The 53,559-nt window shown below is 66.4% G+C and carries 57 protein-coding genes and 1 tRNA gene (2 of these 58 running past the window's edge); 34 read left to right on the forward strand and 24 right to left on the reverse strand.

The annotated features are described in order from the left end of the window. The 4 genes from BMZ69_RS09670 to BMZ69_RS09685 all read right to left on the reverse strand — a co-directional run. Nucleotides 1-559, reverse strand: partial view of a lysophospholipid acyltransferase family protein gene (locus BMZ69_RS09670; RefSeq protein WP_092156357.1) — the 5' portion only. It extends 125 nt beyond the left edge of the window; 559 of the gene's 684 nt are visible here — the first part of the coding sequence; the start codon lies at nt 557-559; its stop codon lies beyond the left edge, outside the window. 79 nt (nt 560-638) lie between these two features. Beyond that, nucleotides 639-1,388, reverse strand: coding sequence for an alpha/beta fold hydrolase (locus BMZ69_RS09675; protein ID WP_092156358.1), 750 nt, complete (start codon nt 1,386-1,388; stop codon nt 639-641). Nucleotides 1,389-1,940: 552 nt separating this feature from the next. Next, nucleotides 1,941-2,015 (reverse strand) — tRNA-Val (locus BMZ69_RS09680). Between the two features lie 36 nt (nt 2,016-2,051). After that, entirely contained in the window at nt 2,052-2,750 is a 699-nt protein-coding gene (locus tag BMZ69_RS09685) for an HAD family hydrolase (RefSeq protein ID WP_175506737.1), read from the reverse strand. Nucleotides 2,751-2,973: 223 nt separating this feature from the next. Here BMZ69_RS09685 and BMZ69_RS09690 point away from each other — a divergent pair, with 223 nt between their 5' ends. The 4 genes from BMZ69_RS09690 to BMZ69_RS09705 all read left to right on the forward strand — a co-directional run bounded on the left by BMZ69_RS09690 (nt 2,974) and on the right by BMZ69_RS09705 (nt 6,259). Next, on the forward strand, nt 2,974-3,318 hold the full coding sequence (locus tag BMZ69_RS09690) for a hypothetical protein (RefSeq protein WP_244543302.1): 345 nt from the start codon (nt 2,974-2,976) through the stop codon (nt 3,316-3,318). A gap of 133 nt (nt 3,319-3,451) precedes the next feature. Next, nucleotides 3,452-4,903 carry an NAD-dependent succinate-semialdehyde dehydrogenase gene (locus BMZ69_RS09695; RefSeq protein ID WP_092156362.1) on the forward strand — a complete coding sequence of 484 codons (1,452 nt, stop codon included), beginning with the start codon at nt 3,452-3,454 and terminating at the stop codon, nt 4,901-4,903. Beyond that, a complete protein-coding gene (rpiA, locus tag BMZ69_RS09700; RefSeq protein ID WP_092156363.1) occupies nt 4,900-5,610 on the forward strand; it encodes a ribose-5-phosphate isomerase RpiA in 711 nt (236 codons plus the stop codon). Before BMZ69_RS09695 ends, rpiA begins: the two co-directional genes overlap by 4 nt. 154 nt (nt 5,611-5,764) lie before the next feature. Then, nucleotides 5,765-6,259 carry a DUF2059 domain-containing protein gene (locus tag BMZ69_RS09705; protein ID WP_092156365.1) on the forward strand — a complete coding sequence of 165 codons (495 nt, stop codon included), beginning with the start codon at nt 5,765-5,767 and terminating at the stop codon, nt 6,257-6,259. Between the two features lie 58 nt (nt 6,260-6,317). Here the strand turns inward: BMZ69_RS09705 and BMZ69_RS09710 are convergent, their stop codons facing one another. The 4 genes from BMZ69_RS09710 to BMZ69_RS09725 form a co-directional block, all read right to left on the reverse strand. Continuing rightward, the gene (locus BMZ69_RS09710; RefSeq protein ID WP_092156367.1) at nt 6,318-7,745 is read right to left on the reverse strand and encodes an APC family permease; all 1,428 of its coding nucleotides are present in this window, start codon (nt 7,743-7,745) and stop codon (nt 6,318-6,320) included. A gap of 109 nt (nt 7,746-7,854) precedes the next feature. After that, a complete protein-coding gene (locus BMZ69_RS09715; RefSeq protein WP_092156368.1) occupies nt 7,855-9,354 on the reverse strand; it encodes a tripartite tricarboxylate transporter permease in 1,500 nt (499 codons plus the stop codon). 13 nt (nt 9,355-9,367) lie between these two features. Beyond that, nucleotides 9,368-9,832: a tripartite tricarboxylate transporter TctB family protein gene (locus BMZ69_RS09720; RefSeq protein ID WP_092156369.1), complete on the reverse strand. Its 465-nt coding sequence runs from the start codon at nt 9,830-9,832 to the stop codon at nt 9,368-9,370. Between the two features lie 87 nt (nt 9,833-9,919). Next, nucleotides 9,920-10,882 (reverse strand): Bug family tripartite tricarboxylate transporter substrate binding protein, encoded by a 963-nt coding sequence (locus BMZ69_RS09725; RefSeq protein ID WP_092156370.1) that lies wholly within the window; start codon nt 10,880-10,882, stop codon nt 9,920-9,922. Between the two features lie 272 nt (nt 10,883-11,154). Here BMZ69_RS09725 and BMZ69_RS09730 point away from each other — a divergent pair, with 272 nt between their 5' ends. Further along, nucleotides 11,155-11,394, forward strand: a complete 240-nt coding sequence (locus tag BMZ69_RS09730; protein ID WP_092156371.1) for a hypothetical protein — start codon at nt 11,155-11,157, stop codon at nt 11,392-11,394. Further along, a complete protein-coding gene (gene gor / locus BMZ69_RS09735) occupies nt 11,387-12,760 on the forward strand; it encodes a glutathione-disulfide reductase (protein WP_092156372.1) in 1,374 nt (457 codons plus the stop codon). The genes BMZ69_RS09730 and gor overlap by 8 nt, the downstream gene beginning before the upstream one ends. Nucleotides 12,761-12,766: 6 nt before the next feature. Here the strand turns inward: gor and BMZ69_RS31055 are convergent, their stop codons facing one another. Continuing rightward, nucleotides 12,767-12,982, reverse strand: coding sequence for a hypothetical protein (locus tag BMZ69_RS31055; RefSeq protein WP_139219016.1), 216 nt, complete (start codon nt 12,980-12,982; stop codon nt 12,767-12,769). A gap of 96 nt (nt 12,983-13,078) precedes the next feature. On the opposite strand from BMZ69_RS31055, the gene BMZ69_RS09740 reads away from it, so the two are divergent. After that, nucleotides 13,079-14,050: a LysR substrate-binding domain-containing protein gene (locus BMZ69_RS09740; protein WP_092156373.1), complete on the forward strand. Its 972-nt coding sequence runs from the start codon at nt 13,079-13,081 to the stop codon at nt 14,048-14,050. Here BMZ69_RS09740 and BMZ69_RS09745 read toward each other — a convergent pair. Beyond that, entirely contained in the window at nt 13,974-15,011 is a 1,038-nt protein-coding gene (locus tag BMZ69_RS09745; RefSeq protein ID WP_244543295.1) for an alpha/beta hydrolase, read from the reverse strand. The two genes, BMZ69_RS09740 and BMZ69_RS09745, sit on opposite strands and share 77 nt — an antisense overlap. Before the next feature lie 241 nt (nt 15,012-15,252). Here BMZ69_RS09745 and BMZ69_RS09750 point away from each other — a divergent pair, with 241 nt between their 5' ends. From BMZ69_RS09750 to BMZ69_RS09760, 3 genes are all read left to right on the forward strand, one after another. Beyond that, the gene (locus BMZ69_RS09750; protein WP_175506738.1) at nt 15,253-15,489 is read left to right on the forward strand and encodes a type II toxin-antitoxin system VapB family antitoxin; all 237 of its coding nucleotides are present in this window, start codon (nt 15,253-15,255) and stop codon (nt 15,487-15,489) included. Then, nucleotides 15,486-15,890, forward strand: coding sequence for a type II toxin-antitoxin system VapC family toxin (locus BMZ69_RS09755; RefSeq protein WP_092156376.1), 405 nt, complete (start codon nt 15,486-15,488; stop codon nt 15,888-15,890). The genes BMZ69_RS09750 and BMZ69_RS09755 overlap by 4 nt, the downstream gene beginning before the upstream one ends. Nucleotides 15,891-16,153: 263 nt before the next feature. Next, nucleotides 16,154-17,539, forward strand: coding sequence for a class II 3-deoxy-7-phosphoheptulonate synthase (locus BMZ69_RS09760; protein WP_092156377.1), 1,386 nt, complete (start codon nt 16,154-16,156; stop codon nt 17,537-17,539). Between the two features lie 75 nt (nt 17,540-17,614). On the opposite strand, the gene BMZ69_RS09765 is transcribed toward BMZ69_RS09760, so the two are convergent. Then, the gene (locus BMZ69_RS09765) at nt 17,615-18,682 is read right to left on the reverse strand and encodes an outer membrane protein (RefSeq protein ID WP_139219017.1); all 1,068 of its coding nucleotides are present in this window, start codon (nt 18,680-18,682) and stop codon (nt 17,615-17,617) included. A gap of 57 nt (nt 18,683-18,739) precedes the next feature. On the opposite strand from BMZ69_RS09765, the gene BMZ69_RS09770 reads away from it, so the two are divergent. Both BMZ69_RS09770 and BMZ69_RS09775 read left to right on the forward strand, forming a co-directional pair. Further along, nucleotides 18,740-19,033, forward strand: a complete 294-nt coding sequence (locus BMZ69_RS09770) for a Dabb family protein (RefSeq protein ID WP_092156380.1) — start codon at nt 18,740-18,742, stop codon at nt 19,031-19,033. A 78-nt stretch (nt 19,034-19,111) separates the two neighbouring features. Next, nucleotides 19,112-20,851, forward strand: a complete 1,740-nt coding sequence (locus BMZ69_RS09775; RefSeq protein WP_092156381.1) for an NAD+ synthase — start codon at nt 19,112-19,114, stop codon at nt 20,849-20,851. A 240-nt stretch (nt 20,852-21,091) separates the two neighbouring features. On the opposite strand, the gene BMZ69_RS31570 is transcribed toward BMZ69_RS09775, so the two are convergent. Beyond that, nucleotides 21,092-21,871 carry a hypothetical protein gene (locus tag BMZ69_RS31570; protein ID WP_092156382.1) on the reverse strand — a complete coding sequence of 260 codons (780 nt, stop codon included), beginning with the start codon at nt 21,869-21,871 and terminating at the stop codon, nt 21,092-21,094. A 138-nt stretch (nt 21,872-22,009) separates the two neighbouring features. Between BMZ69_RS31570 and gltX the strand changes: the two genes are divergently transcribed. Then, nucleotides 22,010-23,350: a glutamate--tRNA ligase gene (gltX, locus tag BMZ69_RS09785; protein WP_092156384.1), complete on the forward strand. Its 1,341-nt coding sequence runs from the start codon at nt 22,010-22,012 to the stop codon at nt 23,348-23,350. A 118-nt stretch (nt 23,351-23,468) separates the two neighbouring features. Here the strand turns inward: gltX and BMZ69_RS09790 are convergent, their stop codons facing one another. From BMZ69_RS09790 to BMZ69_RS09800, 3 genes are all read right to left on the reverse strand, one after another. Next, nucleotides 23,469-24,794, reverse strand: coding sequence for an MFS transporter (locus tag BMZ69_RS09790; RefSeq protein WP_092156385.1), 1,326 nt, complete (start codon nt 24,792-24,794; stop codon nt 23,469-23,471). A gap of 299 nt (nt 24,795-25,093) precedes the next feature. Continuing rightward, complete coding sequence (locus BMZ69_RS09795; RefSeq protein ID WP_175506739.1) at nt 25,094-26,299, reverse strand: DUF2865 domain-containing protein; 1,206 nt, start codon at nt 26,297-26,299, stop codon at nt 25,094-25,096. A 265-nt stretch (nt 26,300-26,564) separates the two neighbouring features. Beyond that, nucleotides 26,565-27,053, reverse strand: coding sequence for a MarR family winged helix-turn-helix transcriptional regulator (locus BMZ69_RS09800; RefSeq protein WP_092156388.1), 489 nt, complete (start codon nt 27,051-27,053; stop codon nt 26,565-26,567). A 198-nt stretch (nt 27,054-27,251) separates the two neighbouring features. Here BMZ69_RS09800 and hmgA point away from each other — a divergent pair, with 198 nt between their 5' ends. Further along, nucleotides 27,252-28,547 (forward strand): homogentisate 1,2-dioxygenase, encoded by a 1,296-nt coding sequence (hmgA, locus tag BMZ69_RS09805; protein ID WP_348272462.1) that lies wholly within the window; start codon nt 27,252-27,254, stop codon nt 28,545-28,547. A 174-nt stretch (nt 28,548-28,721) separates the two neighbouring features. Here hmgA and dctP read toward each other — a convergent pair whose 3' ends face one another. After that, entirely contained in the window at nt 28,722-29,807 is a 1,086-nt protein-coding gene (gene dctP, locus BMZ69_RS09810; RefSeq protein WP_092156392.1) for a TRAP transporter substrate-binding protein, read from the reverse strand. A gap of 62 nt (nt 29,808-29,869) precedes the next feature. Between dctP and BMZ69_RS09815 the strand changes: the two genes are divergently transcribed. Both BMZ69_RS09815 and BMZ69_RS09820 read left to right on the forward strand, forming a co-directional pair. After that, entirely contained in the window at nt 29,870-30,883 is a 1,014-nt protein-coding gene (locus BMZ69_RS09815; protein WP_092156394.1) for a fumarylacetoacetate hydrolase family protein, read from the forward strand. A gap of 146 nt (nt 30,884-31,029) precedes the next feature. Next, a complete protein-coding gene (locus tag BMZ69_RS09820; RefSeq protein ID WP_092156395.1) occupies nt 31,030-31,986 on the forward strand; it encodes an MBL fold metallo-hydrolase in 957 nt (318 codons plus the stop codon). 7 nt (nt 31,987-31,993) lie between these two features. On the opposite strand, the gene BMZ69_RS09825 is transcribed toward BMZ69_RS09820, so the two are convergent. After that, nucleotides 31,994-32,275, reverse strand: a complete 282-nt coding sequence (locus BMZ69_RS09825) for a HigA family addiction module antitoxin (RefSeq protein ID WP_092156397.1) — start codon at nt 32,273-32,275, stop codon at nt 31,994-31,996. Nucleotides 32,276-32,287: 12 nt separating this feature from the next. Further along, nucleotides 32,288-32,569 (reverse strand): type II toxin-antitoxin system RelE/ParE family toxin, encoded by a 282-nt coding sequence (locus BMZ69_RS09830; RefSeq protein ID WP_092156398.1) that lies wholly within the window; start codon nt 32,567-32,569, stop codon nt 32,288-32,290. 47 nt (nt 32,570-32,616) lie between these two features. Between BMZ69_RS09830 and BMZ69_RS09835 the strand changes: the two genes are divergently transcribed. The 3 genes from BMZ69_RS09835 to BMZ69_RS09845 are packed head-to-tail and all read left to right on the forward strand — an operon-like array spanning nt 32,617 to nt 34,971. Continuing rightward, nucleotides 32,617-34,185: an FAD-dependent oxidoreductase gene (locus BMZ69_RS09835; protein WP_092156399.1), complete on the forward strand. Its 1,569-nt coding sequence runs from the start codon at nt 32,617-32,619 to the stop codon at nt 34,183-34,185. Next, nucleotides 34,182-34,403 carry a DUF2783 domain-containing protein gene (locus tag BMZ69_RS09840; RefSeq protein WP_092156401.1) on the forward strand — a complete coding sequence of 74 codons (222 nt, stop codon included), beginning with the start codon at nt 34,182-34,184 and terminating at the stop codon, nt 34,401-34,403. The genes BMZ69_RS09835 and BMZ69_RS09840 overlap by 4 nt, the downstream gene beginning before the upstream one ends. 34 nt (nt 34,404-34,437) lie before the next feature. Further along, nucleotides 34,438-34,971 (forward strand): hypothetical protein, encoded by a 534-nt coding sequence (locus BMZ69_RS09845; RefSeq protein WP_092156402.1) that lies wholly within the window; start codon nt 34,438-34,440, stop codon nt 34,969-34,971. Between the two features lie 2 nt (nt 34,972-34,973). On the opposite strand, the gene BMZ69_RS09850 is transcribed toward BMZ69_RS09845, so the two are convergent. Then, nucleotides 34,974-35,561 (reverse strand): GNAT family N-acetyltransferase, encoded by a 588-nt coding sequence (locus BMZ69_RS09850; protein WP_092156403.1) that lies wholly within the window; start codon nt 35,559-35,561, stop codon nt 34,974-34,976. Between the two features lie 112 nt (nt 35,562-35,673). Here BMZ69_RS09850 and BMZ69_RS09855 point away from each other — a divergent pair, with 112 nt between their 5' ends. Continuing rightward, the gene (locus BMZ69_RS09855) at nt 35,674-36,189 is read left to right on the forward strand and encodes a CreA family protein (RefSeq protein ID WP_092156405.1); all 516 of its coding nucleotides are present in this window, start codon (nt 35,674-35,676) and stop codon (nt 36,187-36,189) included. A 21-nt stretch (nt 36,190-36,210) separates the two neighbouring features. Here the strand turns inward: BMZ69_RS09855 and BMZ69_RS09860 are convergent, their stop codons facing one another. Further along, nucleotides 36,211-36,558, reverse strand: coding sequence for a hypothetical protein (locus tag BMZ69_RS09860; RefSeq protein ID WP_092156406.1), 348 nt, complete (start codon nt 36,556-36,558; stop codon nt 36,211-36,213). An 88-nt stretch (nt 36,559-36,646) separates the two neighbouring features. Next, on the reverse strand, nt 36,647-37,186 hold the full coding sequence (locus BMZ69_RS09865) for a hypothetical protein (RefSeq protein ID WP_139219018.1): 540 nt from the start codon (nt 37,184-37,186) through the stop codon (nt 36,647-36,649). 172 nt (nt 37,187-37,358) lie between these two features. Here BMZ69_RS09865 and cysS point away from each other — a divergent pair, with 172 nt between their 5' ends. The 4 genes from cysS (at nt 37,359) to cimA (ending at nt 41,371) form a co-directional block, all read left to right on the forward strand. Beyond that, nucleotides 37,359-38,828, forward strand: a complete 1,470-nt coding sequence (gene cysS / locus BMZ69_RS09870) for a cysteine--tRNA ligase (RefSeq protein WP_092156408.1) — start codon at nt 37,359-37,361, stop codon at nt 38,826-38,828. Then, a complete protein-coding gene (locus tag BMZ69_RS09875; protein WP_175506740.1) occupies nt 38,825-39,208 on the forward strand; it encodes a nucleotidyltransferase domain-containing protein in 384 nt (127 codons plus the stop codon). Before cysS ends, BMZ69_RS09875 begins: the two co-directional genes overlap by 4 nt. After that, nucleotides 39,205-39,603 carry a HEPN domain-containing protein gene (locus BMZ69_RS09880; protein WP_175506741.1) on the forward strand — a complete coding sequence of 133 codons (399 nt, stop codon included), beginning with the start codon at nt 39,205-39,207 and terminating at the stop codon, nt 39,601-39,603. The genes BMZ69_RS09875 and BMZ69_RS09880 overlap by 4 nt, the downstream gene beginning before the upstream one ends. 112 nt (nt 39,604-39,715) lie before the next feature. Continuing rightward, nucleotides 39,716-41,371: a citramalate synthase gene (gene cimA / locus BMZ69_RS09885; protein ID WP_092156412.1), complete on the forward strand. Its 1,656-nt coding sequence runs from the start codon at nt 39,716-39,718 to the stop codon at nt 41,369-41,371. A 36-nt stretch (nt 41,372-41,407) separates the two neighbouring features. On the opposite strand, the gene BMZ69_RS09890 is transcribed toward cimA, so the two are convergent. Further along, entirely contained in the window at nt 41,408-41,740 is a 333-nt protein-coding gene (locus BMZ69_RS09890) for a hypothetical protein (RefSeq protein ID WP_092156414.1), read from the reverse strand. Between the two features lie 170 nt (nt 41,741-41,910). Here BMZ69_RS09890 and BMZ69_RS09895 point away from each other — a divergent pair, with 170 nt between their 5' ends. The 6 genes from BMZ69_RS09895 to BMZ69_RS09920 all read left to right on the forward strand — a co-directional run bounded on the left by BMZ69_RS09895 (nt 41,911) and on the right by BMZ69_RS09920 (nt 48,154). Continuing rightward, nucleotides 41,911-42,540, forward strand: coding sequence for a nucleoside triphosphate hydrolase (locus tag BMZ69_RS09895; RefSeq protein ID WP_092156416.1), 630 nt, complete (start codon nt 41,911-41,913; stop codon nt 42,538-42,540). A gap of 234 nt (nt 42,541-42,774) precedes the next feature. Then, complete coding sequence (locus BMZ69_RS09900) at nt 42,775-44,685, forward strand: ABCB family ABC transporter ATP-binding protein/permease (RefSeq protein WP_092156417.1); 1,911 nt, start codon at nt 42,775-42,777, stop codon at nt 44,683-44,685. Between the two features lie 473 nt (nt 44,686-45,158). After that, a complete protein-coding gene (locus BMZ69_RS09905) occupies nt 45,159-46,007 on the forward strand; it encodes an AraC family transcriptional regulator (RefSeq protein WP_092156419.1) in 849 nt (282 codons plus the stop codon). Next, nucleotides 46,004-46,657, forward strand: a complete 654-nt coding sequence (locus BMZ69_RS09910) for an SAM-dependent methyltransferase (RefSeq protein ID WP_092156420.1) — start codon at nt 46,004-46,006, stop codon at nt 46,655-46,657. The genes BMZ69_RS09905 and BMZ69_RS09910 overlap by 4 nt, the downstream gene beginning before the upstream one ends. Continuing rightward, the gene (locus BMZ69_RS09915; protein ID WP_092156421.1) at nt 46,654-47,541 is read left to right on the forward strand and encodes a DMT family transporter; all 888 of its coding nucleotides are present in this window, start codon (nt 46,654-46,656) and stop codon (nt 47,539-47,541) included. The genes BMZ69_RS09910 and BMZ69_RS09915 overlap by 4 nt, the downstream gene beginning before the upstream one ends. 109 nt (nt 47,542-47,650) lie before the next feature. Next, a complete protein-coding gene (locus BMZ69_RS09920) occupies nt 47,651-48,154 on the forward strand; it encodes a hypothetical protein (protein ID WP_092156422.1) in 504 nt (167 codons plus the stop codon). A gap of 57 nt (nt 48,155-48,211) precedes the next feature. Here BMZ69_RS09920 and BMZ69_RS09925 read toward each other — a convergent pair whose 3' ends face one another. Together BMZ69_RS09925 and BMZ69_RS09930 are read right to left on the reverse strand one after the other, a co-directional pair. Next, entirely contained in the window at nt 48,212-48,604 is a 393-nt protein-coding gene (locus tag BMZ69_RS09925; protein ID WP_092156424.1) for a hypothetical protein, read from the reverse strand. Between the two features lie 111 nt (nt 48,605-48,715). Continuing rightward, a complete protein-coding gene (locus BMZ69_RS09930; protein ID WP_092156425.1) occupies nt 48,716-49,717 on the reverse strand; it encodes an SDR family oxidoreductase in 1,002 nt (333 codons plus the stop codon). Nucleotides 49,718-49,860: 143 nt separating this feature from the next. Here BMZ69_RS09930 and BMZ69_RS09935 point away from each other — a divergent pair, with 143 nt between their 5' ends. The 4 genes from BMZ69_RS09935 to BMZ69_RS09950 all read left to right on the forward strand — a co-directional run. Next, nucleotides 49,861-51,516, forward strand: a complete 1,656-nt coding sequence (locus BMZ69_RS09935) for an FAD-binding dehydrogenase (protein ID WP_092156426.1) — start codon at nt 49,861-49,863, stop codon at nt 51,514-51,516. A gap of 105 nt (nt 51,517-51,621) precedes the next feature. Then, nucleotides 51,622-52,362 (forward strand): phosphatidylserine decarboxylase, encoded by a 741-nt coding sequence (locus BMZ69_RS09940; protein WP_092156427.1) that lies wholly within the window; start codon nt 51,622-51,624, stop codon nt 52,360-52,362. Nucleotides 52,363-52,517: 155 nt separating this feature from the next. Then, the gene (locus tag BMZ69_RS09945; RefSeq protein WP_092156429.1) at nt 52,518-53,381 is read left to right on the forward strand and encodes a CDP-alcohol phosphatidyltransferase family protein; all 864 of its coding nucleotides are present in this window, start codon (nt 52,518-52,520) and stop codon (nt 53,379-53,381) included. 57 nt (nt 53,382-53,438) lie between these two features. Next, nucleotides 53,439-53,559 carry the 5' portion of a type II toxin-antitoxin system ParD family antitoxin gene (locus tag BMZ69_RS09950; protein ID WP_092156430.1) on the forward strand. The gene runs 155 nt beyond the window's last position, so the window shows 121 of its 276 coding nt (coding positions 1-121); its start codon is at nt 53,439-53,441; the stop codon falls past the right edge of the window.

Below are 53,559 nucleotides of genomic sequence, written 5' to 3' on the forward strand. Positions count from 1 at the left end.
ACCAGAGCACGCAGCCGCGCCCGAAGGGCAGGGCGATGCTCGCTCTGTCCCAATTGTCGAGATCGACCCGCGCGCTCGTCACCGCGGCGAAGAGATAGATCGGACGGCCGGTGGCGCGGGCGAGCTGGACCGCGCCCCTGCCGGCGACGCGCGCGATCTTCGGGACATCGGCGGTCAGGAGCAGGCTGGTGCCCGCGCGCAGCGCTTCGCGCATCTCGAAGAAGGCGGGAATGGCACGCTTGGCCTTGATCTTCAGGGGGCTTTGTGTGCCGGAGCCGCGGATGACGCGAAAGCCCGCCCGCTCCACCACCGAGGCGACAACCGCTCCGTCGAAATGCAGCGAAGCCAGGATCGCGACCTCGGCCGCGCCGTCGAGTGCCGCCAGGCTCAGCATTTGCTGGCCGTGCCAGGTCAGGGCGATGAAGGGGTCGCGGCTGCGTTCCCACGGCCTCGCGCCCGGGATCGCCGGCTTGAAGCGGGTCGTGCGCCGGACGAAATCGAGATAGCTGTGCAGGGCGCGGCCGGCGAACGACGCAGATTGTCCAGTGCCGAATCGCATGATCCGATCTCCACGGTGGTCCCGGTGGAGGGATCGGCGCGTCGGCTTGCTCCAACATTGCGCGGCCTTCGGCCGCGGCTCAGCGCATCATGAACTTGACGATGCGGGCGACGAATTCCTCGTCCTGCCCGGCGAAGCCGTGATGCGCGCTGAAGCGACAGGGATTGGCCTCGTCGACCTGCCCGCCGCTCATCCACTCGACCTGGACGCGCCTGCCCGCCCAGGCCTGGAACGGAGCGACGCCGGCGGGCAGCGTCAGGCGACAGCGATCCTCGCGATGATGCAGCGCGAGCGTGCGCGGCAGCCGGTTCGGCGTCCCCAGGATGCTCTGGACGGTAGTGTCGCCGGGCCCGGACGCCTTGCTCAGGAGGCCCGAGGTCAGGACGAGCCGGTCCGGCATGGCGCCCTCCACGAGCCCCTGGGCGGCACGCATCGTGCCCATGCTGGTGGCGATCACGATGACCGGACGCTTCAATGCGGCCATGTGGTCGACCGCGGCCGAGAGGTTGGTCCCGCGATCGGCCAGCAGCACATTGTAGCCCTGCGCAGCGAAGGCGTCCCGGTTGCGGATCAGGACATTGTCGCCGGCCTTGCCGAAGCGCGCGCCGCTGCCGACCTCGAGCCGGCCATCACCGCCGGTCAGGAGGATGGCGCTGCCCTTGGGACTCGGGACGCGGATGAGGATGCTGCGGACGCCGGCGATCGTGACGGTCTCGCCGCCTTTGACCGTGATCGGCGTCTCCGCCTGTGCCGGCGACAGGATGGCGAACGACGATAGGACCGCAAGCACGCCGAGGGCTCGCAGGACAAGCTGTTGATATCCGATCATGTTAGGAGTCACCCATTCACCCAAAAGCGGCGCAGAACTGCGCGCGCCACCGTCACCGTGTCGCGCCTGCACCTGCCGCAGGATTCGGTGGCTACATTGCACGAGATGTGCAGCCGGTTTCATGGCCATTCGTCAGGGGAGCCAGGGGGCGGCTCGCGCGGCGGTAACCGGAAAGGCACGGCAGGCGCCCGCCTTTCGAGGTCGGGCTTCCTCGTATCAGCGAGGCTTGGGTCTCTTTAACAGGCCAGCTTCGATCGCGAGCTCGATGTCGATTTCCAGGATCTCCTCACTCGTCAGTTTGAGATCGCGTCTCAGCCTGCGTTGGATGTCGAGATCGATTGGGATTTCGGTCGATAGCGGCATCTCAGGAGCCGGCCGCTTCCGGCTTTTAGGCATAGGCATTTGTCATCTACGCGCGAGAGTATGGCGCGGATGCAGCAAACTGCGGCCACCATCCTCCAGGTCGCTGACAACTCCAGCGAGCGAACTCGATCGCTCGCGCCGCCTTTGCTCAGCGCGGTGGTGCCTATGGATTATTCGAAAGTGGGAAAATGGTGGGCGGCACAGGGATCGAACCTGTGACCCCTCCCGTGTGAAGGGAGTGCTCTACCGCTGAGCTAGCCGCCCGGACCGCGCTGTTCCTAGTGGGGTGCGCTGCCGCCGTCAAGAATGAGTAGCGAGCGCCGGCTCGCCATTGGTCAGCCGGCGCACCGCCCGGGGCAATTCGCTGAAGTGCTGGATCACCAGATCGGGCGCCAGCGCCTCGACCGGCACGTCGGTATAGCCGAAGGGCACGCAGATCATCGGGATGCCAGCGGCGCGCGCCGTGTTCACGTCGGTGCGCGAATCGCCGACCATCACCGCGCGGGCCGGATCGGCCCCGGCCTGCGCGATCGTTTCGGTCAGATGGCGCGGGTCGGGCTTGCAGAAGGCAAAGCTGTCGCGGCCGGCGATGGCGGCGAAGCGCCCGCTCAGCCCGAAATGGTCGAGGAAGAGCCGGGTGTGCCGGATCGGCTTGTTGGTGCAGACGGCGAAGACGAAGCCTTCGGCGGCGAGCTCGTCCAGCGCCGCGCCGACGCCGTCATGGATGAAGCTGTTGCCGGCGACCCCATCCGCATAGATGCCGAGGAAGCTCTCGAACAACCGCTCCAGCTTCTCTGCCTCGAGCGGCCGGCCGCTGACTTTGAAGCCGCGCTCGATCAGCGCTCTGGCTCCAGCGCCGACCAGTTCGCGCGCCCGCTCGATCGGGAGGGCCGCCAACCCTTCCTGTTCGAGGATGACGTTGAGCGTGCGCATGATGTCGGGCGCGGTCTCGGCGAGGGTGCCGTCGAGATCGAAGGCGACGATCGGGGGCAGGGACATGGGCGATCCTGTGACGTGGCCCTCCGCATAAAGGCCGGGAGGCACGGCTTGGCAAGGGCGGCCGGGCAACAGCCGCGTCATCTCGTCGTGACCCCGCCGCAATCGCGATGATACGGCTGCGCTGCCATGATAGGGTGCGGACGAATCGTCGAAAGGGGTCGTAGCGGTGTCGAAACTGTCGAGCTGTTCCAGAAGCTCCATTGGCCGTTCCCTGGCCCGGGCGCTGGGCGCCGGCCTGTTCGTCCTGCCGGCCTGTGGGGCGGCGCTCGCCGCGCCCTTCGAGTTCGCGCCCGCGCCGCAGACCGACCTCAACCGCGTCTATCGCATCGACAAGGCGACCGGCGAGGTCGGGGCGTGCCAGTTCCAGCTCAAGGAGGGCGGTGTCGGCGTCACCGTCTGCTTCCCCGCGGGGGAGGGGGCCGGCCCGCAGGCGCCGAGCGACTATGTTCTCGTCCCCTCGCGCCATGAGCGCGAAGGCGGCATCTTCCGCGCCAATGTCCGCACCGGCGAGCTCAGCGTCTGCTACGTCTTCGACGACAAGGTCGTCTGCACGCCGATGGCGAAGTAGCGGCCGCCGCCGGGCTGGTTCCCGAACGGTAATTGCAATCGGCGCACCGCCTGCATGCGGCGTTTTGCTATCGGCAAGCGCGCGCATCGCGTGCTAGAGCCCCGGCGACCCGTTCAATAGGCCGGAGGCTCGTATGCTGACGCTCAAGGATCCCTCGCTGCTGCGCGCGCAGTGCTTCATCGACGGCGCCTGGATCGGCGAAGGCGTCGATGCGGTCGACAATCCGGCGACCGGCGAGGTCCTGGCCAAGGTGCCGCGCTTCGGCGCGGATGAAACCACCGCCGCGGTCGAGGCCGCTTCGCGCGCCTTCAAGCCCTGGGCGAAGAAATCGGCCAAGGAGCGCTCGCTCATCCTGCGCAAATGGTTCGAGCTGATCATGGCGAACCAGGAGGATCTGGCGCAGATCATGACGGCCGAGCAGGGCAAGCCGCTGGCCGAGGCGCGCGGCGAGGTCGCCTATGCGGCCTCCTTCGTCGAGTTCTACGCCGAGGAAGCCAAGCGCATCTATGGCGAGACCATTCCCTCGCCATTCCCGAATTCGCGGATCATCGTGGCGAAGCAGCCGGTCGGCGTCTGCGCCGCGATCACGCCCTGGAATTTCCCGGCGGCGATGATCACCCGCAAATGCGCGCCGGGCCTGGCGGCGGGCTGCACCTTCGTGGTCAAGCCGGCACCCGACACCCCGCTGACCGCGCTCGCGCTGGTCGCGCTCGCCGAGCAGGCCGGCTTCCCCAAGGGCGTGCTCAACATCGTCACCGGCGACGCCCAGGCGATCGGTGGCGTGATGACATCGCATCCGGCGGTGCGTTTCATCGGCTTCACCGGCTCGACCCCGGTCGGCAAGCTGCTGATGCAGCAGGCGGCCTCGACGGTGAAGAAGGTCGGGCTCGAGCTCGGCGGCAATGCGCCCTTCATCGTCTTCGACGACGCCGATCTCGACAAGGCGGTCGAGGGCGCGGTCATCGCCAAGTTCCGCAACATGGGCCAGACCTGCGTCTGCACCAATCGGCTCTTCGTCCAGGACGGCATCCATGACGATTTCGTCGCGAAGTTCGCCGGCGAGGTCGCCAAGATGAAGGTCGGCAACGGCGTCGAGGTCGGCGTCGTGCAGGGGCCGCTGATCAACGAGCGCGCCGTCGAGAAGGTCGAGCGCCACGTCGCCGATGCGGTCGCCAACGGCGCCAGGGTGATGGTCGGCGGCCATCGCCATGCGCTCGGGCGCACCTTCTACGAGCCGACGGTGCTCGCCGGTGTGACCACGAAGATGCTGGTGACCACCGAAGAGACCTTCGGGCCGATCGCCCCGGTCTATCGCTTCACCAGCGAGGACGAGGTCGTCGCCATGGCGAACGACACGCCCTTCGGCCTGGCGGCGTATTTCTACACGAAGGATCTGGGCCGTGCCTTTCGGGTCGCGGAAGAGCTCGAATACGGCATGGTCGGCATCAACTCGGCCATTCTCGGCACCGAGGTCGCCCCCTTCGGTGGCGTCAAGGAATCCGGCCTCGGCCGCGAGGGCTCGCTCCACGGCATCGAGGAGTTCGTCGAGATCAAGTACATGCTGATGGGTGGGCTCGGCGCGTGAGCGAAGATCTGAAGAAGGCCGCCGCACTGGCTGCGCTGGAGCTGGTGCGGCCGGGCATGCGCCTCGGCCTCGGCACCGGCTCGACGGCGAAGCATTTCGTCGACGGCCTCGGCGCCAAGGTCGCGGCCGGACTCAAGGTGATCTGCGTCGCGACCTCCGAGGCAACGCAGACGCAGGCGCTCGGCCTCTCGATCCCGATGTCGACGCTCGACGAGACGCCGGAGCTCGACCTCACCATCGATGGCGCCGACGAGCTCGACACCGGCTTGCGGCTGATCAAGGGCGGTGGCGCCGCGCTGCTGCGCGAGAAGATCGTCGCCGCCGCCTCGAAGCGCATGATCGTGATCGCCGACACCGGCAAGCAGGTCGAGACGCTCGGCCGCTTTCCGCTGCCGATCGAGGTCGTGCCGTTCGGCTTGGAGGCGACACGGCGGGCGGTCGCGGCTGCGATCGCCTCGTCCGGCGCGCATGGCGAGCTCAAGCTGCGCAAGCGCCCTGACGGCTCGACTCTTCTGACCGATGGCGGCCACTACATCCTCGACGCGCATCTGGGCCGGATCGAGCTGCCGGAGGTGCTTGGGCTCGCACTCAATCAGGTGCCGGGCGTCGTCGAGCACGGCCTCTTCCTCGGGCTGGCCACCGCGGCTTTCCTCGCCGGAAGCGACGGTGTGCGGGTTCTCGGTGATCCGGCTGCCGAGCGCCACTGACAGGTTGTCGAACGGCGCGCTCCGGCCGCAAAAGTGGTTTCCACTTTCGCTGGACATGTTCTAAGAGCGGCCGGCGGCTCGCCCGGTCAGGGTCGTTGCCGCACCAGAACAATGGAATCGCCGCATTCCGGACGATCGACGAAGGGGTAACCGCATGATCCGTCACAGCCTGGCAGGCGCGCTTCTCTCGCTGGCGTTGCTCGCCATGCCCGCTTTGGCGCAGCAGGGGCCGACGCCGGAGCATCTCAAGGCCGCCCGTGAGGTCGTGATTTCCTCCGGCCTGTCGCAGTCCTTCGACTCGATCTACGCCGAGTTCACCGCCGGGGTCCGCCAGAGCTTCGGTACCACTCGGCCCGAGCTGAAGAAGGACATGGACGAGGTCCTGACCGCCCTCAAGGCCGAGGCGGACCTGCGCCGCGAGGAAATCGTCGACTCCTCGGCCCGCATCTTCGCCAGCAAGATGACCGAGGCCGATCTCAAGGACGTCGCGGCCTTCTTCAACTCGCCCGTCGGTCAGCGCTACAATTCCTACCGCCCGCAGGTGATCGACGAGATCTTCGCGCTGCTGCAGCCCTGGAGCACCGCGACCAGCAACCGGCTGTTCGATCTCTTCCAGGCCGAGATGCGCAAGCGCGGCCATCAGCTCTGAGCTGCAGGCGTCGTGATTGAGAAAGGCCGCCGGATGAACCGGCGGCCTTTTGTCTTGCTCAGTTCACCGGCCCGCGGCCTCCGATGTCCTCCATCGTCGGGTCGCTCGGCCGCACGCCGGCGGCGCGGTTGACCATCACGGTGACGAACCAGAGCACGACACCGATCCCGATCAGGATGCCGGCGATCTTGTATTGGACCGGGTCGCGCCCGGTCCAGGGACCGGCGAAGAAGGCGCAGAAGATCGCTCCGGCGATCGGCAGGATCGTCGGCGTGCGGAAATGCTCGTGCTCGACCGTATCCTTGCGCAGCATCAGCACCGCGATGTTGACGACGGTGAAGACGCAGAGCAGCAGCAGTGCGGTCGTCCCGCCCAGCGCCGGCACCTCGCCGACGAAGGTGATCAGCGCGAAGGCGAGCAGGGTGGTGAAGCCGATCGCGACGTAAGGGCTGCGACGCGTCGGATGGACCTTGCCGAGCACCGGCGGCAGCACATGCTCCCGGCTCATGCCGTAGACCAGCCGGCTCGCCATCAGCATGTTGATCAGCGCGCTGTTGGCGACGGCGAACATGGTGATGAAGCCGAAGATCCAGATCGGAAAATTCGGCGCGCCGGCCGCGACCACCTTGAGCAGCGGCGTCTCGCCCTCGCCGAGCTGTTCGGGCGAGACCAACGTGATCGCCGAGACCGAGACCAGCACGTAGATCGTGCCGGTGATCACGAGGCCGGCGAGCAGGATCTTCGGGAAGGTCCGCGTCGGGTCCTTGGTTTCTTCGGCCATGTTGACCGAATCCTCGAAGCCGACCATGGCGAAGAAGGCGAGGGTGGTCGCCGCGATCACCGGCCAGAACAGGCCGCCATCGCCGGCGGGCTTGAACTGGGTGATGCGCGAGACGTCGCCCTGGCCGGCGGCGATCGCCCACAGGCCGACGAAGATCACGATCAGCAGGCCGGTCAGCTCGACGCAGGTCAGCACGACATTGGCCTTCACGCTCTCGCCGACGCCGCGGAAGTTGATCGCCGCGACCAGCGCCATGAAGGCGAGACCGACGATGGTGATGCCGATGCCGCCGGCGAGGTTGAGCCCGAAGGCGTGTGACATGTTGGCGGCGAAGGCGCGCGAGGCGGTCGAAGCCGAGGTGATGCCCGAGCACATCACTGCGAAGGCGACGATGAAGGTGATGAAATGGATGCCGAAGGCCTTGTGCGCATAGAGCGCCGCGCCGGCGGCGCGTGGGTACTTGGTGACCAGCTCAAGATAGCTGAACGCCGTGATCATCGCGACGACGAAGGCAACCAGGAAGGGCAGCCAGACGACACCGCCGACCTGCTTCGCCACTTGCCCGGTGAGCGCGTAGATGCCGGTGCCGAGAATGTCGCCGACGATGAAGAGCAGCAGCAGCCAGGGACCCATCACGCGATGGAGGCTTGGCTCGGCGGCTTCGGCTTGCGGTGCGGCGGAAGGGGGCAGCGTAGCGTCGCTCATGGTTCATCCTCGCTCGACGGGCCGAAAGGCCGGTGAAGAGGAGAACACAGTCACGCCATATTTGTTCAAGCGCAACCGGGGCGTGCGGCCCCGGTTGTGCGTCGCGTGATCAGTCCTCGGCCGCCTTGAACTTGTTCAGCCCGCTCATCACGAAGGGCGCGACCAGCGCGATGAAGGCGATGCCGAGCAGCGTCGCCGAGATCGGGTTCTCGAGCAGGATCATCGGATCGCCCAGGCTGATCTGCAAAGCGCGCCGCAATTGCGCCTCTGCCATCGGCCCGAGGATCAGCCCGACCACCATCGGCGCGACCGGATAGTCGTAGCGCCGCATCAGATAGCCGAGATAGCCGAAGCCGAAGAGCATGCCGAGTTCGACCGGCGAGGGGTTGACCGCGAGCGTGCCCATGGTCGCGAAGACCAGGATGCCGGCATAGAGCCAGGGCTGCGGGATCGCCAGCAGCCGCACCCAGAGCCCGATCAGCGGCAGGTTCAGGATCACCAGCATGACGTTGGCGATGAAGAGCGAGGCGATCAGGCCCCAGACCAGGTCCGGCTTCTCGGCGAAGAGCAGCGGGCCGGGATTGAGCCCGTATTGCTGGAAGCCGGCGAGCATGATCGCCGCGGTCGCCGAGGTCGGCAGGCCGAGCGTCAACAGCGGCACCAGAGTACCCGCGGCCGAGGCGTTGTTGGCGGCTTCCGGCCCGGCGACGCCCTCGATCGCGCCCTTGCCGAACTCCTCCGGATATTTGCAGAGCTTCTTCTCGGTCGAATAGCTCAGGAAAGTCGGCACCTCGGCGCCGCCGGCGGGCAGCGCGCCGATCGGGAAGCCGAAGGCGGTGCCGCGCAGCCAGGGCGCCCAGGAGCGCTTCCAGTCCTGCTTGTTCATCCAGAGCGAGCCCTTGATCGGGATGATCTCCTCCGGCTCGCGCCAGCGCTTGGAGGCGACGTAGAGCGCCTCGCCGACGGCGAAGAGGCCGACCGCCAGCGTCGTCACTTCGACGCCGTTGAGCAGTTCGGGCACGCCGAAGGTCAGGCGCGCCTGGCCGGTCAGCTTGTCGATGCCGACGAGGCCGAGCAGCATGCCGAGGAACAGGCTGGTCAGGCCGCGCAGGGGTGAATCGCCGAAGGTCGCCGACACCGTGACGAAGGCGACGATCATCAGCGCGAAATAGTCCCAGGGGCCGAACTTGACCGCGAGCTCGACCAACCAGGGCGCCAGGAAGGCGAGGCCGATCGTGGCGATCAGGCCGGCGACGAAGGAGCCGATCGCCGCCGTCGCCAGCGCCGGGCCGCCGCGGCCGGCCTTCGCCATCTTCGAGCCTTCGAGCGCGGTCGCTAGCGAGGCGCTCTCGCCCGGCGCGTTGAGCAGGATGGCCGTGGTCGAGCCGCCATACATGCCGCCATAATAGATGCCGGCGAACATGATCAGTGAGCCGGCCGGATCGAGCTTGAAGGTCACCGGCAGCAGCAGCGCGACCGTCAGCGCCGGGCCGATGCCGGGCAGCACGCCGACGGCGGTGCCGAGGAAGACGCCGATCAGGCAGAACAGCAGTTTCGACGGCTCGAGAGCGACGGAGAAGCCGTTGGCGAGCGAGAGCAGGGTGTCCATGTGCTTAGCTCCTTCAGCTCAGCAGCGCTTCGAGCGGCCCGGTCGGTAGCGAAAGGGTCAGGAGCTTGAGGAAGACGATGTAGATTGCGGTGCCGAGCACGGCGCCGATGACGATGTCGATGACCAGCGCATCCCGCCCGAAACCGCGCGCCGTGCAGGCGAAGATGATCGCCGTGGCGATGATGAAGCCACCGCCGAGCGCAATGCAGGCGACGAGACCTACCAATCCGCCGATGATCCAGAGCAGCGCCTTGCCGTCGGCCTCTTCCGGCTTCGGCAGGCCGTCCTTGAGCGCGACGATGAAATGCGCGAGCCCGAGCACGGCGAGACCGGCGCAGACCACATAGGGCATCGCGGTCGGTCCGACGCCGTAATTCGAGGTGATCGTCTGGCGCGAGGCGTCGAAGGCGACGATCGCCGCCGCAGCGAGCAGCAGGAGCCCGACGATGAGGGCCGGGCGGTCGATGGAGCGGGACATGGGCGCGACCGTCTTCTCTGGAGCGAAGGTGACGAAGGGCGGGCGGCCTCGCGGCTGCCCGCCCTTGATTGACGTCTCAGGAGGGCCTTACTTCACCAGGCCGACATCCTTCATGACCTTTTCGACGCGGACCGTCTCGTTCTTCAGGAAGCTGTCGAACTGGGCGCTGGCGAGATAGGCGTCATCCCAGCCCCGCGCCTTGAGGATCTCGGTCCATTCCTTCGACTTGACCATCTTGTCGACGGCGCCGGAGAGCTCGGTCTTCTGCGCGTCGCTGAGCCCCGGAGGCGCCACGACCGAGCGCCAGTTCAGCAACTCGACATTGACGCCGCCTTCCTTGAGCGTCGGGGCGTCGGGAGCGTTCGCCAGGCGCTTGCTGGCGCTGACGCCGACGACACGCAGCTTGCCGGCCTTGATTTGGCCTTCGAACTCGCCATAGCCGGAGATGCCGGCGGTGACACGCCCGCCGAGCATGGCCGCGAGCGCCTCGCCGCCACCGGAGAACGGGATGTAGTTGATCTTCTTCGCGTCGCCGCCGGCGGCATCGGTGAACAACGCGGCGAGGATGTGGTCGGCGCCGCCGGCCGAGCCGCCGGCCCAGGTCACCTTGGCCGGGTCGGCCTTGACGCGGTCGGCGAGATCCTTGGCGTTCTTGATCGGCGAATCCGTGGGCACGACGATGACCAGCGCCTCGGCGGTCAGCCGGGCGATCGGCGTGGCCTGGGTCAGGTTCACCGGCGACTTGTTCAGCAGGATGGCGCCGACCATGACGAAGCCGTTGACCATCAGCTGGTGGCCGTCGCCCTTGGCGCCGATCAACTGGGCGAGGCCGATCGTGCCGCCGGCGCCGGTGACGTTGGTCACCTGGACGCTCTTGGCGATGCCGGCAGCGGTCAGCGCCTGCTGCATCGAGCGGGCCGTGCCGTCCCAGCCGCCGCCGGGCGCGGCCGGAGCCATGATCTTCAATTCCATTTGGGCGAAGGCGGCCGTTGTGAGGCCCGCGAGAGCGACGGCGGCCACGGCCCCGCGCTTGAAGAAGGACGTGAGCATAGTTACCTCCCAGATGGCGCGTTTGACGCGCCGATTGTCGACGCCCGCCTGTGGCACCGCATCGGACCGCGGATCAATTGCGCCTGATTGCATAATCACAAGTCAAGATGTTTCGCTTGAGCCGCCTGCCTACGCAGGAAAATTCGACCAAGGCAGCGGCGATACCGTCGAAGGTCGTGGGTCTTCCCAGCAACGCGGCGATCTTTGGAAGGGGCTGGTGAGCGTGCCGCTCCCCCTAGGCGCGGCATCTCCCATCGCGTAAGCCCCGACGCATGAGTCAGATTGCTCTCTCGATCGGTTCGGTCTCCTCGCTCGCGAGCGAGTCCGCAGCAGTGCGGGCCCTTCGCATCGCGGGCGTGATCGATCTGGCGGCGATGCTTCTCGCGGCGCTGTTGGCGAATCACTCTGTGCTGCTGACGCTCGCCTTCTCGATCGCCTGCGTCGGGCAGGGCGCTACCATTCTCAGGTTTGGGACAGACGCCGCCTCGCGGCAGGGAGACAGCAATGGCTGAGTTCGACGTCGACCTCTTCGTCATCGGCGCCGGGTCGGGTGGCACGCGCGCCGCCCGCATCGCCGCAGGCCATGGCGCCCGCGTGATGATCGCCGAGGAGGATCGCATCGGCGGCACCTGCGTCATCCGCGGCTGCGTGCCCAAGAAGCTCTTCGTCTATGCCAGCCGCTTCGCCGACGAGTTTGAGGACGCGGCCGGTTTCGGCTGGAGCGTCGGCAAGCCGGAATTCGACTGGCCGAAACTGCGCGATGCAGTCGCCAAGGAAGTGACGCGGCTCTCCGGCCTCTACCGCAAGGGCCTCGACGGCGCCGGCGTCACGATCCGCGAGGAACGGGCGGTGGTCGCGGGGCCGCACGAGGCCAGGTTGCAGAAGAGCGGCGAGACGATCCGCGCCCGTCATATCCTGGTCGCGACCGGCGGCTATCCGGCTTTCGAGCCGCCGATTCCGGGCGGCGAGCTCGGCATCTCCTCGAACGAGGTCTTCCATCTGCCGAGCCTGCCGCAGCGCATGCTCGTCGTCGGCGGCGGCTATATCGCGCTCGAATTCGCCAGTGTCTTCGCCCGCCTCGGCGTCGCCGTCACGCTGCTGCACCGCGGCGACAACGTGCTGCGCGGCTTCGACGAGGATCTGCGTACCCGTCTGCGCGACGCGCTCGGTCATGCCGGCATCACGCTGCGCCTCGGCTGCACGGTGAACCGCATCGAATTGCTGCCGGATGGCAGCCGCCGCGCTCATTGCGCCCATGGCGCGCCGATCGACGCCGACGTCGTCCTCGTCGCCACCGGCCGCCGCCCGAACACGGCGGGGCTCGGCCTCGAGGCCGCTGGCGTCAAGCTCGGCCCGGCCGGCCAGGTCCTGGTCGACGCCGCCTCGCTCTCCAGCGTTCCGTCGATCGCCGCCGTCGGCGACGTCACCGATCGCGTCAACCTGACCCCGGTCGCGATCCGCGAGGGCCACGCCTTCGCCGATACGACCTTCGGCGGCAAGCCTTGGACGGTCGACCATGCGCTCGTCGCCTCTGCCGTGTTCACCACACCGGAACTGGGCACTGTCGGTCTCACGGAGCAGCAGGCGCTTGCGACGGGCCGCCCGCTGCGCATCTTCGAGACCGGCTTCCGGCCGATGAAGGCGACGATCTCGGGCCGCGACGAACGCATCTATATGAAACTGGTCGTGGATGCGCAGACCGATCGGGTGATCGGCGTCCACATCCTCGGCCATGACGCCGGCGAGATCGTCCAGTCGGTCGCCATCGCCGTCACCATGGGCGCGACCAAGGCCGATTTCGACCGCACCGTCGCACTGCACCCGAGCGCGGCCGAGGAACTCGTCACCATGCGCACGCCACGCAAGAGCGCGCTCTGACCGGCATCAGAGCCCGCGATCCGCGCGACGGCTGTCGTGAATCAGGCTCGCATCGTTGAGCCCGACATCGCGCGCCATGTGAGCGCTCAACCCTTCCTGGTCGAGCCGGTCGTCGAGCGCGACCAGGCGATTGCGCTGGAACTGGCGAATGCGAGCCAGTGCTGCTCCAAGCATTGGCATAAGGCTGACATATCTATTGCTTCTGCAGATTTCGGCCGACATGATGCGGCTCCCGAGTAGGTTGTGTCCTGCTCAGGGATGCTGCTGAACCGAGACGCAGACAAACTGGATTTCACGCCTCTCACATAAGGCCTGCTGATGGATGACCTCGCGACGGGCCTACCGCCGCTCAGCGCGGTGCGCGCCTTCGAGGCAGCGGCCCGCCATGGCAGCTTCACCCGCGCCGCGGTCGAGCTCGGCATGACGCAGGCGGCGGTGAGCTATCAGATCAAACTGCTGGAGGAGCGGCTCGGTCTGCCATTGTTCCAGCGTCAGGCCCGCCGCGTCGTCCTGACCGAAGCCGGGGAGCGCCTGGCGTCGTCGGTGATGGAGTCCTTCGATGGCTTGCGCGCGGCCTTCGCCGCGGTTGCCGAGACGGCCGAGGGCGTCCTCTCGATCCAGGCGCTGCCGACCATCGCCTCGAACTGGCTGGTGCCACGCCTCGGCCTGTTCCAGTGTGAGAATCCGGGCTTGGCGGTGCGGATGGTCACGCAGGTCGGCCCGCATGATCCGCAGCGCGACGATTGCGATGTCGCTATCCATCGCGGCAACGGGCAATGGTCCGGGCTGGAGGCGCACTGGCTGATGACGAGCGAGTTCACCCCGCTCTGCGGGCCGAACCTCTTCCGCGATCTCGGCCGTCCGCCTCAGCCTTCCGACCTGCTGCATGTCAACCGCATCGGCAAGATCGAAGCCTGGGATCGCTGGTTTGCCGCCGCCGGGGTCAACTCCGAAGCCACTCCGTTGGAGCCACGCTTCGACCTCGCAGTGCAGCAGCTCGAAGTCACGGCCGCGCTCGCCAGCAATGGCGCGGCCATGTGTTCGCCGATCTTCTTTCGGCGCGAGCTGAGCGAAGGGCTGCTGGTCCAGCCCTTCGATTTGATGCTCCCCGGCGGCAACGACTATTGGCTGACCTATCCGAAGCGGCGCCGGATCGCGCGCAAGATCAGCCTGTTCCGCGACTGGCTGCTGGACCAGGCGCGCGAGCCGGCGCCTATTTCGTCAGGCCCTTCTTCGCCAGCCAGTCCTGAATCAGCTGCGCCACAGCCAGATTATTCTTGTCCATCATGAGCATGTGCGAGTTGCCCTTGATGCCGATGGCTGGCAGGTTGACGACATCGACCGAGCCGCCGGCCGCGGTGATCTTGTCGCCGAAATCGGTCGCGGTCTTGCGGATCGTCGGCCAGCGCGCGTCCTGCTCGATGTAATCGCCGAACATCATCAGCACCGGGATGTCCTTCAGCGCTGCCGCCTTGGCCGGGTCGCCGATGCCCGCCGGCTCGACCGCGATCAGCGCCTTGACCTTGTCGGGCCGCGCCTGCGCCACCTTGAAGCCGAACTGGCCGGACTGGCTGTGGAACGAGATCACGCAGGGGCAGACCTTGTCGACCTCGGCGATATAGGCGTCGATGATCATCTGGTCGGTGGAGGTCCAGCGCGGCACGATCTGCTTGACGAAGTTGTCGTAGCCCTCGGCCGGGAACTGGCTGCCCGGCAGATATTTGCGCTTGGCCGGATCGCCGTCATAGCCGCCGCTCGCGCCGATCCGGAAGCGCTCAAACGGGTTCGCCGTGGTCAGGAACAGCGGCTCGCCGGGGATGACGTCGGGATACATCGCCCAGCTCGAGCGCCCGCGCTCGACAGCGTCGGAATTGTAGACCGACCAGCCCTTGCGCAGGAAGAATTCGAGCCAGCCCTGGCGGCCGTCCGGTGTCGATTCGTAATTGACGCCGGTCATGCCGCCGCCATGCCAGAGCAGCAGCGGAACGGCGCCTTTCTCGTTCTGCGGCAGGAAGTACTGCACATACATCTGGCCGGTCTGGTAGGTGCCGTTGGGGTCGACGCGGGCCGGCGTGCCGCCAGGGGTGAACACCACGTCCTTCACCGGCCGGCCGGATATCTCGACCAGCTTGCCGCCGACATGGAAGGAGCCCATGCCGCGCAGCGTGATCGGCTCCTGCGCCTGCTGGGCCTGCGCCATACCGAAGCTGCAGGCCAGGCCGATAGCGGCCGCCAGAACGTGACGTCTCATGGTTCCTCCCGTCGCCGCGACCGGCGTTGTTGGTTGCGCGGCCATCTTCGGCCGCGCCGCCCGAGGGAGACAATGGTCTTTGCGGGCAGGAGTGAAATGCAAATGCCGGAGCGATTGATGCAGGCCGCGCATCAAATAGAGCGTGATTGCGACTTGCAGGCAGAGAGGTGAAGTCTAGTTTCTAGAAAACTTGGCTATGGTTCTAGAATGGGACGGGCTGTTAGCCCGGATAGGAATGGGCTTGAGCATCAAGAATGACGCCGTCGAGATCTTGGCGCGTGATCTCGCTCGGCGCCACGGCACGGGGGTGACCGAGATCATCCACCGGGCGCTCAAGGAGAAGGCCGAGCGGGACGCGGCGGGGCCGACGCTGTGGGAAAAGCTTCGGCCGCTCCACGAGAGGCTGCGAGCCTTGCCGGACAGTGGGCCGGAGCCCGACAGGGATTTCTACGACGAGCTGAGCGGCGAACGGCGGTGATCGTCCTCGATGCGTCCGCGATCATCTCCATCATGCTGGAGGAGGCCGACGCTTCGATGCTGTCGGAGCGGCTCGACACGTACGAGACGATGCGTTTCGCCTCGAGCGTGACGATCTGGGAAGCTGGTTTCGCGGTCGCACGGAGAAAGGCGGTGGCGAGAACGAGAGGCCTGGCTCTCGTTCAGGAGTTTGTGCAGACGGCTGGCATCGAGCCAGTCGCGCCCGATATGGGGATCACCGCTCTCGCCATCGAGGCCGCCGACCGCTACGGTATCGGTCCGAGCTACCCTGGCATCCTCAATCTCGGCGACTGCTTCTCCTATGCGACGGCGAAGCATCTTCGTGCTGCCCTGCTGTTCAAGGGCGACGATTTCGGCCGGACCGACGTCACGCCGGCCTGAGCGTAGGGCGTGGCCGCTGCTTCGCATGATTCAAAATCGAGCCGGCTCAATCGCTGGTGCAGGGCCTTGAATCGGCGTGTTAACGGCTGGAATCCGTTTGGCAGCCGACTACGCCAAGCGCCTGACGGGATTCATGCTTTCGCCTTGCGGCACGCCGTCCTTGCCGTAACGGTGGCCAGCAGCCATCTGCGGGTGTATAGGCCCCCCTTCGCGCCAAGATGAGGTTAACGCAGGCGCGATGCGTGAAATCAGGAGCAAGACCCATGTCCGAGCGGTGGACGCCCGACAGCTGGAGGGCAAAGCCCGTCCAGCAGATGCCGGAATATCCGGATCGAGCAGCCTTGAAGGCGGTTGAGCAGCAGCTCGCCGGCTTTCCGCCGCTGGTTTTTGCGGGCGAGGCGCGCAAGCTCAAACGGGCGTTGAGCAAGGTCGCGGCCGGCGAGGCCTTCCTGCTTCAGGGCGGCGACTGCGCCGAGAGCTTTGCCGAGCATTCGGCCGACAACATCCGCGATTTCTTCCGGCTGTTCCTTCAGATGGCAGTGGTGCTGACCTTCGCCGGCGGCTCGCCGGTGGTGAAGGTCGGCCGTATCGCCGGCCAGTTCGCCAAGCCGCGCTCGGCCCCGAACGAGAAGATCGGCGATGTCGAGCTGCCGAGCTACAAGGGCGACATCATCAACGACAACGAGTTCACGGCGGAGTCGCGGATTCCCGATCCGCGCCGGCAGCTCGAGGCCTACAGGCAGTCGGCGGCGACGCTCAACCTGATCCGCGCCTTCGCCACCGGCGGCTACGCCAATCTCGACAACGCGCATCGCTGGATGCTCGGCTTCGTCAAGGACTCACCGCAGTCGCATCGCTATCAGGAGCTGGGCGACCGCATCACCGAGTCGCTCGACTTCATGCGTGCCATCGGCGTCGATCCCGAGACGCATCCCGAGATGCGGACGACGGACTTCTACACCAGCCACGAGGCGCTGCTGCTCGGCTACGAGCAGGCGATGACGCGCACCGACTCGACCACCGGCGACTGGTACGCCACTTCCGGCCACATGGTCTGGATCGGTGACCGCACCCGTCAGCTCGATCATGCCCATGTCGAGTACTTCCGCGGCATCAAGAACCCGATCGGCCTGAAATGCGGCCCGTCCCTCAAGCCGGACGAACTGCTCAAGCTGATCGACGCGCTCGATCCGCAGAACCAGGCCGGCCGGCTCGTGCTGATCGGCCGCTTCGGCGCCGACAAGGTCTTCGACCATCTGCCGGCGCTGGTGCGTGCCACCAAGCGGGAAGGGCGCAATGTCGTCTGGTCCTGCGATCCGATGCACGGCAACACCGTCAAGGCGGCGAGCGGCTACAAGACCCGGCCCTTCGACCTGATCCTGACCGAGGTGAAGAACTTCTTCGCCGTGCATCAGGCCGAAGGCACGCATGCCGGCGGCCTGCATCTTGAGATGACCGGCAAGAACGTCACCGAGTGCACCGGTGGTGCCCGCGGCATGACCGATGCCGATCTCAACGACCGCTACCACACGGTCTGCGATCCGCGTCTCAATGCCGAGCAGGCGCTGGAGCTCGCCTTCCTCGTCGCCGAGCTGGTCAAGCGCGAGCGCGCCGGCCGGGCCCGGCCCGAGGTCGAAGCGGCGGAGTGAGACGCTTTTCAGCGCTGCCAACGAAACAGGGCCGCGGCATCGCCGCGGCCCTTGCCGTTTTAGAGGTCGGATTCGTCAGAACTTCAGTGCAGCGCCGACTTTTGCAGTGTCTACGATCGCTTCGACGCCCTTGAACTCGCTGAAATAGATGCGCTGAAATTCGGCGCGCAGGAAAAGATTGTCGGTCAGGAGTGCATCCACGCCACCACCGATTGCAAACCCCGGCACGTAGCCAGATTTTGGTACGCCGGCGCCGGACGCGCCACGGTCAGATATGAACGACGCCCGGCCGGCATAGAGACCGCGGGAATAGGTGACCGCACCCGTCAAGGGATCGACACTTGTTACCACATTATAGGTGTCATAGCTCTCGGTCGTGCTGTTCTGCTGGGATGCGCGCCCGTCAGATCGGATTCGGCCGATGGCCGCGCCCAGGGTCAGATAGGGCATGAAATTGCCCATGACGTAGCCGGCGCGGAACTTCGCTACGGCGAAGTCTTCAATCTTGTTTTTTGAATGGGCCGCGACGGAGATGACAGTCTCAGTACCCACGGGCTCCGTCGCCAGGGTCGACGGTACGGTTGTTGGAATAATATTCGTGTACAGGCGGCTGGCGGACTTTTCTTCGGAGGTTGCGAAGTCCGCCCTCTGATATTCAAGTTCCGCGCCGAGGACCACGTCTCCGAACAGGAAGTTGTAGCCGACGAAGCCGCCGAAGGTGGTCTTGTCGCTTCCCTGTTTGCCGAGCCTGATCAGATCGACGCCGTACGGTCGTACGAGAAGCTGGTGGAAGGCCTGGTCCATGAGCTGCGCCGACTGCTTCGCCGCATCGAACTGCGATGTACCGAAGCCGACGGTGCCGCCGAAATAGATGCCTGACCAGTCGGCGCGGCCCGAGCTGAAGCTCGGCGGCTCCACGGGCTGTTCGATCTGCGAGCCCCTGAGATAGTCGGCGCCTTGCGCCAGTTGTGGCAGCATCAGCACATGGGCCGTCACGACGATCGGGGCGAGGGCGGCGATAGATGCAGCACGCATCGCGTGTCTCTCCGGGCAGCGGCCAACGCACTGGTTGCGATGGCGCGGAGACAATTCATGCGCAGTTAACCCTAATGTCCGGTTAATGCGATTGCCGATCCAATCCATCTCTGAAAGACATCCCACGCGTTCAGCGGACTGAGTCTGGACGCCGGAGGCGGATGGATGATCCGGCATATCGTGTTCTTCACGGTCAAGCGTATCGAGGATCTCGGCAGGGCTCAGCGTCTGCTCGGCCGGCTCGGCGAGATCTCGCATGCGCTCGCCTTCGAGGTTGCGGCCAATGCCAGGATCGATCCGATCGGCGATGCCGCCGACATCGTCGTCTACGCCGAGTTCGCCGACGAGGCCGCGCTCGCCGCCTGGAAGGCACATCCGATCTATGACGAGACGACGCAGGCCGTGCGACCCTTGCGTGAATTGCGCTGGTCGGCCGATTTTCGCTCGACGCTTGCCTGACCCGGCCTTGCGAAAACGCAGGGGCGGGCAGGACGCCGGCCCGTTGCTGGCGCGCCGGCCGCAAGCTACATCCGGAGCATGACCGCGACCTCTCTTCGCCTGGCGCTCGCCCAGCTCAACCCGATCGTCGGCGACGTCGCCGGCAATGCCGACAAGGTGCGTGCCGCGCGCCGCGAGGCGGCCGCCGGCGGCGCCGAGCTCGTGATGTTCCCGGAACTCTTCCTCTCGGCCTATCCGCCGGAGGATTTGGTGCTGAAGCCGGCCTTCCAGGACGCCTGCCGCAAGGCCTGCGAGGACCTCGCCCGCGAGACCGCCGATGGCGGCCCGGCCGTGCTCGTCGGATTGCCCTGGCTCGAGGACGGCAAGCTTTACAACGCCTATGCGCTGCTGGACGGCGGCCTGGTCCAGTCGGTGCGCTTCAAAGTCGACCTGCCCAATTACGGCGTCTTCGACGAGAAGCGCGTATTCGAGCCCGGCCCGCTGCCCGGCCCGGTCGTCTTTCGCAACCATGTCCGCCTGGGCATTCCGATCTGTGAGGACATCTGGGGTGAGGAAGTCGTCGAGTGCATTGCCGAGACCGGCGGCGAGATCCTGCTGGTCCCGAACGGCTCGCCTTTCCGCCGCGGCGTGATCGAGGAGCGGCTCAATGTCGCCGTGGCCCGCGTCGTCGAGAGCGGCCTGCCGATGGTCTACCTCAACCAGCTCGGCGGCCAGGACGAGCTCGTCTTCGAGGGCGCCTCCTTCGTGCTCAACAGCGACCGCAGCTTCGCCCACCAGCTGCCGGCCTTCCGCGAGGCGGTCGCGATCACGCAATGGGAGCGTGGGCCCGATGGCTGGCGCTGCCTGCCCGGCGAGGTCGTTGCCGTCGAGAGCGGCGACGAAGCCGACTATGCCGCCTGCTTGCTCGGCCTGCGCGACTATGTCGAAAAGAACCGCTTCCCCGGCGTGGTGCTCGGCCTGTCGGGCGGCATCGATTCCGCCATCTGCGCCGCCATGGCGGTCGATGCGCTGGGCGCGGAGCGGGTGCGCTGCGTGATGATGCCCTATCGCTTCACCTCGCAGGAGAGCCTCGACGACGCCAGGAAATGCGCCGATGCGCTTGGCGTTCGCTATGAGATCGTGCCGATCGCCGATCCCGTCGAGGGCTTCGAGCAGGCGCTGGCCGAACTCTTCGCCGGCACCAATCGCGGCATCACCGAGGAGAACCTGCAGAGCCGGGTGCGCGGCACGCTGCTGATGTCGATCTCGAACAAGTTCGGGCCGATGGTGGTGACGACCGGCAACAAGTCGGAGATGTCCTGCGGCTACGCCACGCTCTATGGCGACATGAACGGCGGCTACAACCCGATCAAGGACCTCTACAAGACCGAGGTCTTCAGGCTCTCGGCCCTGCGCAACCGCTGGAAGCCGGCAGGCGCGCTTGGGCCGGACGGCGAGGTGATCCCTGAGAACATCATCGTCAAGCCACCCTCGGCGGAGCTGCGCGAGAACCAGAAAGATCAGGATTCGCTGCCGCCCTATGACGTGCTCGACGACATCCTCGCCTGCCTGATCGAGCACGAGATGCGGCTCGCCGACATCGTCGCCCGCGGCCACGACCTGGAGACGGTGCAGAAGGTCGAGCGCCTGCTCTATCTCGCCGAATACAAGCGCCGGCAGGCGGCGCCGGGCGTCAAGGTCACCCGCAAGAATTTCGGCCGCGACCGGCGCTATCCCATCGTCAACCGCTTCCGCGACCCCGGCGAACCGGCCCATGAGCCGGACCGGTCACTGGTCAAGGGCGTCGGCAAGGGCGGGGCTGAGAGCTTCGATTTCTGAAGTGACGAACACGCCGTCATTCCGGGGCGCCGCGTAGCGGCGAGCCGGGAACCCATGAGCACTGGCCTTTCCGTCATGGTCGGGCTTGTCCCGACCATCCGCGTCTTCCCCGACGCAATGCGGTGTTCAAGACGTGGATGCTCGCCACAAGGGCGAGCATGACGATCTGAAGCAGCGTCGTGGTCATGGGTTCCGGGCTCAGGCCTGCGGCCTGCCCCGGAAAGACGGCGGAGCGCTGTCTTACAACCAGAATCCGCCGATCTGGTTCGCCGTCGGATTGGCGATGCAGGCGGTCATCCGATCGAGCCAGATGCGCTGATATTTGGCGTTTTGCCCATGCTGGGTATCGATGTCGTAACGGCGCTGGATCAGCTTGACGCGACGCTTGATGTGCAGGTCGACGAGGCTGTTCAGCTGGGTGATCAGCCCGCCGATCGTCGGAGCGCGGGCGATGGTGAGCTGATGCGCCAGCGCCCGGCAGACGACGAAGCCGACATCGTAGTGGAATTGCTCATGCGCCAGCAGGCCGGCGTCCAGCGTCACGCCGATCCTCACCTGCGCATTCGGCCAGACCTCGATCTCGTTGGGCACGCCGAAGGCGTAGTCGGTCCCGACCATGCGGGCGCCCTTGTCGAAAATCTCGTATTCGAAGGCGGTGTAGGCGTCCTGCACCGTCCCGTCGGCCGGGTCCATCACCACCGGCACCGGCAGGAAGTCGCCGGCCTTGAGCTTTATGGGAAGGCGCGAGGCGCTGACCACGACGCCGGCCGGCGCCGGGTTGTTGGCCATGTGCAGGAAAGTCTTGCCACCAGGATCGACCCGCGAATCCGGGCTCGGCATCTTGAGGAAGACCTGCTGGTAGCGCTTGATCCCGCCTCGGGTCAGCGGCCCGCAATCGCCGTCGACATCGAGCAGGTCGATGCCGAGCGCGGCCGTATGCGGGTTGATCATCGCCTGGACCAGGCGCGTGTCGGGAACCGTGTTCTTGCCGCCGAGCCCAACTGAAGCCGTGATGCTCATCCTCGCCTCCGAGCGCAGATATCGACATCCCCGTCGCCCGCTACCCTTGCGTCAATCTGAGCAGTTGTCGATCTCCTTTCATGACGGCTGCACCATGCTCTTGCCCTTGCGCGCGTCCCGCGCGACAAGCGGCCGGTCATGACCACTCCCTTCGTCCGCACCGCCCCGTCGCCGACCGGCTATCTCCACATCGGCAACGCCCGCTCGCTGATGTTCAACTGGCTCTTCGCCAAGCGGCATGTCGGGCGCTTCTTGCTGCGCTATGACGACACCGACCAGGCGCGCTCGAAGCCGGAATTCGCCGATGCCATCGCCGAGGACCTGGCCTGGCTCGGCGTCGTCCCCGATGCCAGCATCAAGCAATCGGAGCGGATCGCGCTCTACGATGCGGCCGCCGACAAGCTGCGTGCCGCCGGACGCCTCTACCCCTGCTATGAGAGCGCCGACGAGCTTGATCGCAAGCGCAAGCGCCAGCTCGCCCGCGGCCTGCCGCCGGTCTACGACCGCGCCGGCCTGAAGCTGGCGGCCGAAGAGCGCGGAAAGCTCGAAGCCGAGGGCCGGAAAGCCCATTGGCGCTTCCTGCTCGATTGGGAGGAGATCGGCTGGGACGATCTCGTCCGCGGTCCCTCCCATGTCGACTGCGCCTCGCTCTCCGATCCGGTGCTGGTGCGCGAGGATGGCACCTATCCCTATACGCTGCCCTCGGTGGTCGACGATCTCGACATGGGGATCACCCATGTCATCCGTGGCGAGGACCACGTCACCAACACCGCCGTGCAGATCCAGATCATGCAGGCGCTGGGCGGGGCGCTGCCGGCCTTTGGCCACCACAACCTCTTGACCACCGCGAGCGGCGAGGGGCTGTCGAAGCGCCTCGGCCATCTCTCGCTGCGGGGCCTGCGCGAATCCGGCATCGAGTCGCTGGCGGTGGCGGCGCTCGCCGTGCTCACCGGCTCCTCCGATGCGGTCCGGCCGGTGTCGAGCCTCGACGAGCTCGGCGGGCTGGTCGACCTCGCCCATGTCTCGCGTGCGCCGGCCAAGTTCGATGAGCACGAGCTGGAGACGCTCTCGGCCCGCACCCTGCACCAGCTCGATTTCGCAGCGGTCGAGGACAGGCTGAAGCAGCTCGGCATTCCCGCCAGCGAGCCGTTCTGGCTCGCCGTGCGCGGCAATCTCGCCCGGCTCTCGGGCGCCAAGGACTGGTGGACAATCGTCGAGGGGCCGATCGAGACACATGTTGCTGACAAAGCTTTTGCTGCGGCTGCGGCTACGCTGCTGCCGGCCGAGCCCTTCGATCAGACGACCTGGAAAACATGGACGCAAGCCGTCGGCGCACAGACCGGAACCAAGGGCAAGGCGCTGTTCATGCCGCTGCGCCAGGCGCTGACAGGTCTCGACCACGGGCCGGAGCTGGCGGCGCTGCTGCCGCTGATCGGGCGGGAAAGGGCGCTGAAGCGCTTGAATGGCGAAAGCGCCTGAGCATTACGAGGCGTCGTTCGGGCGTAGCGAAGCGCGGACCCGAGAATCTCATGACCGAAAAGCATGGGTTTCGCAGATGCCCGGGCCAAGCCCGACCATGACGGTGAAATGTGGCTGATCACTCGTGCCGGTGCATCGCCGACTCATGCTTGGTGTCGCGCATGGTCGAATAGACCAGCAGCGAGATGAAGATCACCGCCGAGAGGTAGTAGTAGAACCACTGCTCGTGGCCCTGCTGCTTGAAGAACAGGGCGATCGCCGGCGCAGTGCCGCCGAAGATCGAGACCGTCAGTGCATAGGGCACGGCGACGCCGGTAGCGCGGATCGAGGTCGGGAACAGTTCCGCCTTCACCACAGCGTTGATCGAGGTGTAGCCGGCGACGAAGAGCCAGGCGCCGGAGATCAAGAGGAAGGCGGCCCAGGGTGACTTGGTCTGCTCCAGAGCCGACAGGATCGGCACGGTCAGCAGCGTTCCGGCGACACCGAAGAAGATCAGCAGCGGCTTGCGGCCGATCCGGTCAGAGATCAGGCCGTAGAGCGGCTGCAGGATCGAGGCGAAGATCAGCGATCCCGCGATGACATAGGTGGTGACGATGTCGGTGAGGCCGACCGTCTGCTTGACGAAGGTCTGCATATAGGTGGTGAAGGTGTAGAAGGCGGCGGTGCCGCCGGCCGTCAGCCCGACCACGATCGCGACCTCGCGCGGGTATTTCAGGAGGCCGCGCAGCGAGCTTTCCTGCTTCTTGACCTTGTTGGCGGCGGTGAAGGCCTCGGTCTCGTGCATGTTCCGGCGCATGAACATGGCGGTGACCGCCAGCATCGCACCGATGACGAAGGGGATGCGCCAGCCCCAGTCGACCAGTTGCTCATGCGTCAGGAAGACGTTCTGCAGCAGGAGCAGCACCAGAATCGCGGTGAGCTGCCCGCCGATGAGCGTGACGTACTGGAAGCTCGAATAGAAGCCGCGATGATCGGGATGGGCGATCTCGGTGAGGTAGGTCGCGCTCGCCCCGTATTCGCCTCCCAGGCTCAGGCCCTCGATGATCCGCGCCAGCGCCAGCAGCACCGGCGCGGCGAAGCCGATCGTCTCATAGGTCGGCGTCAGCGCGATGATCAGCGAGCCGAAGCACATCATCAGCACCGAGACGGTCAGCGACAGCCGCCGGCCATAGCGGTCGGCGATATGACCGAACAGCCAGCCGCCGATCGGGCGGACGATGAAACCGGCGGCGAACAACGTCGCCGCGTTGAGCTGCTGCACCACAGGGTCGTGCGACGGGAAGAATTTCGGCGCGAAATAGAGCGCGAAGGCGGTGTAGGCGTAGAAATCGTACCACTCGACCAGATTGCCGACCGAGCCGATGAAGATCGCCTTCAGGCGTCGCGCCGTATCGGCGGCGTCCATGCCGTGCGGGGCGGGGGTGGCGATTGCTGGGTCCGACATGGCTTGCTCCGCGTTCGAGGCGGCGCGAGCAGCAGCGGGCGCCGGCAGCAGAACCCTGATCTAAGCCTTGCGTTCCTTGCCGGTCAGCGACGGAAGATTTGAGCGGAATTGCTTCAAGCGCATGACGGGCTGTCACGCGAGCCAGCCTGAACAGCCTCAGCCCTCATCCTGAGGAGCCGCGAAGCGGCGTCTCGAAGGATGCGTCAGGCGGCTCCGGAAACAACTGGAGCATCCTTCGAGACGCAGCCTGACGGCTGCTCCTCAGGATGAGGGCTGCGAGAATCTGTGCTGCCTTGCTGCTACGGCCGCGCGGTCGCTCCGACCCCGAGATTGGGCGCGAGGTTCGGCGCGACGATCCGCACCGTGCGGCGCTCGCCGGTGACGCTCTTGCTCTCGCGCTTCAGCCCGTCGCCCTGCTGCAAGGTCTTCTCGCCGTCGATCCGCTGCGGGCCGACGCCGGCGGATTCGGTGCTGGCGGTCGGCACATTGGCGTCCGGCGTCGGCTCGTCGCCGGGCGCGGCCTGGAGCGTGGTCGGAGCCGGGGCAGGAGGGGTGTTCGGCTTGGCCTCTGCGGCCGCATTGGCGGCGCCCTTCTTGCCGCGCTGCGGCTGCTCGGGCTTGGGCCGCGACATTTCCTGCGAGCGCTGCTCGGTGACGATGATGTCGCCCTTGCGCTGCTCGAGCATCTGCTCGGCATTCGCCAGCGCCTGGGCCCAGCTCTGGCCGGGGGCGCGGCAGGTGCAGGCGGCGTCGAAGCTGCGCGTGTATTTCAGCGCGTTCGGCAAGGACGAGTAGGGCTGCCCGGTGCTACGCGCCACCGCGTTCTGGATGTCGCCGCCATTGCTCATGCCGAAGGCCAGCGTCTCGGTGCCGGGGCAGAGCGACTGGCACATCTCGTCCTGGCCCTCGCGCCCGCTCGGACTGTTCGCGAGCGGGAAGAAATAGCCGTCGCAACTGCGTACGCAGACGGTGTAGGGGCCGCCCTGGCGCGGCTGGTTTTCGCCTGGCTCGCGCGGTTCGTCGGGATCGAGCTCGGGCATTGTCGAATCGATCTCACCACGGCGCGGCTCGATGCCGAAGATCGTCTCGAAGAAGCCGCGTGGTTGCGCCCGGCAATTATTGTTGATCAGCGCGGCCAGCTGAGCGCGGCGCTGCTCGACGCCGCCGCCCTGCGCCTGCTGCTGAAGCTGGGCATATTGCTGCTGCAACGCGCCGAGCTGGGCGCGGATGCCGCCGCATTGCGGTGGCGGCTGCTCGCCGAAGAACAGGAAGCCACCGCGATCGCAGCCCATCGAGCGGTATTGGCTGGAGAGCTGCGCCAGCTGCCCGGCGACGCGCTGCGCCGCCTGGGCGGCACGGCCGTCGCCACCGCCGCGCTGACCCTGCAGGCTGGAAAGCTCGGCCCGCCAGTTGTCGCAAGCCGGCGACTGCGCCAAGGCTGCGCCTGTCAGCGCGGCGAAGGCCAGCGCCGGAGCGAGCGCGCGTCGGAGCGAAGCGAAAATCATCGAAGGCAGAGTTGCTATCCCTGTGACTCGTCCCATGCCAGCGTCGGTCGCTTGCACCGGCAAAGCACATGCTACAAACGCGACGGAACTAAGGAGGTACGCGTCAGCCGCCGGGAGAAGGGCGATTCGACGCAGGTTCCACATTCGTCAGCGCATCGCATATCGCGCCCCGGGCAGCAAATCCGCCCCGGGCTCTAAACTCAAAGCGAGAGACAGATTCACCGATCAGGCCGATTCGGCCCGATCGGATCTGTCTCTTGCGCGATCACGCCTCCTCGGTCTGGTAGGCGCCGGCGAGATGGCGGCCGCGCTCGGTCAGCAGCGCCAGCACCCGCTCGAAGACGCGCAGCTCATCGGCCGAGATTCCCTCGATCCAGCGCTCCTCGAAGGCGAGCGCCAGCGGCACGATCTGGGCGTAGAGGCGCTGGCCGGCGGCGCTGAGAGCGACGAAGGCCTCGCGCCGGTCGGCCCGGTTCTCGGCCCGCGTCACCAGCCCGCGCTTGTCGAGTTCGGCGACGGCGCGCGAGACCTTGGTCTTGTGCATCTGCGAGAGCTCGCCGATGTCGCGCGAGGTCAGTTGCCCGAACTCGCCGAGCTGCGCGATCACCCGCCATTCCGGGATGCCGATGCCGAAACGCGTGCCGTAGACGCGGCCGAGCGCCCGGCTGGCGAAGAAGCCGACCACATTGAGCCGATAGGGCAGGAACTGCTCGAGATGCAGGGCGCGGTCTTCAGGTTTTTGTGTCGTTGACATTAGTTGCACATGTAACTAATTGGAGTGACAGAAGGCCGCGGAAGGCTGGCGCCGTGATCATTGCGCAACGGCAGCGTCTGTCAAAGCGGCCAGCAGCGGAAACGCAGCGGGAGGAGGCCGGCCATGAACCTGCAGACCAACGTGCAGACCACGGTTCAATCGAGCTTCGGCGAGCAGGTCCGCGGCGGGCGCCGCTACATGTCCGGCTTCGGCAACTCCTTCGAGACCGAGAGCCTGCCGGGCGCGCTGCCGATCGGCCGCAACTCGCCGCAGAAGGCGGCCTACGGCCTCTATGCCGAGCAGCTCTCCGGTTCGCCCTTCACCGCGCCGCGCTCCACGAACGAGCGCTCCTGGCTCTACCGCATCCGCCCGAGCGTCAAGCATGGCGGGCGCTGGACGCTGGTCGACAAAGGGCTGATGCGCTCCGCGCCCTGCCGGGACGAGACGCCGCCCTCGCTCGGCCAATTGCGCTGGAGCCCGATCCCGATCCCGCAGGAGAAGCTGACCTTCCTCACCGGCCTGCGCACCCTGACCACCGCCGGCGACGCCGACAGCCAGGCTGGCATGGCGGCGCACATGCTCTTCGTCACCGCCTCGATGGAACGCGAATACCTCTTCAACGCCGATGGCGAGTATCTCGTCGTCGCGCAGGAGGGGAGCCTGCGCTTCTTCACCGAGTTCGGCATCATCGAGATCGAGCCGGGCGAGATCTGCATCATCCCGCGCGGCGTGATGTTCCGTGTCGAATTGATGGGCGGGCCGGCGCGCGCCTATGTCTGCGAGAACTATGGCGGCGGCTTCACCTTGCCCGATCGCGGGCCGATCGGCGCCAACTGCCTTGCCAATCCCAGGGACTTCCTCACGCCCGTCGCCGCCTATGAGGACATCGAGGAGCCCTCGACCCTCTACGCCAAATGGGGCGGCGAGCTGTTCAAGACCGAGGTCGGCCAGTCTCCGCTCGACGTCGTCGCCTGGCACGGCAACTACGCGCCCTACAAATACGACCTGCGCCATTACTCGCCGGTCGGCGCGATCTCCTTCGACCATCCCGACCCGTCGATCTTCACCGTGCTGACCGCACCCTCCGAGACGCCCGGCACCGCCAATATCGATTTCGTCATCTTCCCGGAGCGCTGGATGGTGGCGGAGAACACCTTCCGCCCGCCCTGGTACCACCGCAACATCATGTCGGAGTTCATGGGGCTGATCTACGGCGTCTACGACGCCAAGCCGGAGGGCTTCACGCCCGGCGGCTTCAGCCTGCACAACATGATGCTGTCGCATGGGCCGGACACCCAGGCGTTCGAACATGCCAGCACGGTTGAGCTGAAGCCGGTCAAGCTCACCGGCACCATGGCCTTCATGTTCGAGACCAGGTTTCCACAGCGGCTGACCGGCTATGCCGCCGGCCTGCCGGAGCTGCAGGACAACTATGCCGACTGCTGGAGCGGGCTGAAGAAGCGCTTCGACCCGAACAAGCGCGACGCGTGGTGAAAGGCCGTCATTCCGGGGCTTTGCGAAGTGAACAACCTAGAATCCTTGACTGCCCTTCTTCCGTCATGGTCAGGCTTGTCCCGACCATCCACGTCTTCCTTCATCGAAGGTGGTGTTCAAGACGTGAATGCTCGCCACAAGGGCGAGCATGACGGGTTGGAGAAACGTTGCGGCCTAGCGGCTGCGCAGCCGGTTCATGAAGGCGTCGTAGGAGAGTTCCGCCACCTGCCACCAGAGCAGGTTCTCGCCGCGAAAGGCGACCATCGACTCGTAGCCCTTCTTGAAGGCTTCGCTCTTGGCCGAGGTCTCGGCATAGTACTCCTCGGCCGCCTTGAGCGAGGCTTCCATGATCGGCTGCGGGAAGGCCTTGAGCTGCGCGCCCTGGGCGATCAGCTTGCGCAGGCCGCCCGGATTGACGAAGTCGTACTTCGCCAGCATCCAGTTGTTGGCGGCTTCGCAGGCGTTCTGCACGATCGCCTGGTAGTGCTTGGGCAGCTTGTTCCACTGATCCTGGTTGATCACGAGGTGCAGCATGGCGCCGCCCTCCCACCAGCCGGGATAATAGTAATAGGGCGCGACCTTCACGAAGCCGAGCTTCTCGTCGTCATAGGGGCCGACGAACTCGGCCGCGTCGATCGTGCCGCGCTCCAGCGCCGGATAGACGTCGCCGGCTGCGATCTGCGTCGGCACCACGCCGAGCTTGGCGAGCACTGCGCCGCCCATGCCGCCGATGCGGAACTTCAGGCCCTTGAGGTCGTCGACCGTCTTCAGCTCCTTGCGGAAGAAGCCGCCCATCTGGCAGCCGGAATTGCCGCAGGGGATCGAGTAGGCGTTGAACTTGGCCAGCGCTGCGTTGACGATCTGCTCGCCGCCGCCGAAATACCACCAGCTATGCTGCTGGCGGGCGTTGAGGCCGAAGGGGATGCCGGTGCCGAGCCCGAGCGCCGGCTCCTTGCCGACATAGAAATAGGTCGGCGTGTGCGCGCATTCGACCGTGCCCGAGGTGACCGCGTCGAGCGCCTGCAGCCCGGGCACGATCTCGCCGGCCGAGAAGGTCTGGATCTGGAACCTGCCGTCCGTGGCGTCGGACATGAACTTCGCGAACTGCTGGGCGGTGCCGTAGATCGTGTCGAGCTGCTTGGGGAAGCTCGACGTCAGCCGCCATTTCACTTCGGGCATAGATTGCGCGATCGCGGGCATCGCGATCGGCGCGGCGGCCGCGGCGAGCGCGCCCGTCTTCAAAAACATACGGCGTTGCATGGACTTTCCTCCCGGGGATCGGTTTGCTGCCATCATCACTGTTCGGCGAGGATTGAAAAGAGATGAAACTAGCATCCCTCATGCACGGCCGGGATGGCCGCCTCGTCGTCGTCTCGAACGACCTGACCCGCGCAACCGACGCGTTTCCGGTCGTGGCGACGCTGCAGGGCGCCCTCGACGACTGGGAGCGCTGCGCGCCGCGCCTCGCGGATCTCGCCGAGAGCCTGGAGCACGGCTCGGTGCCATCCTTCCGCTTCCACGAGCATGACTGTGCCTCGCCGCTGCCGCGTGCCTATCAATGGGTCGACGGCTCGGCCTATGTGAACCATGTCGAGCTGGTCCGGAAGGCGCGGGGCGCCGAGATGCCCGAGAGCTTCTGGACCGATCCGCTGATGTATCAGGGCGGGTCCGATTCCTTCCTCGGCCCGCGCGAGGCGGTGAAGCTTGCCAGCGAGGATTACGGCATCGATCTCGAAGCCGAGATCGCGGTGATCACCGGCGACGTGCCGATGGGTGTCAGCCCCGAGGAGGCGAGGGGCCTCATCCACCTCGTCATGCTCGTCAACGATGTGAGCTTGCGGAATCTGATTCCGAACGAACTGGCCAAAGGCTTTGGTTTCCTTCAATCAAAGCCGTCCTCGGCCTTCTCGCCGGCGGCGGTGACGCCCGACGAGCTCGGCTCGGCCTGGAAGGACGGCAAGCTCAGCCTGCCGCTGCTCGCCCAGGTCAACGGCAAGCCCTTCGGCAAGCCGCAGGCCGGCGTCGACATGACCTTTGATTTCGGCGTGCTGATCGCCCATGCCGCCAAGACCCGCCCGCTCGTCGCCGGCACCATCGTCGGCTCCGGCACGGTCTCGAATCGCGATGACGATGGCGGGCCGGGCAGGCCGGTTTCGGAAGGCGGGCTCGGCTATGCCTGCATCGCCGAGCAGCGCATGGTCGAGACGATCCGGCACGGCGCGCCGAAGACGCCGTTCCTGCGTTTCGGCGACAGCGTCCGCATCGAGATGAAGGACGCCGCCGGCCATTCGATCTTCGGCGCGATCGAGCAGGACATCCTGCCGCATGCGGGGTGAGCCGCACCGTCATTCTCGGGCGAAGCGGAGCGCAGACCCGAGAATCTCAGGACGAGTAGGGCGCTGACTGGAGCCTCTTGCGGCCTGAGATGCTCGGGTCAAGCCCGAGCATGACGTCAGTATCAACGAGTTTACGAGGTAGTACCATGTCCTCCCCCGCTTTCGCCTCCACCGCCGATCTCGGCGAGAAGACCGTCTCCTTCGACGAGATCGGCAAGGGCGTCTACGCCTATACCGCCGAGGGCGATCCCAATAGCGGCATCGTCGTCGGCGACGACAGCGTGCTCGTCTTCGACGCGCAGGCGACGCCGACCATGGCCGAGCGCGTGATCGCCAAAGTGCGCGAGGTCACAGACAAGCCGGTCAGCCATGTCGTGCTCTCGCATTATCATGCCGTGCGCGTGCTCGGCGCGCCCGCCTATGGCGCGAAGGAGATCGTCTCATCGGATGCGGCGCGGGCGATGATCGTCGAGCGCGGCGAGGAGGACAAGGCGAGCGAGATCGGCCGCTTCCCAAGGCTCTTCCAGGGCGCTGATTCGATCCGCCCCGGCCTGACCTGGCCGACCACGACTTTCTCGCACAATGCCTCGATCTGGCTCGGCAGCCGCGAGGTCCGGCTGATGAAGCTCGGCCGCGGCCACACCGCCGGCGACATCGTCGCCTGGATGCCCGACACCAATGTGATCTTCGCCGGCGACCTCGTCGAATACGGCGCGACACCCTATTGCGGCGACGCCCATTTCACCGACTGGCCGACGACGCTCGACGCGCTCGCCGCCTTCGCGCCGGCTGCGATGGTGCCGGGCCGCGGCGCGGCGCTGACGAATCGCGGCATGGTCGCCGACGGCATCAAGGGCACGCGCGCCTTCCTCACCGACCTCTACGAGGCCGTGAAAGGCCATGTCGCCGCCGGCCGCTCGCTGCGCGAGACCTTCGAGCGCGTCCACGAGACGTTGAAGCCGGCCTATGGCGACTGGGTGATCTTCGAGCACTGCCTGCCGTTCAACGTCACCCGCGCCTATGACGAGGCCGGCGGCCTCGACCATCCCCGCATCTGGACCGATGAGCGCGACCGCCAGATGTGGCTGGACCTGCGCGGCTGAAGGCGGGTTAGGCAGCGTGGGGATGGATCGCGGAATAGTCCTGCTCGGCTTGGGCTTTGGACAGGTCGTGCGCGGCCTGGAGGTTGAGCCAGAAGCGCGGATCGGTGCCGAAATAGCGGCCGAGCCGGATCGCCGTGTCGGCCGAGACATCACGGCGCTCGCGCAGGATGTCGCTGATCCGGTTGCCGGGTACATCGAGGGCCCTGGCGAGCGCGCGGGCGCTCATTCCGAGCGGTTCGAGGTATTCCTCGCGCAAGATCTCACCGGGATGGGTTCTGATCCGAGCCATCGCGATCTCTCCTCAATGATAGTCGACGATCTCGACATCCGCCGGACCGTCGCCGTCCCAGCGGAAGCAGAGTCGCCATTGATCGTTGATCCGGATGCTCCATTGACCCTTACGGTCGCCCTTCAGCGCCTCAAGCCGGTTGCCGGGAGGCGAGCGCAGATCGGAGAGCGTGACAGCGGCGTCGAGCATATCGAGTTTTCGCAACGCGATCCGCTCGATCGCCCGCCGCCGGGCGGCGCAGGCTTCTCCGCGAAACAAGCGTTCCGTGTCCCTGTCGGCGAAGCTCAGGATCATATCTCAAGATATGATACGTATCGCGTATCGGTCAAGGAGTTGGCTTGATGCAGCCCTTCCGCCAGTTCGCCTATCGCCGCAGCGCCGATCAGGATGCGCCGGCCCCCGCCCGGCATCCCGTCGTCATCGTCGGCGCCGGCCCGGTCGGATTGACGCTGGCGCTCGATCTGGCGCGCCGGCGGGTTCCGGTGGTGCTGATCGACGATGCCGACCGGATCGGCGAGGGCTCGCGCGCCATCTGCTTCGCCAAGCGCACGCTCGAGATCTTCGACCGGCTCGGTCTCGCGCAGGCGATGGTCGAGAAGGGCGTCACCTGGCAGAAAGGCAGGGTCTTCCGCGGCGAGATGGAGCTCTACGAGTTCGACCTGCTGCCCGAGGGCGGCCACAAGCAGCCGGCCTTCATCAATCTCCAGCAGTTCTATGTCGAGGCGGCGCTGGTCGATGCGGTTCTGGCAGAGCCGCTCGTCGATCTGCGCTGGAGCAATCGCCTGGCCGGCCTCGACAACCGCGAGGACGGGGCGAGGCTCACCATCACCACCCCGGACGGGGATTATGCCCTCGAGGCCGATTGGCTGATCGCCTGCGACGGCGCCCGCTCGCCGACCCGTGGCCTGCTCGGGCTGGAGTTCCGCGGCGAGGCCTTCGAGGACCGCTTCCTCATCGCCGATGTGAAGATGACTGCGCCGTTTCCGACCGAGCGCTGGTTCTGGTTCGATCCGCCCTTCCATTCCGGCCAGTCGGCGCTGCTGCACAAGCAGCCAGACGATATATGGCGCATCGACCTGCAGCTCGGCCCGGATGCGGACCCGGATCACGAGAAGCAGCCCGAGATCGTCCGGCCCCGGATCGAGCGCATGCTCGGCCATGCCGATTTCGCCCTCGAATGGGTCTCGGTCTACCGTTTCCAGTGCCGCCGGCTCGACAGGTTCCTGCATGGGCGTGTCGTCTTCGCTGGCGATGCCGCCCATCAGGTCTCGCCCTTCGGCGCGCGCGGCGCCAATTCCGGCATCCAGGACGCCGACAATCTCGGCTGGAAGCTGGCGCTGGTCGTGCAGGGCAAGAGCCCGGTCTCGCTGCTCGGCAGCTATGACAGCGAGCGCGTCACCGCCGCCGACGAGAACATCCTGAACTCGACGCGGGCGACCGACTTCATCGCGCCGCGCTCGCCGGGGGAGCGGCTGCTGCGCGAGGCGGCCCTCTCGCTGGCGCCGCTGACCGGCTTCGCCAAGCGCTTCGTCAATTCCGGCCGGCTGTCGGTGGCCAGTGCCTATGCCGGCTCGCCGCTCTCGAGTGAGGACGACGGCCGGGACGAAGGCCTGCCGCCGGGCGCGCCCTTCCTCGATTCGCCACTAGCCGGCGCTCCTCACGCCTGGTTGAGCGAAGTCTTGGCGGCCGGGCAGCCGGTCCTGCTTGGCGATGGTGCAGCTGCATGCGCGCCTGCCGGCGTTCTCGCGATCGAGCCTGCCGCCGGTGACGACATCTTGTGCCAGCGCTATGCCCTGAAGCACGGCGCAGCCGTGCTGTTGCGGCCGGATGGGCATGTCGCGGCCCGCTTCCGGGAGCCGAAGCGCGCTGTTGTCGAGGCCGCGGTCGAGCGGATGGAGGGCAGGAGATGAACGCCGCGGCTACCATCGCGCCTGCGGGCAAGCTCGCCCGCGAATCGCGCTTCGCCGACCCTGACGCCGCTTTCCGGCTGCTCGCCCAGGCGCATCGCGATCTCGACGAGCGCGAAAGCGCCGCGTTCAATGCCCGTCTCGTCCTGATCCTCGCCAATCACATCGGCGATGAGCAGGTCTTGCGCGAAGCCGTGGCGCTGGCGCGCGAGGCGGGCTAGGCTCAGGCCTCGACGCCTCCGGAGCCCGAGCCTGATGGAAGATCTGCCGACCTTCTACTCCACCCTGATCCCGCTCGGCTTCTTCTTCTGGGGGCCGGCGCTGGTGGTGCTGACGCTGCTGCTCTCCTGGCTCTGGGCGCGCAGCCTCAAGGTCGATCGCGCACTGGAGAGCGATTTCGACGGCTTCACCAAGGAGGACGTCGAGAAGCTGTTCTCGCTCTATGGCCCCGAGCGCCGCGCGGTCTATCGCAACAAGCTGCTGCCGGCCGATCTCGCCTTCGCGCTGGTCTATGCGATCGTCGGCGCGCTGATCGTCACCGGCCTGTCGATGCGCGGCTATCCCTGGTGGGTGGCGGCGCTCTGCGGCGGCGGCTGGCTCTTCGGCGGGCTCTGCGACATCGTCGAGAATCTCGCCCTCGCGCGCCTGCTCGATCGTTTCCCGACGCTCGATGACGGCACCGTCGCCATCGCCAGCGGCTTCACCCGGCTCAAGCTCGTCCTGACCGGGCTCGGCTTCATCGGTGCGATCGCGGCCTATTATCTCGCGTTCAAGCCGATCGCGGCCTGATTTCATTCGCCCCAGCCGGCCCGGGTTTGGCGGAAGCAGGCGGCCGGCACCGGCGGGTCGCCGATAGGCGGAGCATGCCGTGTTGTGTCGGGCTCGAAGCCGAGCCGAGTTGCGAGCTGCAATGATGCCGCGTTCTGCGGATGGGTAACGACAAGAGCCTCCGGCAGGCCGAGCACCTCGAAGCCATAGCGGAGCAACCGGGCTACCGCCTCCCGAGCGAAACCCTGTCCCCAATGCCGCGCTGCAAAGCGGTAGCTGACCTGGGCCTGCTTCGGGTCGTCGCCGTCCGGAATGAGGCCGACATAGCCGAGCGGGTTGTTCGCGTCGGCACGGGCGAGCACCGTCCAATAGCCGAGCCCACGCCCAGTATGGAGGAAGCTGCGCGCCGCGACGCCCTCGCGCCCCATCGCCGGATCGCCGACCGCCGCGATGTAACGCATCACCTCAGGATCGGCGTTGAGCGCGGCGATGAAGTCGAGCGCGATGTAACGCATCACCTCAGGATCGGCGTTGAGCGCGGCGATGAAGTCGAGATCCGCTTCGGTCCGCGGCTTGAGGAGAAGGCGCTCGCTTTCCAGCACCGGCAGCATGGTCGTCGCTCTGTCTGATGGTTCGAAGATTGCTGCGCCTGCACTGGTGCGGAACAGTCCGCCATCCCATATCCTGCCGGCCCCTCTGCGGGAATGCTCTGGGAGAAACTGGATGAGCTTTCGTCGTTGTCTTCTCGCTGCCTCGGCGCTGCTCGCGCTGGCTGGCGTCGCCGCGCCGGCCGCGGCGCAGGAGGACCTGATCTTCAAGAAGTCTACGGTCTGGAAGATGCTGACCCCGGACGACAAGCTTGCCGTCTACGGCGTCGACGATCCCGTGGTCGAGGGTGTCGCCTGCCACTACACCGTGCCCGAGAAGGGCGGCGTCTCCGGCATGTTCGGCGTCGCCGAGGAGGTCTCCGACGTCTCGCTCGCCTGCCGGCAGATCGGGCCGATCCGCTTCAAGGAGAAAGCCTCGCAGGGCGATGTCGTCTTCCGCGAGCGCCGCTCGCTGATCTGGAAGAAGATGCAGATCGTGCGCGGCTGCGACGCCAAACGCAACGTGCTGATCTACATGGTCTACACCGACAAGCTGATCGATGGTTCGCCGCAGAACTCGACCTCGAGCGTGCCGATCATGCCCTGGGGCGCGAACGGCGACGTGGCGAAATGCTCGGAATGGGTGAGGTAAGGCGCGTTCGGGGCTGCTGTTTCAGCGGAGTGTATAGCTGCCCACGTAGTTGCAGTTCGCGCCGTGGAACGGCGTGCAGGCGCCGCTCTCCGTCACCGTGAGAACACGGCCCTTGCGGCGAATGTCGAGACGGCAGATTTCGCCGTACTCCATGGCTTCGGCCACGAGTCGGTCGCCCTGGATCCGGCCGCGCGCCGAGATGACGCCGACGCAACGTCGGCTGCTGATCTCGGCATCGACCTTGAACATGCCGCCGCCGGCCGGGCGGATCGTCATGCTGATTCCAGGCGTGCGATAGCGCCCCTCGAAGGCGTCGGCCGGCAGGAGTGTCGTCAGGAGGAGGGCAGCAGCGAGAGCTGTACGGATCATGGTCGGCGGCCCCTTGTTTAGCCCCGCCAGAGCGGCGGCTGTCGCAAGGTAAGGCCCACGTCGATCCGGGAGAACTCGCGCGTCGGGATTACCCGCTGCAGGTGATGGCCAGCGGCTGCTCGGTCGCGGTTGCGTTGGCTTGGCGCGGCGTCGAGCCCGTGAAGTCCTCGGGCTTGGCGACGCCATAGGCCGTTGCCGTGCGGTGGCCTTGCGACTCGCACCAGGCGTCGGCGACGATCTGGCCGCACTCGGATTTGCTGGAAATGCAGTCGGCGACCCCGTAGCCGTCTCCGGCCGGGATCAGATAGGTGCGCTCGGCCTTGGGGGCGGCGACGGTTCCGGTTGCAGGCAGCAGCGCCAGCGACATACCGGCGCCGATGATTCCGAAGAGCCCGACCAGAGCGACGGCGCGGCGCATGATGATGTCCCTGAGACCCGACCGGGGCTGAACCTTCGACATGTCAAACTGGTTCCAAATGGTTAAGACTGCGTGAACCACGGCAATCTTGGTTGCGCGCAAACCGACCTCCGCTTGTGGCGGCATTGCGGCGGCGAGAGCACAAATCGCGGGACGGCGGAAAGACGGCGATCGACCGTTGCCAAGCTGCCACTTGACGTAAGCGCACATGACAGGCATCACGGCAGGATGACGCGAGCCCTCGCCATTATCTGCATTATTTGCCGCTAGCTTTCGCTGGCCGGCTGCTCACGTCCTCGTCATAAGCGAAAAGACAGACAGCGCCCCGGCCAGCGGCCAGGATACGCCGTTTTTATCGCCTTCTCGCCAGGACATCGCTTCGATGCAGCCGACCCTCAGGCTCTACAACACGCTGACCCGGACGAAGGAGGTCTTCACCCCCGTCGATCCCCAGAACGTGCGCATGTATGTCTGCGGCCCGACGGTCTATGACTACGCTCATATCGGCAATGCCCGGCCGGTCATCGTCTTCGACTTGCTCTACCGGCTGCTGCGGCACCTCTACGGCGACAGCCATGTCCGCTATGCCCGCAACCTCACCGACGTTGACGACAAGATCAATGCCCGCGCCGTGCGCGACTATCCCGCTCTGCCGCTGAACGAGGCGATCGCGAAGGTCACGCAGACGACGACGGCGCAGTTCCACGCCGATGTCGATGCGCTCGGCAATCTGCGCCCCGATGACGAGCCGCGCGCCACCGGCCATATCGAGGAGATGAAGGCGATCATCGAGCGCCTGATCGCCCGCGGCGTCGCCTATGTCGCAGAGGAGCACGTGCTCTTCCACGTGCCCGCCGTCACCGGCCTGAAGGACGCGCCGCGCTATGGCTCGCTCGCCCGCCGTTCGCTCGACGAGATGGTGGCTGGAGCACGAGTGGATGTCGCTCCCTACAAAAGGGATCCGATGGATTTCGTGCTGTGGAAGCCGAGCCGCGCCGGGATCGATCCGGGCTGGCCGTCGCCGGCCGGCATCAAGACGCCCGGCCGCCCCGGCTGGCACATCGAGTGCTCGGCCATGTCGATGAAGGCGCTGCTCGAGCCGTTCGGCGGTGGCCTGCAATGCGACGATCCCGCCAGGAACGTCTTCGACATCCATGGCGGCGGCATCGATCTCGTCTTCCCGCATCACGAGAACGAGCTCGCCCAGAGCTGCTGCGCCTTCGGTGCGGCGGGCGGTGCGCCGCGCATGGCGAACTACTGGATGCACAATGGCTTCCTGCAGGTCGAAGGCGAGAAGATGTCGAAGAGCCTCGGCAACTTCGTCACCATCAACGAGCTGTTGGCGACCGACACCTTCGGCGGGCGGACATGGCCCGGCGAGGTGCTGCGGCTTGCGATGCTGAAGACGCATTACCGCCAGCCGATCGACTGGACGGTGAAGGCGCTGGAGGAGGCGGAGAAGACGCTTGCCGACTGGGCTGCCGTTGCCGGGCAGGCGGAGGTCGGGCAGGTGCCCGCTGGCGTGATCGAAGCGCTGGCTGATGATCTCAACACCTCTCAGGTGCTCGCCGAGCTGCATGCCCTGCGCAAGGCCGGTGATCATGCCGGCCTGAAGGCGAGCCTTGATCTGCTCGGCATCGCCCTGCCGAAGGTAGCGGCGGCTGAGATCGACGACGCCCTGCGTGCGAAGGTCGAGGCGTCGATCGCCGCCCGTCTCGCTGCCCGCAAGGCGAAGAATTTCGCTGAATCCGATCGTCTCCGCGACGAGCTCGTCGCGATGGGCATCGTGCTCATGGACGGCAAGGACCCGGCCACCGGCGAGTTGATTACCAGCTGGGAGGTGAAGCGGTGAACGATCTCGCGGAATTGCTGGCGCCGCCGAGCGAGCCTGCAGTTTCGCGGGCGCTCGCCGCCTATCGGCAGAGGCTGGTCGACAGCTACGGTCATCGCTTCGTCGCGGCCTATCTGTTCGGCAGCCGGGCGCGTGGCGAGCATCGCTCCGACAGCGATGCGGATATTGCCATTGTGCTGAAGGCACTCGCAGGGACGCCGGTCGACGAGAAGATGCGGCTCGTCGATCTCGCCTTCGATGCCCTGACGGATACCGGGCTAATGATCCAGCCTTGGCCCTTCACGCAGGCGCAATGGGAGGGGCGGGAAGCAGGCGGACGCTTCGCCGAGCTGCTCGCAGCCGGGCGCCGCGACGGCAAGCTGATCGAGATGCAGCCATGAGGCCGCATCTGGAAAAGGCCGAGCAATCCTTGCGCTCCGCCGAGCTTCTGCTCGGCGCAGGGGATCTCGATGGCGCTGTCAATCGCGCCTACTATGCCTGTTACGACGCTGCACGCGGTACATTGGAGGCTGTCGAGGGCGTCGATACGCGCGAGATCAAGAGCCATGCCGGCCTGATCAGGCTCTTCAATCTGCGCATCGTCAAGCAAGGCCTGATGCCGCTTGCGACCGGCCGCTTGATCGGTCGTGAGGAACAGTTGCACCTGTTCGCCGATTATGGCGACGGCGTTCATGAACGGGCCGAAGCCGAACTCGCCGTCGAGCAAGAAAAGCAGTTCGTTGCCGCTTGCCTTTCACTCATCAAGATCCAAGGCAAAGAAACCAAAGAACAATGACCACCGAAGCCCCGAAGATCCGCAAGCGCGGTTCGCTCTCGATCGCGATGAAGCTCGTCATGCTCGCCATGGTGATGCCGAAGGTGCTGCGCTACCGGCTGAGGTCCAGGCTATGAGCACCTCGGCTTCCGCCACGCTGGCCGAAGCCGCGCCGCGCCAGGCCGGCGAGGCCGCGCTCGCGCGCATCCACCTCTTCGACACGACGCTGCGCGACGGCGCCCAGACCACCGGCGTCGACTTCTCGCTCGACGACAAGCGCGCGGTCGCCGGCCTGCTCGACAAGCTCGGCATCGACTATGTCGAGGGGGGCTATCCCGGCGCCAACCCGCTCGACACCGCCTTCTTCGCGAGCAAGCCGACGCAGCGGGCGAAGTTCGCCGCCTTCGGCATGACCAAGCGGGCAGGGCGCTCGGCCGCGAACGATCCCGGCATCGCCGCGTTGCTCGACGCGAAGGCCGACGCCATCGTCTTCGTCGCCAAGAGCTGGGACTATCACGTCCATGTCGCGCTCGAGATTTCGCTGGAAGACAATCTCGATGGCATCCGCGACAGCGTCGCGACCGCCAAGGCTGTCGGCCGCGAGGTGATGCTCGATTGCGAGCACTTCTTCGACGGCTACAAGGCCAATCCCGACTATGCGCTCGCCTGCGCCCGCACCGCCTATGAGGCTGGCGCGCGCTGGGTCGTGCTCTGCGACACCAATGGCGGCACCTTGCCGGACGAGGTTGGGCGCATCGTCGCCGAGGTCGCGAAGGTCGTGCCGGGCGACAATCTCGGCATCCACGCCCATGACGATTGCGGTTGCGCCGTCGCCAACTCGCTGGCGGCGGTCGAGGCCGGCGTTCGCCAGATCCAGGGCACGCTGAACGGGCTCGGCGAGCGCTGCGGCAACGCCAATCTGGTCACGCTGATCGGCGCGCTGAAGCTGAAGGAGCGCTATAACCGCCGCTTCTCGCTAGGTGTCAGTGAGGCCGAGCTCGGTGAGCTCACCCATGTCTCGCGGGCGCTCGACGAGATGCTGAACCGCGCCCCGAACCGCCACGCGCCCTTCGTCGGTGCCTCCGCCTTCGCCACCAAGGCCGGCATCCATGCCTCGGCCGTGCTGAAGGACCCGCGCACCTACGAGCATGTCGCGCCCGACCTGGTCGGCAATGTCCGGAAAGTCCTGGTTTCCGACCAGGGCGGCAAGTCGAACCTCGTCGCCGAGCTGGAACGCATCGGCGTCACCATCGGCCGCGACGATCCGCGGCTCTCGCGCGTGCTGGAGGAGCTGAAGGAGAAGGAGGCGCAGGGTTATGCCTTCGAGGGGGCGGATGCCTCGTTCTACCTGCTTGCCAAGCGCATCCTCGGCGAGCTGCCTGATTACTTCGAGATCGAGCGCTTCACCGCCAATGTCGAACGCCGCTACAATGCGCTTGGCGAGCTAGTCACCTTCTCGGAGGCGATCGTCAAGGTGAAGGTCGGCGAGGAATCGCTGATCTCGGTCGCCGAAAGCGCGCTCGGCCCGGTCAACGCGCTCGATCTCGCCTTGCGCAAGGATCTCGGCCGCTACCAGTCGCTGATCGGTGGCCTGAGGCTGGTCGACTACAAGGTCCGCGTCTTCCAAGGCGGCACCGACGCTGTCACCCGCGTCCTGATCGAATCCGCCGACGAGACCGGCGAGCGCTGGACCACGGTCGGCGTCAGCGCCAACATCATCGATGCCTCGTTCCAGGCACTGGTCGATTCGATCACTTACAAGCTGATGCGCGAAGGCGCGACGGCATGAGGACGCCCTTCTCCCCCGAGGGGAGAAGGTGAAGGGTCACTCCGTCAGGCGCAGCGACTTCTCCTTGCAGAGGTCGATGCCGTCATTGTCGCTCTCGCTCTCGTCGCTGAACTTGCCGAGCAGATAGTAGCTGCAGCCGGCCGGCTTGTTGAGCTTGACCATGGCGCTCTTGCCGGGCGCCAGCGGCTTGGCGAGCTTGCCGACGAGCCGAGCCTGCTCGCCCGTGGTGGTGATCTCCAGCGACTCGAGCGGGACGGTGCGGGCATTGGTGATCTTGATCTGCGTTGGCGGGCGTGATTGCGCGAGGGCCGGCACCACAGGCAGCAGCGCAAGCGCGCAGGCAGCGGGAAGAATGCGTCGAAGCATCATGGGCGTCTTCTCCTGGCGTCAGCCTTAAAGGCTTTCGGCCAGTCTGCCATCGCAGTTGCGACGAGAACAAGGCAGGGTAGACGTCGCTTCATGGCGGCAGCGGCCGGTTGCAGCTTTGGCAAGCCTTGTCGATCTTGCGGCGAAGAGTTGGGAGAGCCGGCCCCTTGACCATGCAGACCGCCGAAGACATCGCTACCCGCATTGCCGCGCGAGCTCGCGGCCTGCGCCGTATCGTAGTCGCGCTTGCTGGGGCTCCGGGCGCAGGCAAGTCGATGTTGAGCGAGCGCCTGCTTGCCGCGTTGCCAGCAGGCGAGGCGGCGCTGGTGCCGATGGACGGTTTCCATTTCGACAATGCCGTGCTCGATCAGATGGGCATGAGAAACCGCAAGGGCGCGCCCGAGACCTTCGACTACGCCGGCCTCGCGGCGACGCTGTGGCGCATCCGGTCGCGCGGAGGCCCGGTCGCGGTGCCGGTCTTCGATCGCAAGGCCGATCTCGCCCGTGCCGGTGCGGCGATCGTCCCGGCCGATGCGCGTTTCGTACTGGTCGAGGGCAACTACCTCCTGCTCGACAGGGCGCCATGGTCCGGCCTCGCGTCGTTCTTCGACCTGACGATCTTCATCGAGGTGCCGTTGGCCGAGCTGGAACACCGGCTGCTCGCTCGTTGGCGGGACTTTGGCAGGGGCGAGGAGGCCGCGCGCGCCTGGGTCGAGGGCAACGACCTGCCCAATGCGCGGCTGGTGATCGAAGGCAGCCGCTCAGCCGACATCATCTGGAAGAATGGCGTCGCCACACGCTGATCGGCTTCAAGATCAAGCGCTGGTCGTCCCGGGCGACCGAAGGGAGACGCGGGACGCATTCCGGAACCTCAATCGGAAAAGCTCCGGAATGGGTCCCGGATCTCCGCTTCGCTGCGTCCGGGACGACACTGCTACCAGCATCAACGCAAAAGCGACTTCGGTAATTTCTTCTCCCGCCCCCTGCATTCCCCAGAGAATCCGCCTATATCGGCGGTTCCATTTGGAAGCATTTCAATGTCATCGCCTGCCACGCCGGCTCCGGCGCCCCTCGCGCGTTCGGCCGTGCTCCAGCCCGGCTCCGGCTTCATCGCTACCTTCCAGGCACTCTGGCCTTATCTCTGGCCGCCGGAGCGGGCCGATCTGCGCCAGCGCGTGATCGCCGCCTTCGTGTTGCTGGTGATCGGGCGCCTCGTGCTGATGGGTGTGCCCTTCACCTTCAAATGGGCGACGGACGCGCTCGCCAACAACCCGACGACGCTGTCGAGCTGGCTGCCCTGGCTCGTCGGCGCGCCGCTGGCGCTGACGGTGATCTACGGTTTTGCCCGCGTCGGATCGGCCGCCTTCGTGCAATTGCGCGACGCGATCTTCGCGCCCGTCTTCATGCACGCGGTCCGCACGCTGGCGCTGCAGACCTTCGGCCACCTCCATCACCTCTCGCTGCGCTTCCACTTGGAGCGCAAGACTGGTGGCTTGACCCGCGTGCTCGAGCGCGGCCGCAACGGCATCGAGGAGATGGTCCGTCTCGGCCTCAACCAGCTCGTGCCAGTGATCATCGAGGTCGCCCTGATCATCGCCGTGCTGCTCTGGCTGTTCGACTGGCGCTATGTCGTGGTGCTGGTGACGATGGTGGTCGGCTACATGGCCTACACCATCAAGGCCACCGAATGGCGCATCGCCATCCGCGCCCAGATGAACGAATCCGACACCGACGCCAACGCCAAGGCGATCGACTCGCTGCTGAATTACGAGACGGTGAAGTATTTCGGCGCCGAGGCGCGCGAGACCGCCCGCTACGACCTCTCGATGGCGCGCTATGAGCGCAACTCGATCAAGGCCTACACCTCGCTCGCCTGGCTGAATTTCGGCCAGGCCGCAATCTTTGCCATCGGCCTCACCATTTCGATGGTGATGTGCGTGCGCGGCTTCCAGGCCGGCACCAACACGGTCGGCGATTTCGTGCTGATCAACGCCATGCTGATCCAGCTCTATCTGCCGCTGAATTTCATGGGCACGGTCTATCGCGAGATCAAGCAGGCGACGCTCGACATCGAGCAGATGTTCTCGCTGATCGGCCGCGACCCGGAGATCCAGGACAAGCCGGGCGCGCCGCCGCTCGACGTCCGCGCCGGCACCGTCACCTTCGAGGACGTCCATTTCGCCTATGTACCGGAGCGGCCGATCCTGCGCGGCATCTCCTTCGAGGTTCCGGCCGGCAGGACGGTCGCGATCGTCGGTCCATCGGGCGCCGGCAAGTCGACGATCTCGCGCCTGCTCTTCCGCTTCTACGAACCCCAGCGAGGCCGCATCCTGATCGACGGCCAGGACATTGCCGAAGTCCAGCAGGTCTCGCTGCGCTCGGCGATCGGCATGGTCCCGCAAGACACGGTGCTGTTCAACGACACCATCGAGTACAATCTGCGCTATGGCCGCCCCGAGGCGACACAGGAAGAGATCGAGGACGCGGCGCGCCTCGCCCAGATCGACCGCTTCATCAAGTCGCTGCCGGAAGGCTACCAGACCTCGGTCGGCGAGCGTGGCCTCAAGCTCTCCGGCGGCGAGAAACAGCGCGTCGCCATCGCCCGCACCATCCTGAAGGGGCCGCCGGTGCTGGTGCTGGACGAGGCGACCTCTGCACTCGATTCCTTCACCGAGAAAGAGATCCAGGACGCGCTCGACCGGGTCAGCGAGGGACGCACCACTTTGGTGATCGCCCACCGGCTCTCGACCGTGGTCAACGCCGACGAGATCATCGTCCTCGACAAGGGGCTGATCGTCGAGCGCGGCCATCACCGGGAACTGCTCGCGGCCGACGGCGTCTATGCCGCGCTCTGGAACCGCCAGCGCCAGGTCGACGAAGCCAAGGCGACGCTGCAGCGCGCCACTCAGGAAGAGGGCGAGAGCGTCAGGGTCAGCCTGACGCAGTGAGGACGCAAATCGTCGGACGTCTTCGTGCGCCGGGAAATTTTTCGCGGCGTCGTTGATTCCTGCCCAAAATCGCGCATATCGAATGTACGACGCCAGCACAGGCCGGGGCGCCCCGGCCGAGGTGGCCTTCGGGTCGTCGTTTGCTTCTTTCTGGTTTGCGATCGCCCCGGCGTCGCAGCTTCTTTCTCCGTCCCATTCCGCAATCCAGGCGCACGCAGCGCCCGACATGACGAGGCGCGCGGCCCCAACCGGAGCCCGACCATGATCATCGCCGGCTACGCCCTTCTGGCAATCGGCTACACGCTTCTGGCCTTCGCCGCCCTGACCGGCATCGGCCACTGAACAAGACCCCGCCCCGGAGCAAAGCTCCGGGGCGGCGGCTTCGGAGGGAGCGCTGGCGGTTGTGGACGAACGATCAAGCGGGCCATCATTTGGGATGATAGTCACGGGTCTCTCAAGGGAGGAGCCGGGGCATGTCGCTTGCCGACAAGGCGCTTTGGGTGATGGAGCGCAATTCGAGCCGGGAGCTGACGCTCGGCTCGATCGCGGCGGCCTGCAACGTCTCGCGCTCGCACCTCGCCAACGCGTTCGGAACGGCGAGCGGCTGGCCAGTCATGGCTTATCTCCGGGCGCGCCGATTGAGCGAGGCTGCCAAGCGCCTGGCGGCCGGTGCCCCCGACATCCTCTCTGTCGCGCTCGAATTCGGCTACGGCTCGCACGAGGCCTTTACGCGCGCCTTTCGCGACCAGTTCGGCGCCACGCCGGAGGAAGTCCGCAATAGCGGCAGCACCGAGCGGATCGAGCTCGTCGCGCCGTTGCGATTGACGAATGGCTGCGCTCGAACGCCGATCCCGACCGTGCGGGAGCTGCGCCGGCTGCGTCTCGTCGGCCTGTCGGCACCATGCTCGTACGATTCGGCAATCGGGATACCGGCGCAATGGCAGGCGTTCATGTGCGACCACTACGCCGACATCGCCGACAAGGCACCGGGCATACCGATCGGCGTCTGCCGTGCGCCGGATGAGGACGGCTGCTTCGAGTATATGTGCGCTGCCGAGGTCAGTTCGTCTGCCGTGCAGCGAAAGCCGCTCGCCGCCTTGGAGATCGAACCGGGGAACTATGCGGTCTTCGAGCATCGCGACCACATCTCGACGATCTTCGATACCTACACGGCGATCTGGAACGAGGCATTGCCCGCCGCCGGGCTCAACGCGGCGAACGCTCCCGTGCTCGAATTCCACAATGACGACTTCGACCCGGGCACCGGGCTCGGCGGCCTGACGATCTGGATTCCCCTGGAGCGCGAGGGACGTGGGAGATGAGTGTACCGGAAACACCCAAGGATGGCGGAGAAGCGAGCCGCTCGGCCTCCAACACCTCGACCCTCGCCGGTTACGAGGGCTGTGCCGACGAGTATGCGGAAACGACCGCGCCCAAGCCGGAGGCGGATGACCAGCCGGCGCTGGTCGAGCTGCTGAAGGCACTCGAGCCCGGAAGCCGCCTGCTCGAGATCGGCTCCGGCCCGGGCTGGGACGCCGATTGGCTCGAGGAAAGAGGGCTCGTCATCAGGCGTACCGACGGCGCGGACTCCTTCGTGCAGTTCCAGGTGTCGCGTGGCCGCCAAGCCGAACGCCTCGATGTGATCGGCGACCCGCTCGGCGGTCCCTATGACGGCGTCGTCGCGCTGCACGTGCTCCAGCATGTCGAGCGCGAAATCCTGCCTTCCGTCTTCGCCAGAATCGCAGAGGCGATCCGCGACGGCGGCGTCTTCCTGCTCGCGCTCCGGGAAGGGCAGGGCGAGAGCGCCGAGATCGGCTCGAAGGGCAACGAGTACTACGTCGCCCTCTGGCCGCGCGCTGAAATCATCGCCGTTTTGGCGGCACTCGACCTCGGCCTGCTCTGGTCGAACTCCTTCGAAGGGCGTGAAGGCCGCTGGCTGACCGCCTTGTTCAGAAAGGGCCTGCCCGCATGAGCCGGAAAGCCTTGCTGCTCTTCCTCGCCCTCGGCGTGATCTGGGGCGTGCCTTATCTGCTGATCCGGATCGCCGTCGCCGACTACCACCCGGTCATCGTGGCGTTCGGGCGTGCGGCGATCGGTGCCCTGGTGCTGTTGCCCTTCGCGATACGTGGCGGCGGCATCATGGCCGGCTTCCGCAAGCCGGGCTGGCTGATCCTGTTCACGCTGGCCGAGATCAGCGGGCCCTGGTTCCTGATCGGCTTCGCCGAGACGCGGGTCACGAGCTCGCTCGCCGGCCTGATCATCGCGCTGACGCCGATCCTCGCGGCGATCCTGGGTGTCGTGCTCTCGCAGGAGCGGCTTGGCACAGGCCGGCTCATCGGTCTCGGCCTCGGTTTGGCCGGTGTCGTCGCTCTGCTCGGCTTCGACGAGCAGCCGACCGAGCTCCTGCCAGTGCTGGCCCTGGGCGCGAGTGCATTCGGTTATGCGCTGGGGCCGATCATCGTGGCACGCAGGCTCGCCGATGCCGACGATGGCGCGGTGGTCGTCGCCTCGCTCATCGTCGCATCCGTCATCTATCTGCCCTTCGTCCCCGCATATTGGCCGGCGCGTTTCCCGTTGGATGCATCGCTCGCAGTGATCGCTCTCGCCGTCGTCTGCACGGCCCTGGCCTTCCAGCTGCTGTTCGCGCTCATTGCCGAAGTCGGCGCGTCGCGGGCGACGGTGATCGCCTATCTCAATCCGGCCGTGGCGGTGCTGCTGGGAGTGAGCATACTCGGTGAGCCGTTCTCCTTCGCGCTGCTGCTGGGTTTCGCGCTGATCGTCGCCGGTTCCTATTTCTCCACGGCGCGAAAGCCTCTCGACGGCGAGCCCGCCGAGACTCGGGCGGCGGCGGAATGATCCATCTGAGAATCCTTCCAGAATAGCCCTCGCCAGCCTGCTCCAAGGTTGGCAGTATCGCATCCGCAGCGACCGCGGGGTTGCTGCGGCCGAAGCGGGGGGCTTCATCATGTTCGTGCTCGATCCGACCACTTTGGTCGGCTTCCATACCTGGCTCAGCATCATCGCGATCGTCGCCGGCATCCCGATGACGGCGGCGCTCTTGAAGGGCCATCTCAGCCAACGCTGGAACGGCGTTTATCTCTCGACTTCGGCCGCGACCGACATCACCGGCTACGTCTTCCCGTTCAGCGGCGTGCTGCCGTCGCATATCGTCGGGGCGATCTCGCTCCTCTTGCTGGCGATCGCCGCGGTCGCCCTCTACGGCAAGGGCTTGCAGGGAGCCTGGCGCCGGACCTACGCGATCACGGCGGTGCTCTCCTTCCATCTCTTGATCTTCGTGCTGGTCGCGCAGCTATTCCTCAAGGTGACCGTGCTGCACGACATGGCGCCGACGCAGAGCGAACCGCCTTTCGCCATCGCCCAGGGCATCGTGCTCGCCATCTTCCTGGCGCTGACGGTGCTGGCGGCAAGGCGCTTCGGCAATGGGGTGAATTTCGCCCGGCCGGCATAAAAAAGGGCGGCCTGGAGGCCGCCCAAGTTCTCACCATGCCGGTCTTCCGACGCAGCCTCAGTCGCGGTCGACGTCGACGATTTCGCCGCGCCAGTTGATCTCGACGCGAAGGTCGTCGCCCCGCCTGTCGGTGCCGTCGATCACCCAGACATTGCCGCTCCAGCGGGCCTGGTCGATATCGGCGACGCCGTTGCGCCGGGCGATCCTGATCGCCTCGCGCTGCGAGATCATGTCGTAGCGGGCCCCGTCATAGCTGCCCCGGTCAGCGCCGCGGCGATAGTCATCGGGCTTGTAGGTGCCACCCCGATAGGGCGCATTGTCGTAGCTGGTCGGGCCCCGCTCATATTTCGGAATGCTGTTCTCCGGCCGCAGGTCGACGCCCTGCGCCATAGCCGCGAGCGACGACACCGCGAGCGCGCCTGCCACCAGTCCGATCTTCAGAGGTCTCATCCTCATCCTCCGGGTTGATGATGTATCCTGTTGTTTTAACCGCTGCGGCGAGGATGCGTTCCAAAGGCTTTCGTGACCATTTTGCGGCAAATCTTTAAACTACCCAATGGTCTAGCCGTGTCCGCCGATGACCGGCAGGATCTCGCCGGTGATGTAGCTGGAGCACTGCGGCGAGGCGAGGAAGACATAGGCCGGCGCAATCTCCTCAGGCTGCGCCGGCCGCTTCATCGGCACTTTCGAACCGAACTCCGCCACCGCCTCGGCCGGCCGGTCCGACGGGTTGAGCGGTGTCCAGACCGGCCCGGGCGCAACGGCGTTGACCCTGATCCCGCGCGGCAGAAGATGCGCCGCCAGCGAGCGGGTGAAGGCGTGGATGCCGCCCTTGGTCGTGGCGTAGTCGATCAGTTCCTTGCTGCCATCCAGGCCGACCACCGAGCCGGTGTTGACGATCGCGCTGCCCTTGCCGAGATGCGGCAGCGCCGCCTGCGTCAGATGGAAATAGCCGTGCAGATTGGTGCGGATCGTCGTGTCGAAATGCTCCTCGCTCAGATCCTCGAAGCGTGGCGCGTGCACCTGGAAGGCGGCGTTGTTGACGAGGATGTCGAGGCTGTCGAGCGCTTTCACCGTCTTCGCGACGGCGTTCCGGCAGAAGGATGAATCGCGGATATCTCCGGAAATGGCGATTCCCTTGCGGCCTTCCGTCTCGATCGCCGCCAACGTGTCGTGCGCATCAGCGTCCTCGCCGAGATGCAGGATCGCGACGTCGGCGCCTTCGCGCGCAAACAGGACAGCGACAGCCCGGCCGATACCCGAATCGCCACCGCTGATCAGCGCGACCTTGCCTTCGAGCTTGCCAGAGCCCTTGTAGAAGGGCGCGTCGTACATCGGCGCCGGGTCGAGCGCTGCCTCCAAGCCGGGTTTGGCCTGATGCTGAGGCTTGAATGGCGGCACTGGATAGGGCCGCGCACCGGCCTGCACCGCGCCATCCTTCTTCTTCACGGGGCGGGCATCGGCGCGGGCGATCTCCTTCTGAATGCGCCGCTGCTGCTTTGCTGCCGCCTTCACCGCTTTGGGCGTCTTCTCGTCCTTCCGCTTCACTGCGGCCTTGGCCATCGTCGCCTCCTTGCGCGCGTCTTTCGTTCTTTCGGCAACGTGTCGTTCCCGCGCCGGTTCCGCCGCCGGTCGGTGATGCCCTTGCGGTCCGCCGATTTCTCGGCAAGCTCAACCGCAACGGGAAGTCGGTTGCGGGGAGGAGCATGGCGCTCGAAGGGGATGTGGTCGTCGTCGGTGCGGGCCTTGCCGGCCTCGTCGCCGCCTCCGAGCTGGCCGATGCCGGCCGGAAGGTGATCGTCGTCGAGCAGGAGCCGCGCGTCAGCCTCGGCGGCCAGGCGCACTGGTCGTTCGGCGGGCTCTTCCTGATCGATTCGCCCGAGCAGCGCCGCCTGCGCATCAGGGATTCGCTCGCTCTGGCGCGGCAGGACTGGTTCGGCGCGGCCGGCTTCGACCGCGAGGAGGATCATTGGCCCAAGGCATGGGCCGAGGCCTATCTCGATTTCGCCGCCGGCGAGAAGCGCAGCTGGCTGCATCAACAGGGCATGCGGTGGTTCCCGGTCGTCGGCTGGGCCGAGCGCGGCGGCTATCTCGCCACCGGCCATGGCAACTCCGTGCCGCGCTTCCACGTTACCTGGGGCACCGGCCCTGGCGTGCTCGAACCTTTCCTGCGCCGGGTCGCGGAGGCCGAGGCGAAAGGGCTGATCGACCTGCGTTTCCGCCACCGCGTCACCGGCCTGACGCGCAGCGGCGGCGCGATCGACGGCATCGAGGGCGAGGTTCTGGAAGACAGTCCGGTCGAACGCGGGCAGGCGAGCTCGCGCACCGTGACCGGCAGCTTCGCGATCAAGGCGCAGGCCGTGATCGTAGCCTCCGGCGGCATCGGCGGCAATCACGAGCTCGTCCGCCGCAACTGGCCGCAGCGCCTCGGTGAGCCGCCGAAGCGCATGCTCTCCGGCGTGCCGGCCCATGTCGACGGCAGGATGCTCGCCGTGGCGGAGGCCGCCGGCGGCCGGCTGATCAATGGCGACCGGATGTGGCACTATGTCGAGGGCATCGCCAACTGGGCCCCGATCTGGCCGGCGCATGCGATCCGCATCCTGCCCGGCCCGTCCTCGCTCTGGTTCGACGCGCGCGGCAACCGCCTGCCGGTGCCGCTCTTTCCCGGCTTCGACACGCTCGGCACGCTCGAATATCTGCGCAGGACCGGCTTCGACCATTCCTGGTTCGTGACCAGCCGCAGCATCGTCGCCAAGGAGTTCGCGCTCTCCGGCTCCGAGCAGAACCCCGACCTTACCGGCAAGAGCTGGCGCCAGGTGATCCAGCGCGCCCGGGCCGGCATGCCGGCTCCGGTCCAGGCCTTTCTCGACAAGGGTGAGGACTTCATCGTCGAGACCGATTTTTCGCGGCTGGTCGCCCGGATGAACGCGCTCGGCGGCGCCGGACTGATCGAGGAGGCGCATCTGCGGGCGCAGATCGAGGCGCGCGACCGCGACGCCGACAACCCCTATGGCAAGGACCTGCAGGTGACGGCGCTGCGCGGCGCCCGCGCCTATCTCGGCGACCGGCTGATCCGCACGGCAAAACCGCATCGCATTCTCGACCCGGCCCATGGCCCGCTCGTCGCGGTCCGCCTCAACATCCTGACGCGCAAATCTCTGGGCGGGCTGATGACCGACCTGTCGGCGCGCGTATTGGGCGCGGATGGCGAGCCCGTGCCCGGGCTCTACGCGGTCGGCGAAGCCGCCGGCTTCGGTGGCGGCGGGCTGCACGGCTATCGTGCGCTGGAAGGCACCTTCCTCGGTGGCTGCCTGTTTTCGGGACGCGTGGCGGGGAGGGCGGCGGCGCAGGCGGTGGGCTAGGGATTGATTGTCGCGCCATCCTCGCGCCTCTTTCGCAAAAGCCCGCAAAAGCCTAAACAGCTACGCCGTCTTGCGGCCTCAACCCCGCCGCGAAGGCGCTGCCAGATGCGCGCGCCGCGCCAACAAGAGCAACAGGACTTTACGCCCATGTCTCTCGTCGACTCCGTCCGCCGGACGATCGTGCCGATCCACAAGGAAGGCTATGTCTTCATCGCCGTCGGCGTGGTGGCGACGCTGGTCCTCGGCCAGCTCTGGGGGCCCTTCGGCTGGATCGGAACGCTGATCACGCTATGGATCTGCTATTTCTTCCGAGATCCCGTCCGCATCGTGCCGCAGCGCGAGGGGCTGGTGATCTCGCCGGCCGACGGCCGCATCAGCCAGATCGCCACCGCCGTGCCGCCGCCGGAGCTGGAACTGCCGGCCGAGCCGATGACGCGCATCTCGGTGTTCATGAACGTCTTCGACTGCCATGTGAACCGCAGCCCCGTCGCCGGCCGCCTGCTCAAGATGGCCTATACGCCCGGCCTCTTCCTCAATGCCGAGCTCGACAAGGCGAGCGAGGACAATGAGCGCAATGCGCTGGCGATCGAGACGCCGGCCGGCACCATCGCCGTCGTCCAGATCGCCGGGCTTATCGCCCGCCGCATCGTGCCCTTCGTCAAGGAGGGCGATCCGCTCGGCCAGGGCGAGCGCTTCGGGCTGATCCGCTTCGGCTCGCGCGTCGACGTCTACCTGCCGCAGGGCGTCGTCCCGCTGGTCGGCGAGGGCCAGACCGCGATCGCCGGCGAGACCGTGCTGGCGGATTTCTCAGGCAATGACACGGGCCGGGTGTTCCGGGGGATTTGATCCAAAGCCGTCATTCTCGGGCGGCGCGCAGCGCGGACCCGTGAATCTTGTGACAAGACGGCAATGCCTCCTGGTTCTGAGATGCTCGGGTCAAGCCCGAGCATGCCCGGGACCCCGCCTAGCCTCCCACCTGAAAACCGCGTATTCCGGCTGATATGAGCGACCTCTTTCCGCCTTTCGAGCCCGAGCGCGTCGAGACCAAGCGCGCGCGTTTCAAGCCGATCCCGTTCCGGCTGATCGCGCCGAACGTCATCACGCTGCTGGCGCTCTGCCTCGGCCTGACCGCGATGCGCCTGGTCGTCGAGGGGAAGCTTGAGACCGCGACGATTTGCATCCTGATCGCGGCGGCGCTCGACGGCGTCGACGGCCGCCTCGCCCGCCTGCTCAAGGGCACCTCGCGCTTCGGCGCCGAGCTTGATTCGCTCTCTGATTTCGTCAATTTCGGCGTCGCCACCGGTTATGTGCTCTGGGTCTTCGTGCTGCACGACCTGAAGTCGTTCGGCTGGATCATCGTGCTGACGCTGGCCTGCGCCATGGCGCTGCGGCTCGCGCGGTTCAACGTGATGATCGACGACCCGAATCGGCCGGAATGGCAGAAGAATTTCTTCGTCGGCATGCCGGCCCCGGCCGGCGCGATCACCGCCATGCTGCCGCTCTATCTCCAATTCATCGGTGTGCCGGTGCAGGACTATGGCGCGCCCTTCGTCGGCCTCTACATCCTATTCATCGCCTTCCTGACGATCTCGCGCATCCCCTGCTATGCCGGCAAGACCCTCGGCACCCGCATTCCGCGCGACCAGGTGCTGCCGATCTTCGTCGCCGTCGTCATCGTCGCCGGCCTGCTCTTCGCCTATCCCTTCGAGGTGCTCGCGCTGATCGTCGTCGCCTATCTCGCGCTGATCCCGGTCAGCGTCGCGCGCTACCGTAAGCTGGAACGTGAGCATGCTGCGGCTGTTCCGGCCGGTATCCCGGCCAATGGGCCGACACCGGCGGCCGAAGAGGTTCCGCCGCAGGCCTGACGGTCGAATGCCTTATGCGTTCTTGTTAGGAATTGTGAGGCGCGTTATCGTGTCGGCATGAAATCCGACACCATGCGCCCCCTGACGATCTCGCTTTCCCCCCAGCAGCTCGCGCGCCTGAGCAAGGCCGTCGAGAGCGGCGCCTACGCCTCGAACAGCGAGGTCGTCCGCGATGCGC

The sequence above is a fragment of the Allobosea sp. CRIB-10 genome, from assembly GCF_900112185.1.
Taxonomy (GTDB): domain Bacteria; phylum Pseudomonadota; class Alphaproteobacteria; order Rhizobiales; family Beijerinckiaceae; genus Allobosea.

What these genes read in the sequence shown, in the direction of transcription:
- BMZ69_RS09740 (WP_092156373.1), top strand. Translation starts at nt 13,079, where the DNA reads ATGGATGACCTCGCGACGGGCCTACCGCCGCTCAGCGCGGTGCGCGCC.
- BMZ69_RS09905 (WP_092156419.1), top strand. Translation starts at nt 45,159, where the DNA reads ATGTCGCTTGCCGACAAGGCGCTTTGGGTGATGGAGCGCAATTCGAGC.
- BMZ69_RS09895 (WP_092156416.1), top strand. Translation starts at nt 41,911, where the DNA reads ATGCAGACCGCCGAAGACATCGCTACCCGCATTGCCGCGCGAGCTCGC.
- BMZ69_RS09770 (WP_092156380.1), top strand. Translation starts at nt 18,740, where the DNA reads ATGATCCGGCATATCGTGTTCTTCACGGTCAAGCGTATCGAGGATCTC.
- BMZ69_RS09760 (WP_092156377.1), top strand. Translation starts at nt 16,154, where the DNA reads ATGTCCGAGCGGTGGACGCCCGACAGCTGGAGGGCAAAGCCCGTCCAG.
- BMZ69_RS09935 (WP_092156426.1), top strand. Translation starts at nt 49,861, where the DNA reads ATGGCGCTCGAAGGGGATGTGGTCGTCGTCGGTGCGGGCCTTGCCGGC.
- BMZ69_RS09900 (WP_092156417.1), top strand. Translation starts at nt 42,775, where the DNA reads ATGTCATCGCCTGCCACGCCGGCTCCGGCGCCCCTCGCGCGTTCGGCC.
- BMZ69_RS09825 (WP_092156397.1), bottom strand. Translation starts at nt 32,275, where the DNA reads ATGGCTCGGATCAGAACCCATCCCGGTGAGATCTTGCGCGAGGAATAC.
- cysS (WP_092156408.1), top strand. Translation starts at nt 37,359, where the DNA reads ATGCAGCCGACCCTCAGGCTCTACAACACGCTGACCCGGACGAAGGAG.
- BMZ69_RS09775 (WP_092156381.1), top strand. Translation starts at nt 19,112, where the DNA reads ATGACCGCGACCTCTCTTCGCCTGGCGCTCGCCCAGCTCAACCCGATC.
- BMZ69_RS09850 (WP_092156403.1), bottom strand. Translation starts at nt 35,561, where the DNA reads ATGCTGCCGGTGCTGGAAAGCGAGCGCCTTCTCCTCAAGCCGCGGACC.
- BMZ69_RS09925 (WP_092156424.1), bottom strand. Translation starts at nt 48,604, where the DNA reads ATGAGACCTCTGAAGATCGGACTGGTGGCAGGCGCGCTCGCGGTGTCG.
- BMZ69_RS09820 (WP_092156395.1), top strand. Translation starts at nt 31,030, where the DNA reads ATGTCCTCCCCCGCTTTCGCCTCCACCGCCGATCTCGGCGAGAAGACC.
- BMZ69_RS09715 (WP_092156368.1), bottom strand. Translation starts at nt 9,354, where the DNA reads ATGGACACCCTGCTCTCGCTCGCCAACGGCTTCTCCGTCGCTCTCGAG.
- BMZ69_RS09830 (WP_092156398.1), bottom strand. Translation starts at nt 32,569, where the DNA reads ATGATCCTGAGCTTCGCCGACAGGGACACGGAACGCTTGTTTCGCGGA.
- BMZ69_RS09795 (WP_175506739.1), bottom strand. Translation starts at nt 26,299, where the DNA reads ATGATTTTCGCTTCGCTCCGACGCGCGCTCGCTCCGGCGCTGGCCTTC.
- BMZ69_RS09765 (WP_139219017.1), bottom strand. Translation starts at nt 18,682, where the DNA reads ATGGATTGGATCGGCAATCGCATTAACCGGACATTAGGGTTAACTGCG.
- BMZ69_RS09910 (WP_092156420.1), top strand. Translation starts at nt 46,004, where the DNA reads ATGAGTGTACCGGAAACACCCAAGGATGGCGGAGAAGCGAGCCGCTCG.
- cimA (WP_092156412.1), top strand. Translation starts at nt 39,716, where the DNA reads ATGAGCACCTCGGCTTCCGCCACGCTGGCCGAAGCCGCGCCGCGCCAG.
- BMZ69_RS09945 (WP_092156429.1), top strand. Translation starts at nt 52,518, where the DNA reads ATGAGCGACCTCTTTCCGCCTTTCGAGCCCGAGCGCGTCGAGACCAAG.
- BMZ69_RS09920 (WP_092156422.1), top strand. Translation starts at nt 47,651, where the DNA reads ATGTTCGTGCTCGATCCGACCACTTTGGTCGGCTTCCATACCTGGCTC.
- BMZ69_RS09865 (WP_139219018.1), bottom strand. Translation starts at nt 37,186, where the DNA reads ATGTGCGCTTACGTCAAGTGGCAGCTTGGCAACGGTCGATCGCCGTCT.
- BMZ69_RS09710 (WP_092156367.1), bottom strand. Translation starts at nt 7,745, where the DNA reads ATGAGCGACGCTACGCTGCCCCCTTCCGCCGCACCGCAAGCCGAAGCC.
- gor (WP_092156372.1), top strand. Translation starts at nt 11,387, where the DNA reads ATGGCTGAGTTCGACGTCGACCTCTTCGTCATCGGCGCCGGGTCGGGT.
- BMZ69_RS09675 (WP_092156358.1), bottom strand. Translation starts at nt 1,388, where the DNA reads ATGATCGGATATCAACAGCTTGTCCTGCGAGCCCTCGGCGTGCTTGCG.
- BMZ69_RS09800 (WP_092156388.1), bottom strand. Translation starts at nt 27,053, where the DNA reads ATGTCAACGACACAAAAACCTGAAGACCGCGCCCTGCATCTCGAGCAG.
- BMZ69_RS09930 (WP_092156425.1), bottom strand. Translation starts at nt 49,717, where the DNA reads ATGGCCAAGGCCGCAGTGAAGCGGAAGGACGAGAAGACGCCCAAAGCG.
- BMZ69_RS09880 (WP_175506741.1), top strand. Translation starts at nt 39,205, where the DNA reads ATGAGGCCGCATCTGGAAAAGGCCGAGCAATCCTTGCGCTCCGCCGAG.
- BMZ69_RS09890 (WP_092156414.1), bottom strand. Translation starts at nt 41,740, where the DNA reads ATGATGCTTCGACGCATTCTTCCCGCTGCCTGCGCGCTTGCGCTGCTG.
- BMZ69_RS09855 (WP_092156405.1), top strand. Translation starts at nt 35,674, where the DNA reads ATGAGCTTTCGTCGTTGTCTTCTCGCTGCCTCGGCGCTGCTCGCGCTG.
- BMZ69_RS09730 (WP_092156371.1), top strand. Translation starts at nt 11,155, where the DNA reads ATGAGTCAGATTGCTCTCTCGATCGGTTCGGTCTCCTCGCTCGCGAGC.
- BMZ69_RS09860 (WP_092156406.1), bottom strand. Translation starts at nt 36,558, where the DNA reads ATGATCCGTACAGCTCTCGCTGCTGCCCTCCTCCTGACGACACTCCTG.
- BMZ69_RS31570 (WP_092156382.1), bottom strand. Translation starts at nt 21,871, where the DNA reads ATGAGCATCACGGCTTCAGTTGGGCTCGGCGGCAAGAACACGGTTCCC.
- hmgA (WP_348272462.1), top strand. Translation starts at nt 27,252, where the DNA reads ATGTCCGGCTTCGGCAACTCCTTCGAGACCGAGAGCCTGCCGGGCGCG.
- dctP (WP_092156392.1), bottom strand. Translation starts at nt 29,807, where the DNA reads ATGCAACGCCGTATGTTTTTGAAGACGGGCGCGCTCGCCGCGGCCGCC.
- BMZ69_RS09840 (WP_092156401.1), top strand. Translation starts at nt 34,182, where the DNA reads ATGAACGCCGCGGCTACCATCGCGCCTGCGGGCAAGCTCGCCCGCGAA.
- BMZ69_RS09745 (WP_244543295.1), bottom strand. Translation starts at nt 15,011, where the DNA reads ATGAGACGTCACGTTCTGGCGGCCGCTATCGGCCTGGCCTGCAGCTTC.
- BMZ69_RS09915 (WP_092156421.1), top strand. Translation starts at nt 46,654, where the DNA reads ATGAGCCGGAAAGCCTTGCTGCTCTTCCTCGCCCTCGGCGTGATCTGG.
- BMZ69_RS09705 (WP_092156365.1), top strand. Translation starts at nt 5,765, where the DNA reads ATGATCCGTCACAGCCTGGCAGGCGCGCTTCTCTCGCTGGCGTTGCTC.
- BMZ69_RS09845 (WP_092156402.1), top strand. Translation starts at nt 34,438, where the DNA reads ATGGAAGATCTGCCGACCTTCTACTCCACCCTGATCCCGCTCGGCTTC.
- BMZ69_RS09790 (WP_092156385.1), bottom strand. Translation starts at nt 24,794, where the DNA reads ATGTCGGACCCAGCAATCGCCACCCCCGCCCCGCACGGCATGGACGCC.
- BMZ69_RS31055 (WP_139219016.1), bottom strand. Translation starts at nt 12,982, where the DNA reads ATGTCGGCCGAAATCTGCAGAAGCAATAGATATGTCAGCCTTATGCCA.
- BMZ69_RS09725 (WP_092156370.1), bottom strand. Translation starts at nt 10,882, where the DNA reads ATGCTCACGTCCTTCTTCAAGCGCGGGGCCGTGGCCGCCGTCGCTCTC.
- BMZ69_RS09940 (WP_092156427.1), top strand. Translation starts at nt 51,622, where the DNA reads ATGCGCGCGCCGCGCCAACAAGAGCAACAGGACTTTACGCCCATGTCT.
- BMZ69_RS09815 (WP_092156394.1), top strand. Translation starts at nt 29,870, where the DNA reads ATGAAACTAGCATCCCTCATGCACGGCCGGGATGGCCGCCTCGTCGTC.
- BMZ69_RS09720 (WP_092156369.1), bottom strand. Translation starts at nt 9,832, where the DNA reads ATGTCCCGCTCCATCGACCGCCCGGCCCTCATCGTCGGGCTCCTGCTG.
- BMZ69_RS09835 (WP_092156399.1), top strand. Translation starts at nt 32,617, where the DNA reads ATGCAGCCCTTCCGCCAGTTCGCCTATCGCCGCAGCGCCGATCAGGAT.
- gltX (WP_092156384.1), top strand. Translation starts at nt 22,010, where the DNA reads ATGACCACTCCCTTCGTCCGCACCGCCCCGTCGCCGACCGGCTATCTC.
- BMZ69_RS09695 (WP_092156362.1), top strand. Translation starts at nt 3,452, where the DNA reads ATGCTGACGCTCAAGGATCCCTCGCTGCTGCGCGCGCAGTGCTTCATC.
- BMZ69_RS09685 (WP_175506737.1), bottom strand. Translation starts at nt 2,750, where the DNA reads ATGTCCCTGCCCCCGATCGTCGCCTTCGATCTCGACGGCACCCTCGCC.